This window comes from Propionimicrobium lymphophilum DSM 4903, from assembly GCF_000423485.1.
Taxonomy (GTDB): domain Bacteria; phylum Actinomycetota; class Actinomycetes; order Propionibacteriales; family Propionibacteriaceae; genus Propionimicrobium; species Propionimicrobium lymphophilum.
The window spans coordinates 516,969-569,167 of the sequence record NZ_AUIB01000001.1; the positions used below are offsets into that span (position 1 = coordinate 516,969).

The window sequence follows — 52,199 nt, forward strand, 5'->3', positions numbered from 1 at the left end:
GCCTTATCGACCTGCCAGCCTGCCGACTCCAATACCTCGCCTAGTTCCTTCCGGGCGATGGCGCTTTGCGGAATCAACGCGCGAGCGGTCTCGTTTTCGGCGATCATCATCTCTGCGAGTGCGGTGCCATCTCTGTTACCGATTACATCGGCATTCAATCCGCTTGCGCTTCGCTGTCCTACCGCGGCTACCTTCAGACCTCGGACGCGTGCGGAATCTAGGACATCGTACAGCTTCTGGCCGACGATTTGGGCCCAATTAGGCATTGTCCGTGGGCTAGTGATGGCGAGCCAGTCGCCTTCACCGGCGGTCTTCAATGTTTCGAATAGCCGACGTGCTGGGGCATCGTCTTCGCTGGGGTGAATTACGAGATACGGATCGACGAGGACGCTGAGGCCAGCGTTTTTGAGCGCTGCAGCGTCATTTTGATTGTGGTCCGGGCGAATCAGAAGAACGGGTTTGATCAGGCCACTAGTAGTCATAATTTTTCCTTTGCTCAGGAATTTGGCTGGGCTTGCGCAAGAAGCTCTGCGGCAGTTTTGAGCCCAAGCTCGCGCGCCTTCTCGCACCACAGCGACTTCTGCGTCTCATCGATTTCTTCTGGTTCACCGGGCAGCTCGATGCTGTGCTCGGCCCTGGCAAAGTCGACCCCGCGCCAATTCGCCAGGTCAGCGCGAAGCGTCAACGTGTTTCCATCGAGTTGAGCATGCGCTCCGACGGCAGTGGTGCACGCCGCGTCTACGCCAGTAAGAATCGCGCGCTCTGCGCTCACAACTACTCGGCTCTCCAAGTGGTCTAATTTGCCTATACCGTGCACGAGATCCTCGTTGTCGCCACGACACTCGACCGCGAGAGCGCCCTGGGCCGGAGCGGGTAGTAGAACATCGAGAGAGATCCGAGTCATGTTCTCATCCAGCAGGCCAAGCCTCTGCAGCCCCGCTTCTGCTAAAACGACAGCGTCCAACTCGCCGTTTCTAGCCTTCTTCAGCCTGGTATCGACGTTTCCGCGAATCGGGAAAATCTGCAGGTCTGGGCGTGCTTGCAAGAGCGCGGCTTGCCGCCTGGGGGAAGACGTGCCGACCTTTGCGTTCTTCGGTAGATCAGCCAGCTCGAGGCCGTCTCGGGTGACCAACACGTCACGCTCTGATGCTCGCTTCGGAACGGCTGCGGTGATGAGCGGTTGGGGGATCGCCGAAGGTAGATCCTTGAAGGAGTGGACAGCCATGTCAACGCTGCCGTCGATTACCGCCTCTTGCAGCCTGGCGACGAAAGCACCGGGACGCTTGAAGGCGTTCAGGGCGACCTTTTGGTTGTCGCCCTCGGAACGGATAATCGTTAGCTCGACGTCGAACCCGAGCTCGCCTAGTGCGTCCGCGATGGTCTGGGACTGTGAAGTGGCTAACTGGCTTCCTCTTGTGCCGAGCTTGATCAATTATTTACCTCAACTTCGATACCAAAAATGGTCTGCAACGCATTTGTGAAGGAATCCAAATCGCCCTTCTTAGCGAGCTTATTGGCCCTAACGGAAGGCGCGTGCAGCAATGCGTTGCTTACGCGATGAAGCGAACGCGCGACTGCCTCTGCGGTTTCGGGAGAGTAGTGGTGCTCGGCCTTCTCAATTTCTTTATCGATAATTTCGGAAACGTATCTGCGGATCGCTGTTACTGCGGGATCGGCCCTGCGGCCACCCTCAACATGGGCATATGTTTCCACGCCTTGCTGAACTATCCTTTCGGCCTCTTGAGTGGCCTTGGCCTGCTCCGGTGGAACGTTTTCCGCGATCGTTGACAGGGTAATTACGGCCACGTGAGCTAACTCAGCAACAGCCGGATCCACGTCTCCTGGAAGAGCTAGATCGACAATCGGCAGCACTTCGTAGCGGTCTACGCCGGCCTTCTCTAGTAACTCGACACTGATGCGATTCCCGACTCGTCCGGAGCAACAAACGATTATCTCGGCGTTAGCCAAAGCGACCAGGAATTCTTCTTCGCTGGCTCCGATTGCCTCGACCCTCGGATGCGTTTTTGCGAAGGATTCCGCGCGACCGCTTGCCGATGCGACTTTGATGTCGCCCGCGCCACGCTGGGTAAGTTCGGAGACAACGACTCCCGCGTAGTCTCCGGTGCCGAGCACTAAAACGTCGCGGCCACGAATTCCGCCATGCTGCTCGTCTACAAGGTCGAGCCCGACGCTGGCCAGAGACTTTCCTGCAGAGCCAAGCTCGGTGTTGTTCTTGACCGCTTTGGATGTTGTCAGTGCGGCCTGGAAAAGTCTGTTCAATTTCGCGTTGGCCACTTTGGAGTACTCGGTAAGTGCACGCCTTACCTGGCCGGCAACCTCGCGTTCTCCGACGACTACCGCGTCCAGACCGCTTGCGACCTCGAAGAGGTGTTGCACTGCTAGCTCGCCAACTCGCATCTCCAACTCGTAGGCAACCTGGCGCATGCTTTCGTCTACTATTTCGGCCACACATTCCTTAACCGTCTCGACGCCGGAATGGAATTTTTTTGCGTCCACGTAGAGCTCGAAGCGGTTGCATGTGGCTAATAAAATTGCGCCGTCTATTACATCGCTGGCGTTTAGCGACGCCAGCAATTGATCCTTACGCTCACTTAACTTGGCGAGATTGGCATTGCTCGTGTTGCGATGCGTCACACCTACTTGAATGATTGGCACTCAATTACCTTAGACAATTAACTGCTGAGACAGGATGTCTCAAATTACTTAAATTGGTTAGGGCTAACTAAGCCTCTAATCGTTCTGATCGCCAGGGTTCATCTGCTGCCAGATCTCCTTGCAGGCAGGGCAAACCGGGAACCCCTCAGGATTTTTAGTTGGCACCCACACCTTGCCGCACAGCGCGATGACCGGAGTGCCGTTTACGATGGCCTCCATGAGTTTGTTTTTCGGCACGTAGTGGCTGAACCGTTCGGCGTCGCCATCCTCTAGAGATTGCGTCTGTCGATCTAGAACTGTTTGTGATCCGGGTGCCATCGAAGTCATGTATCTAGTGTTACATGAGGTTCAACTGGCATACTGTCGCTCGTGAAACCGCCCTTGAACCGTCTCGAGCAGACTTTGTTTGCAGTCGCCGTCTCGATAGCTTGTCTGGCTAGCGCTTTTGAGGCCTACGGCACGCTCACGGCCATGCCCGTGGCGGCCGAGCAGTTCGGCAGTATCGAGTCCTACGCCTGGACCATGACATCGATGATTTCGGCGCAACTTGTTGCCATCGTCGTAGCCGGTCGCATCTCGGACAAGATTGGATCAATTCGTCCGTTGGCGGTTGGAGTGGTTCTTTTTGTCATCGGTTTGTTCACTGCAGGATTAGCCCCGACGATGGCGACACTGATTCTCGCCCGAGTCTTGCAAGGTCTCGGTTCGGGGGCAATGAACCTGACGGTTATGGTTGCAATCGCATCAGCGTACAAAGGCAAGGCTCGCGCCGACATGATGGGGCTGCTTTCGTTCTGTTGGCTTTTGCCGGCGTTCGTAGGCCCGCCGATAGCGGCCTGGATTACCGAAACTTTCAGCTGGCACTGGGTGTTCTTAGGCGTAATCGGATTCGTGCTTCCTGCGATCGCTTTAGGTCTCAAGCCCGCCGTGAAACTCGATTCGCCGCCCAAGACGAAGACGCTGACGAGCCCAATACCGATCGGTTTTGCACTGCTAGCGACGTTGGGAGTCTGCTCGCTGCAGCTGGCCGGCACCAAAGAGATCGGTGAGACTATCGGTTCGCTTTCTGCCCTGATTGGTGTGGGCGGCTTCGTGGTGTTGATGATCGCCCTTCCCAAGCTAATGCCTGCTGGGTTCCGGCGGCTGAAGCCCGGCTTGCCCTCGATAGTTGCAACCCGAATTCTGACATGCGGTGCTCTTTTCGCTTCTGAAAACTTCCTAGTACTGCTGCTGACAATTCGATATGAGATGAGCCTTACGCAGGCAGGAATTTTGTTGTCTATCGGCAGCTTAGGCTGGACAGTCGGTGCCTTCGCGCAGGGCAGAGATTGGATTTCTCTTCGAAAAGATCAGCTGATCAAGCTCGGAACCGTGCTGATGGTTATAAGCACTGCAGGTATCGCATTTTCAGCGTGGGCAGGTTTCGGCTTGTGGGTGATCTCCGGTTGCTATGTGGTCTCTGGTTTGGGGGCAGGGCTGATGTCGTCTGTCTCGAGTGTTCTCAACATGCAACTTAGCGAGGAAGGAGAGCTGGGCAGAAACACCTCATCAATCCAGCTCGCAGACACAATAGGTAACGCAGTTTTCACTGGAATGGCAGGTACCATCTTTGCGGCTCTGCACTTAATCAGCCCCCCGGCAGTGGTCTTTGCCGCAATCTATGCGTCACTTTGCGTAGTTTCTGTGCTCGCCGCTTGCGTCAGCTCAAGAATTGGAAAGATCGAAACCATAGGTGGATAACTGAATCTGGGCGTTGTCTGGCATGGCATTCTTGAGGTATGAGCGAAAACCAAAATCCTCCGATGGGCTGGTACCCGGACCCCGCGGGCAGTACCCAAGAACGTTACTGGGATGGCAATAGCTGGACGAACAATCTTCGGCCTACTTACGTTTCTCAGCAGAATCAGCCTCAAACGGGCTACGGCTACACCTCATATCCACAGGTTGCCGCGAGTGGCGGGCCGACCACTGCTGATGGAGTACCTTTGGCAGGCTGGTGGTCCAGGGTGGGCGCATCCATCATCGATGGCTTCATCCTTGGCTTTGCGCTAAACATTTTGCTGATCCCGTTTTCTATGGGCATGGGGCCAGGGTTTACAAGGTGGCTAGAGGACGTCGATACGTCCCTCAACACGCCGAGCCCGCTTGACCCCCAGTACGGAATAGCAGGCCCCTTCGTCGCCATGACTCTGGTCAGCGTTCTGCTCTCCTTTGCCTATGGCTTCTTGATGCTTCGGTTCAAGGGCGCAACCCTCGGCCAGATGGCGTTGGGAATTGGCGTAGTCCCCACGGATAACGGGCGTGCTACCGGGGGCTTGACCTGGGGCAAAGCCGCCTTGCGGCAATGCACTTACTTGATAATCGGGCAAATCCCGATCGTTGGGTTGGTGAGCTATCTGATGCCGCTTTGGACGCAGAAGCGTCAGACCTTCCACGATATGATCGCCCAGACCCAGATGGTTCGCACCCGATAGGCAGCCGAACTTCTCTGAGTCGAACACCTTTTAGAAGCCGTAGGCGAAACCAAGTTTCTCCGATATGCTTTTGCCATGCTCCTCGCAGAGCAGCAAGCTACTAGAGATTGGCTCGGCTAATGGCAGTTGAAGGTTCGCTGAAGCGCCTCGCGGACGCGATGAGAGTCGCGACCGAGTTCTGGGATTGGAAAGGCAACCACGTCAGCGTGGATGCGGACGTCATCGTGGACGTGCTCGCGGCGATGGACATCGACGCGAGCACCGAGGAATCCGCTCAGAAGGCTTTGGAAGAGGTTCAGCTCAGGCCCTGGCGTCAGACGCTGCCTCCGGTAATAGTCGCCCGCCAGGGCAAGGCGAAGAAGTTCGAGGCTCACCTGTCGCACGGTCACGATGCGCAACTCAGGATTTTTCTAGAGCAAGGTGGCGAGCGTGGCGTTCAGCAGGTGGATAACTTTGCTGAGCCAAGGGACATAGACGGCGTGCTGACCGGGGAGGCGTCCTACGAGATCCCTGGCGATCTGCCTCTCGGCTATCACAAAATTGTGCTTGTCTCCGACGACCGCGAGGCCCAAGCCACTTTGATCGTCACTCCCGATTACTTGCACCTTCCAGAGCAGATGGGGGAGGGACGCGTCTGGGGATTTGCTGCACAGCTGTATTCGGTGCGTTCTCACGATTCCTGGGGCATCGGCGACTTGGCCGACTTGGCCGACCTCGCCACTTGGTCTGCTACCCAGTTGGGCACTGACTATGTGCTAGTTAACCCGCTGCACGCGGCGCAGGCGATCCCTCCGATGGACGCCTCGCCCTACTTGCCCAGCAGCCGGCTTTTCCTCAACCCGATGTACATCCGTCCCGAAATGGTTACGGAGTACACGCTTCTTGACGAGTCCGAGCGAGATCAGATCGACATGCTTCGCGGCGAGTTGGCGGAGGCCTTGATCGGCGTCGACCTCATCGAGCGCGATCTGTCTTGGCAGACGAAACGCCGGGCGCTAAGCGTCATTTATCGCGCGGGACGCCGACCAGCCAGGCAAATGGCATTCGATAAGTTCCGCGAGCAGCAGGGAAAGAGACTGCGAGATTTCGCCACCTGGTGCGTGCTTTGCCGCGCATACGGAAACGACTGGCGGGCCTGGCCCCTTGAATTTCAGAGCCCTGATTCTCCGCAGGTGGATAAGTTCAGTCAGGAAAACGCGGACAAGATCGAATTCCAGGAGTGGATGCAGTGGATTGCCGCCGATCAACTGAGCAACGCCCAGCAGGGCGCGGTCGATTCGGGGATGAGCCTTGGTGTCGTCACCGATCTTGCCGTAGGAGTCTCGGCAGCCAGCGCTGATACCTGGATGATGAGTGATATCTACGCTCTAGACATCTCCGTGGGCGCGCCGCCTGATAACTACAACCAGCTTGGTCAGGATTGGGGGCAGCCTCCTTGGCGCCCGGACAAGCTGGCGGAGACTGCGTACGAGCCGTTCCGCAAAATGGTCCGTACCGCTCTGGGGCACTCGGGCGGAGTCCGGATCGATCACATCATCGGCATGTTCCGGCTTTGGTGGATTCCGCGCGGGGATAACGCTTCTCGCGGCACCTATGTCGGATACGACCACGAGGCAATGATCGGCATCATTGCGCTTGAGGCGCAGCGTGCCGGCGGAATCGTCGTCGGCGAGGACCTCGGTACTGTCGAGCCTTGGGTGCGCGGATATCTGGAGAGTCGTGGCATTCTTGGCACCAGCGTTTTGTGGTTTGAAAATGGCCCCGATGGAATGCCTAAGGCGCCGGAAGAGTGGCGAGAAACCTGTATGGGTTCGGTAACCACTCACGATCTCGCGCCGACTGCGGGCTATTTGAGCAAGGCTCACGTCAAGCTTCGGCACGAACTAGACCTGCTCACTGAGTCATATGAGCACGAAAGCGAGCTTGCCGATTTGGAGATCGGGCGCTGGCACGAAAATCTCGTCAATCGTGGATTGTTGTCTTGGGACAGCAACGATCCGGACGAGAATTTCATGTTGGCCATGCACCGGTTCTTGACTAAGACGCCGTCTAGAGTGCTTAATGTGGCGCTGGTCGACGCGGTTGGCGACAAACGTATTCAGAACCAACCGGGCACTTGGTGGCAATATCCGAATTGGCGGATTCCGCTTTCCGGCCCCGATGGCAAGGCCCTTTTGCTTGAGGACGTTTACAGCATGAAACGCCCGATGCGTATTGGTGCGGTGATGAACGGATGGAGTAAGGTCCCAGAGCCTTGGGGCTAAAAAGCTAAAAAATAGCGCGGGTCAACCCGCGCTATTTTTTTATTTACAGGTTATCGGGCTGCTTACCCGCCAGGTAGGGGTTATCCCTGACCTGGCGGTCCTCATCGATGATGACGGTCGGGATGGCCTGTTCCGCGCGGCTAATCTTCCATGCCTTTTCAGGAAGCTCGGCCCTGGCCTTTTCGTGGCGCTTGCGTGCCAGCGAAAGAGGCTCTTTGCCGACGATCTCCCCGCCGCGAACCAGATCGACGGTCAGGTTTCTGTCGTTGCAGTCTGCCCTTGGTGCCACCGTGACCCCGATGACCTCGGCCTCTGCACGACCGTTTTCGTCAATCTGACGGACTGCGTACTTTCGCCCACCGATGGTGTTCTTGTTCTTGGACTTCTTGTGCACTGGCTTTTGAGGGCCGTCAGGATCAGCCGAGCTGGCCCTAGCGACCAGCTTGTAGACCATTCCGCAAGTTGGGTGCCCGGAGCCGGTTACCACCGATGTGCCGACCCCGAAGCCGTCTACGGGAGCGCCTCGCAGCGCCGCGATTTGGTACTCGTCCAAATCGTTCGTGACGATGATTCTGGTATCGGTCGCGCCGAGCGAATCTAGCAGCTTGCGCACTCGCTTAACTTCCGTGTGCAGGTCGCCCGAATCGATCCGGATGCCGCCCAATTTGCCGTTGGTAAGTTTTACTGCGGTCTTGATCGCCTCGTCCACGTCATAGGTGTCCACTAGCAGTGTGGTGTGAGCGCCCATGGTCTCCAACTGTGCCTTGAAGGCCTCTTCTTCGTCGTCGAAAAGGAGCGTGAAGGAATGTGCTGCTGTTCCGCTCACCGGAATGTCCCAACTACGGCCAGCCTCTAGGTCGGAGCTCGATCCGAAACCGGCGACCCAGGCCGCGCGTCCTGCCGCAACGGCTGCCCATTCGTGGGTGCGGCGGCCGCCCATTTCGATGATAGGACGGCCCTCGGCCGCCAGTGTCATGCGGGATGCTGCCGAGGCGACTGCTGAGTCGAAGTTGTAGATAGAAAGCAGCAAAGTCTCCAAAATCACGCACTCGGCGAAGCCACCTTCAACGGTGACCACGGGGGAACCACTGAAGAAGAGCTCTCCCTCTGGGTAGCCTGTGATGTCGCCGCTGAACTTGAAGTTGGCCAGCCAGTCGGCAGTTTCGTCATCGACGATCGACTTCTCGCGCAGGAACTTTATTTCTTCCGGGCCAAACCTGAACTTCTCTAGCGCCTCGAGAGCGCGACCAACTCCTGCCACAACGCCGTAGCTACGTCCGGATGGGAGCCTGCGGGGGAATAACTCGAAGGTGCAACGCAGATCCGCCATACCGGCCTTCATAGCTGCGTTGATCATGGTCAGCTCGTACATGTCTGTCAGCAGTGCTGTTGATGCCATGAATGCGATTTTACTTGCGAACTGGCGGCTTTTAGCCAAGGCGAGTCCAGATTTTGACCAGGGCTATAAGAATAGAGGTATGACTAACGAGCAGTTATCAATCGGCGCGACGTCGGTGCGCCCGAATGCCGAGTCGACTCTGCTCGCCGATAAACCTTGGGTGACCGTGGTCTGGGACGACCCGATAAACCTCATGAGTTACGTGGCTCACGTTTTCAGCACCTACTTCGGCTACGACCATGCGAAGGCCGAGACATTGATGATGCAGGTTCACATGGAGGGCAAGGCGGCAGTCAGCAGCGGCGTCCGCGAAGCCATGGAACGCGACGTGCAAGCGATGCACCAATACGGCCTTTGGGCAACATTGGATCGGGGTGCTTGATGCACGCATTCGAACGGGTGGGCGAGGCGACGGTTTGCCGCTTCGAGCCGGCAGAAATAGAGATTCTGCGAAGCCTGCTGTGCCAGCTCTTGGGGTTAATCACCGACGATTCCTGCTTCCTGCAGCCAGGTCAGCAATTAGGTGATTGTTGCTGCGATGCTGGCTCTAATAACTCCTGCTGCGAAGGCGAAGACGCAATCCTCGCAGAGTTAGATCGGCAATTCACCTCGAGCATGCAGCTCAACGATCCGACGTATTTTGCCCATGCGGATCCGGTGATAAAGCGGCTTTTTCCACCCGCCTACCTCGACGATGAGGAGGCCAATTTTGATTTCCAGCGCTTCAGCGCGCCTAGCATTTTTGAAGACAAGGTGGCGGGGCTACGCGCGATGCTCTCCGACCTGGCCGATAACTGCTCCGATGATGGGGTCTGCTCGGTGCCGGGCGAGCACCTCGGATATTGGTTGAAGACCCTGACCAGCCTGCGCCTAGCTTTGGCAGTGCGGCTGGGCATCAGCACCAGCACGGACGCAGAGGCTCTTGCGGAAATCGGTCAAGATGATCCGCGATCTTTCGCCTATTCTATTTATGAATGGTTGGGGTTCGTCCAGGAATCCCTGCTAGCGGTTTGTGAATAGGAACTATGTCCAGCGAGCTTTCAACAGGTCTTCTCCCGGCGGTCGGAAAGATAGATTCCCGGCTGCCAATCGGTATTTTCGATTCTGGGTTCGGCGGGTTGACCGTCTCAAGAGCAGTCACCGATCTGTTGCCGCATGAGGACATCATCTATCTCGGGGACACGGCTCGAGCGCCGTACGGGCCCCGAACAATCGCGGAGGTGCGGAAGTTTGCCCTCGAGGGCCTCGATTGGTTGATGGATCAAGGCGTTAAGGCGCTGGTCGTGGCATGCAACTCCGCGTCTTCTGCCGCGCTCAGGGACATCCGCGAGCGTTATAGCGTCCCAGTTGTCGACGTAATCATTCCCGCTGCCAGAAGGGCGGCAAAAATCACCAGGAATGGGCGCGTTGGAGTCATATCGACTACCGCGACCGACAAATCCGGGGCCTATTTCGATGCACTAGCAGCGTCCAACGTCAGGCTATACTCCAAGCCTTGCCCGCGTTTCGTGGAATTCGTCGAAGAAGGCATTACCAGCGGCGATGAGGTATTGGAGGTCACTCGCGAGTACCTGCAGCCGCTGAAGGAAAAGAATGTCGATACGCTTATCCTGGGCTGCACTCACTATCCACTGCTTTCTGGAGCGATCAGCTATGTGATGGGCGAAGAGGTCGCGCTGGTCTCAAGCTCTGACGAGTGCGCTCGCTCGGCTTTCGCAATATTGACCAAGCTTGAGGGATTGCGCGATGCAGAACCCGATAGGAGCGCAGAGCATCGTTTCTTCACTACGGGGGACCCAAGCAAATTCGCCGGTTTGGGATCGCGACTAGTCGGCGACTTTGTGAGTCGAGTTGAGAAGGCCGAACTTTAGGCCTCGAAAATTCCTTTTCGCGAAGGCTACTCTAGAAGGGTGGATAAGCGAGAAGATGGTCGCGCGTTTGATGAACTGCGCAAAGTGAAATTTACCCGTAACTGGCTGGACCATGCAGAGGGTTCTGTGCTGGTGGAATTTGGTGCAACTCGAGTGCTAGTCGCTGCATCTGTTGAGGCCGGGGTGCCGCGCTGGAGGAAGGGTAGCAGCTTGGGCTGGGTAACCAGCGAGTACGAAATGCTGCCAAGGGCAACAAACACCCGTAACTCCCGCGAGTCTCGCAAAGGCAAGATCGGTGGTCGCACCCACGAGATCAGTCGCCTAATCGGCCGCTCGTTGCGCGCCGTGATCGACTACAAAGCTCTAGGCGAGAACACCATAACTATTGATGCCGACGTGTTGCAGGCAGATGGTGGCACCAGGACGGCATCCATTACAGGCGCTTACATCGCTTTGCACGATGCGGTTGAGTGGATGCGCGAGCGCAAGATGCTTGCTGGTGATCCACTAACGGGATCTGTCTCCGCGATCTCCGTCGGGATCGTAGACGGCACCCCGATGTTGGACCTCGCATATGTTGAGGATTCCGTGGCGGACGTCGACATGAACATCGTTTGCACTGACGATGGTAGGTTCGTGGAGATCCAGGGAACCGCGGAAGCCGACCCCTTCGACCGCGAACAGCTAAATGAACTGCTCGCACTGGGCGAGAAGGGCTGCAGCGAGCTTTCCGTCATGCAGCGTGAGGTGCTTTCGTGACAAGCAAGGTTTTGCTGGCTACTCACAACGACAAGAAGCTCGTCGAGCTGCGTAGAATCGTCGAGGAAGCCGGCCTGGACATCGAAATCGTTAGCCTGCACGACGTCCCGGAGTACCCTGAACCCGCAGAGACCGAGTGGACTTTCGAGGGCAATGCGCTCATAAAGGCTGCGGAGGGGGCCCGCAGAACCGGACTACCGAGCATCGCCGACGATTCCGGGCTGTGCGTGGATGCCTTGGGTGGAATGCCCGGTGTGCGCTCTAGCAGGTGGGCTGGGCCCGGGCACAACGACCAGGCGAATCTGGATTTGGTGCTGGCCCAGATCGACGACGTCGAGGCTGAGAAGAGGACTGCCCAGTTCGTCTCTGTAGTAGCAATTGTCATGCCCGATGGCCGCAAGAAAACCGTGCGAGGAGAAATGCCAGGTAGGCTAACTTTTGAAGAACTCGGGGAGAACGGATTCGGCTACGATCCCATCTTCATCGCGGACGAGCAGGAAGGCAACCTGACCACCGCTCAGATGTCCAGCAAGGACAAGGACGCAATAAGCCACAGGGGCAAGGCTCTTCGCCAGATTCTTCCGGTCTTGGCGCAGATGCTCGGGCTGGACCAAAAACCGAAGGCCTGAGCCCAGAAAAGGAGAACCGATGAAGCAGTATCTTGATCTGTTGCGCCACGTCATGGATAACGGCGTGGTAAAAACCGACCGCACAGGCACAGGAACGAAGAGCGTTTTCGGCTATCAAATGCGTTTCGATCTTTCCGATGGCTTTCCGCTGTTGACCACCAAGAAGGTCTTCACTAGGGGAGTCTTCGGTGAACTCATCTGGTTCCTGCACGGCGACACGAACATTAAATGGTTGCACGATCACAACATCCACATCTGGGATGAGTGGGCAGACGAGAATGGCGATCTGGGCCACGTCTATGGATACCAGTGGAGATCCTGGCCCACACCTAGCGGCGAACACATTGATCAGATCGCCAAGGTGATCGATTCGATCAAGAACAATCCAGACTCGAGGCGCCACATAGTTTCAGCGTGGAACGTCGCCGAAGTGGAGGACATGGCGCTTCCGCCGTGCCACACGCTCTTCCAGTTCTACGTGGCTCCCGGCCAAGACGGTCAGAAGGGCAAGCTGAGCTGCCAGCTTTATCAGCGCTCCGCGGATCTTTTCCTCGGCGTGCCGTTCAACATCGCCAGCTACGCGCTACTCACTCACATGGTCGCTCAGGTCTGCAATCTCGAGGTGGGAGACTTCGTCCACACTTTCGGCGACGCCCATATCTATCTGAACCACTTCGATCAGGTCCGCGAGCAGCTTTCCAGGCAGCCGAGAAGCCTACCGAGCCTTTGGCTGAATCCTGACGTGAAGGCGATCGATGCCTTCGAGCTCGAGGACATCAAGGTTGAAAACTACGATCCGCACCCGCCCATCAAGGCGCCGATCGCGGTATAAAAGGAAAAATTATGCTCGCTGCTTTCGCACACACCGTAAACAATGACGATCCGATCTCCGCGCTGACCGTTGGACAGCGCCCCGAACCAGAAGCGAAACTGGGCTGGTCGAAGGTTAAGGTCAAGGCGGCCTCCGTCAACCATCACGACCTGTTCTCTCTTCGCGGGATAGGCCTCAGCGAAAAACAATGTCCGATGATTCTGGGCACCGACGCCGCGGGGGTGGACGAAGACGGTAGTGAGGTCATCGTTCACGGTCTGATCGCTTCAGAAGGGTGGAGAGGCGACGAGACGCTAGATCCACGTCGCACGCTGCTTTCCGAGAAGTACGATGGCGGGCTCGCAGAATACATATCTGTGCCGAAGCAGAACCTCGTCGCAAAGCCAGAGGGCATGTCTTGGGAAGTTGCAGCTAGCGTCGGCACAGCGTACCTGACCGCCTACGCGATGCTTTTCGGTAAGGCCAATCTGGTGCCTGGCCAGTTGGTTGTCGTCCAGGGTGCAGGCGGTGGAGTCGCTACCGCTACCATCCAATTGGCAAGCGCCGCAGGGCTTCGCGTTTGGGCGATCAGCCGCAGCGAAAAAAAGCGTGCCAGGGCGATAGATCTGGGCGCCGAAGAAGCTTTCGAGCCAGGCGCGAGGCTCCCCGAGAAAGCCGACGTCGTCATAGACAACGTGGGAGCAGCTACTTGGTCTCACTCGGTGAATATATTGCGTCCGGGAGGACAGATCATCGTCTGTGGGGCCACTACTGGAGATGCTCCCGAGCGGGCTGAGCTGACGAAAATTTTCTTCCGTCAGCTTCAGGTGATCGGTTCCACTTTCGGCACCAAGGAACAGTTGGAAGACATGCTGAAGTTCATGGCTGCGAAGGGCATCGAGCCTGTTATCGACAGCACCTTCCCGCTCGAGCAAGCTGACAAGGCTTTGGAGAAGCTAGCAAGCGGAGACTTCTACGGAAAGATCGTGGTCAAGCCGTGAAACTGATAGCAATAGCTATCGTCGCTGCAAACGGAGTGATTGGCGACGGAGTCGATCAACCATTCAAGTTCTCCGAGGATTTCGCCAGATTCAAGCGCGTCACCATGGGGCACCCGCTGATCATGGGACGCAAAACATTTGATTCGATGGGTTTGCTGCCTGGGCGCTTCAGCATAGTAATTACTAGAACTCCTGAGAAACTAGACTTTCCCCTAGACAAAAAAGGAACGCCAAGGGCAATTGCGGTTTCCAGCCTGGAAGAGGCCATTGGAGAGGCTAGCAAACGCGCAGATGTCGCTTACGTCCTAGGCGGGGGACAGATTTATCGGGCTGCTATGGATTACCTAGACGAAATCGACCTGACAGAGGTGCCTAAAGACGCAGAGGGCACCGTAACTTTCCCCGAGCTCGGCGTACAATGGCAGGAAGTCTCCAGAGAACCCAGAAGCGAATTCGATTTCGTAACATATAGACGTGCGCTCTGAGGCATCGATCCTTCACCTCGACATGGACGCGTTTTTCGCGGCTGTGGAGCAGCGGGATAAGCCCTCGCTTAGAGGCGAAGCGGTTATCGTCGGCGGTGTCGGTACGAGGGGTGTGGTAGCGACTGCTAGCTACGAAGCGCGCAAGCTAGGTGTACATTCGGCGATGTCTGCATCGGAGGCAAGAAGGCTTGCCCCGGATGCGGTTTTTCTCGCTGGACGCAGACAGGCTTATAAACAGTCCAGTCGAATCGTGATGGATCTACTCAGAGAGCTTTCTCCGATCATCGAGCCCCTCAGCATCGACGAGGCTTTCGTAGATCTAGCCGCGGGAGGAATAGATTGCCGAAATCCTCAGGATCTAGAACTGCTTGCCAGGAGGCTGCGCGCCCAGCTATTTATCCGCACTGAGGGATTAACCGCTTCGGTCGGGATCGGCACCAGCAAGCTGATGGCAAAATTGGGCAGCGAGGCTGCCAAGCCGAACGGCTACAAGGTCTGGCCGGTGGGAACCGAAATTGATGTTCTCTCGGAGATGAAAGTGCAGGCGATTCCCGGCGTCGGTCCCGCCACAACCATCAAACTGAATCGGTTGGGTATTGAGACCGTTGAGGATCTGCAGAAGGCATCCGAAAAAGAGCTCGTACGCGCTTTGGGAGAAGCCGCTGGACACAGCTTGAAGCAGCTAGCTTTCGGTAGGGATGATCGCCCGGTCGTTTCGGTTAGGGCCGCGAAGTCGATCTCGACGGAAGACACCTTCGAGGTCGACGTAACCGATAGAGCAGAACTAGACGGATTCGTTGATCGCGATGCTGCGGATGTTTCCAAGAGGCTGCTCAAAGCGGGACTTTTCGCAAAAACAATTACGCTGAAAGCTCGCCTCGCGGACTTCACCACTTACACGCGTTCAAGAACCATCGCCGGAGCCACCGATAACTGCGAGCGGATCGCGCTGATCGCTAAGGGGCTTTTGGATGGCATAGAGATAGAGCAGGGGATTCGGCTCCTGGGCATCGGCGTTTCCAATTTTACCGAGGCTGCTCAAGAGGAGCTTTTCTGGATCGAGGAAAGCGAGCCGGCAGAACACACTTTCGTTTCCGAGGGCAGGCTCAGAAGATTCAGCACGGATGGTTGGCGAATCGGCACAGAAATAGAGCACGAAGAATTCGGTCGGGGATGGATTCTGGCCACCAGCCGAAAGTCGATCGGGGTTCGGTTCGAGACCCGAAGGACCGGCCCCGGAAGAGTCCGGACAATCTTGAAGGATGACCCGTTGATGACTCGTCCCGCGATTTTGCCCATGCGCTGGCAAAGGGACGAAGATTAGGAATATTTGGCGATGAACTTTGCGATGTCTTTATTAAGCTCGTCCCAAACCGGCCCTGGCTCTCCGAGAGAGCCGCGGAATGTGCCCTCATACATGTGAAACTCTACTTTCGCCCCGACGTCAACCATGTCCATTGCGAACCGGACGCCCTCGTCGCTCAGCGGGTCTACGGGGTTGACGACGAAAAACGACGGTGGCAATTCGATGTTGTCAAGGTCTTCGATGGGTGGGAAGACCTTTTCCGGATCGGCGTCGTCCAAGTAAGCCTGCCACGCATGGAACGCAGCCTGCCTTGTCCACACCGGACCGTCTTTGTCTGTCAGCATTGATTCTGCATTCAGCGACGGATCGACGAATGGTTCCAGGCAGATGAACCCCGAGATGGGTTCGCCGCCATCCCTCAGATGCTTTATGAGGCCGCCCCAGAAGATTCTGGCTCCCGCAGTGTCGCCGAAGCCGAAGATAGGGCTGCCTTTTTGAGCTTCCAACGCCCACTTGATCGTGGCTGAACAGTCGTCCCTGCCATAGGGATAAGGATTTTCTGGTGCCCTGCGATATTCGAGGGAGATGATATGGCAGTTTTGTTCTAACGCTAATCGTGCAATTCTGTCGTCGTCTTGCTGAACAAGGCCAGAAACGTATCCTCTGCCGTGCGGGGCGATGATTAGCGGGGCGTCTGCTGGTATCCCGATTGGAGTCAAAATTTTGAGGACAAGATTGTGGTCAGCAGCTTTGATGCTGAGGTTTTGCACCGCTATCTTAGGGCAAAATCCTTCGGAGTTCATGCGCATTTCACCCGCCTCTCGGAGGCTGGTTACGTCCCAGGTTGTTCGTTCTGGAATATCCGCCGAATCAACTAGATAGTGTTGCAGATAACCACTCATTTCACCTCCTCAACTTTTCAGTTATGAAAATAATTATCTCGGCCAAGTTGAGCGAATTTTGCATTAGTTGCGCTTGCCAAATCTTTAGGGTCTAGGACTAGAGAAAAACCTCTTTTGCCTCCGGAGCAATATACTTTTTCTAGGCTTTCTACCGAAGCGTCGATGAGGGTCGGTAATTTAGCTCTTTGCCCTAGTGGGGAGATGCCTCCGGTTACATATCCGCTAGATCTTTCGGCGTCTTTCGGATTAGCCATTTCGGCCTTTTTGACGCCGAAATTTTTAGCGACAGATTTTAGGTCCAACATGCCGGCAACGGGAACTACTGCGACTGCTAATTTCTGCTTGCCGTTTGGGTTTAGATCTACGATCAGGGTTTTTAATACTGATCTTGGGTCTAACCCCAACTTCTTGCATGTCTCTTCGCCGTAGTGAGTTTGGTCGCTGTCGTGCTCGTAGCTGAGGATGTCGAACTTTATGCCTGCTTTTTCAAGCGCGATTGTTGCCGGCGTTCCTTTGGAATTTTTCTTCGACATACCTCAAATATATCCCGGGGGCGAAATACACTTTGCTGATTACCTGACCAACTGGCTATCTCTAAACACGTGTAAAATATTGCGCTCGTCGTCGAGAATTAGAAAGTTCGGAGAAGAACTAATCGAAAAATCAAATGTGACCCCAATATCGTTTTGAATTCCACACGCATTGGCTGGAACTGAAACGCACGCCCTGATTAATCTCGAAAAATCAATTTCGGATAATCCTCGGAATTGATCCGCAATGGTACTTGCGCCGCCTGCAAGGGTTTCGGTTCTGGTGAGGTAGCATCCGCCATCCCTCAGTTCGACGGGTAATCCACCAAGTAGATGTTCTCCCTGCTCGCTTCCGGTTACTGCGGCCGAGTCTGTGACCAGATAAGCGTTATCGACGTATTCCAACACGTCACCAACTAAATCTAAGTCGACGTGGACGCCGTCTCCGATAATTTCCAGCCAGCTGTAGCCAAGCTTTGCCGCTCGAATGAATTCGCGTACCGGCCCCGGGGCTCTGTGCGTCAACGGGGGCATCGCGTTGAAAAGATGCGTCACGGTCTGGAGGATCTTTGAATCGGCTAAATCGGAAATTTGCGTCAACGCGGCCCTGGTGGCAGCTCCCGTGTCGTTCGTGTGCCCCCAGGATGGGCGTGCGCCGTACTTTATGAGCAACCTTGCGGCATCAGCGGCTCCGGGAAGTTCCGGAGCTAGAGTCATGGTTTTGATCCAGCCCTTCGCCTCCTGAAGCCAAATTCGCAGTTCTGTGAGGTCTGGATTCCGCAGTGCGTGAGGATTTTGAGCACCGCATTTTTCCGGATTCACATATGGGCCCTCTAGGTGGATTCCGGCCAGCTCTCCGCTTTCGCAGAAGGGCAGTAAGGCCTGAATTTGAGGCATCGGGTCTGGCAAAGAAACGAGCGAGGCAATGAGCGCGGTTGTCCCGTTAAGGCGGTGTACCCGAATAGCAGCCGCAATTTGGTCTGGCTCGTAGTTGTCTGAAAAAGAAAAACCTGCGCCGCCATGGCAATGAGTGTCTACAAAACCTGGCACGATGTATCGGCCGCTGTAGTCGGATTGGGCAGCAGAAATTTTGGCCTGGGAAATGCAAACTATGCGGCCGTTTTCTAAGTGGAGTCCTCGGCCGACGATATTTCCTTCACCGTCGTAAACCTCGCCGGAACAAATCATGAGTGATCCTTGAATGAAGGAACCTTCAGGGGTACCGGAGAAGGGACTCGAACCCTCACGCTTTTAAGCACAGGAACCTAAATCCTGCGTGTCTACCAATTCCACCACTCCGGTGCGTTTGACTAGCTTAGGGCAAATTTAGCTTCAAACCCAAAGCTGCGCCAATTCTTGATACGTGGCCTTTGGCGCGCACGTTTCTTTGTACCTCAACGATCGTTCCAACGCCTTTATCGTCAACTTCTACGACGAACGTGCTGCGAATAACGCCAGTCACCTCTTTGCCGTAGATCTTCCGGACACCCCATGCGCCGTAGGCTTTGATCGTTTCCTTTTCGGGATCGGCGAGAAGCGTGACGTCCAGGTTGTCTCTAGTGATGAAGCGGGTCAGCTTGTCTTTGGTGTCCGGGGAAATCCCGATGACGTCCACACCTGCCCCGTCGAATTGGCTCTTTGCATTGCTGAAATCGACCGCCTCGACCGTGCATCCCGGCGTCATGGCAGCGGGGTAGAAATAGACGATAACCTTGCGGCTTTTGTAGTCGGATAGCTTGATGATGTTCCCGTCGTGGGCTTCAAGCGAAAACTGTGGGGCGGTGTCGCCAACTTTGAGGTCAGTCATGCCAGATAGTTTAGCTAGTTACGGGTAGGCTTAAAAAGCAATTAAGCTAGACGTCGTCCCGATAGATACTTGGAGGAAGATCGTGGCTGATGACAACACCGAACAGATCCGCGCGAGGATCGCTGCGACCAGAGCAAACCTGATGGGTGGAATTGAGGATCTTGCTTCTCAGGTAAATCCGCAGGCTGTCAAAGAAAACGTCAAAGAGTCGGTAAAGCAGTCCGCAGAAGATTCCAAGATTGCGGCTAAGAAAACCGTTAGTGATGCTGCGAGCGGAGTCAAGGATTTCTTTGTGGACGATCTGGGCGTTAAGTGGAACAACGTCGGTACTGTCCTGCTATCTGCCGGTGGTTTGGCTGCTGGTCTGGGCGCTTTGTCGGCAGTTTCACGCCTGTGGAAGTAGCTGAGCAACCGTTGCAAAACCCTCGATTTTGCATCTGAAAAAAGGCACGCTATAGTTACTTCCCGCGCGCACCGCTAGCTCAACTGGCAGAGCAATTGACTCTTAATCAATGGGTTCTGGGTTCGAGTCCCAGGCGGTGTACGATGTGAGACCCCGGTAGCAAAAACTGCCGGGGTTTTTTGATTTAATGATTGAAAAAAGGGGAAACCGGTGAGAGTAGGGATTTTCAAGACCGCAGATGAGGCTTCAAAAGAAGGCGCGAACATAATTGTCGATTTCTTTAGCCGCAAGCCCGCGTCAACTCTTGGTCTTGCGACGGGCTCGACTCCGTTGAAGCTCTACGCCCACTTGCGCGATGCGCACGCTAGGGGAGAGTTCTCGCTGCACAATTCCCTGGCCTTTGCTCTCGACGAATACGTCGGCATGGATCTCGATCACCCGCAGCTGTATCGCAACGTTTTGAAGCAGGAACTTGTTGGCGACGACAAGACTGGCCTTACCAACGAAAACCTGCACACCCCTAACGTTTCTCACCCAGACCCCGACGTGGCGGCCATCAACTTCGAGGCTGCAATTAAGGCTTCGGGAGGAGTCGATCTCCAGATTCTGGGCATCGGCGCCGACGGCCACATCGGTTTTAACGAACCTGGCGGTTCGTTAAACTCCCAGACGCACCACGAGGTTCTCGCGAGCCAGACCCTGGCCGATAATTCCCGGTTCTTCGAGTCCGATTCCGACCAGGTTCCGAAAACCTGCATCACGCAGGGCTTGAAAACGATCATGTCGGCCAAGAACCTGCTGCTATTGGCTTTTGGCGAGTCCAAGCGCGAGGCCGTTTCGCAGCTCGTAGAGGGCCCCGTCAGCGCCAAATGGCCTTCGACCGTCCTCCAGCTCCACCCGAGCGCCATCGTGCTCGTAGATGAGGCTGCAGCGGCCGATCTGGAGCTCGCGGAGCTTTACACCACTCGTTGGCAGATGCTCAAGCACATCGACTAGTCGGTGCAACTTCCAGCTTCTAATTTTGTTCGTTCTCTTTCTAGAGCGACGATGAGATTGTCCAGTCGGTAACGTTCACTCGGAGATCAAATGGGTGTGCTCGAAATCTATGGTTGGGTCGTCGCAATCATAGGTGCGGGGTTTAGTGCGCCTCAGCTGCTGAAGGTCGTGCGCGCTAAGAGCGTGGCGGGCCTCTCGCTGGTTGCCTGGCAGCTCGCTGTCGGTTGCTCTATAGCCTGGGTAACCCACGCGGTCCTTGCCGCATCGGCCAACATTGCGATCAATTCTTTGCTGATCGGTCTTTGCAATGCGGCAATCCTCTTCTTCATCAAGAGCAAGCGCAGCCTAGGCATTATGCGTGTGATGCTGGTTCCTCTAGCTTTGTCATCTATCCTCATCGCGGTAGACGTCTTGCTCGGGCCGCTTGCTTTCGGACTGGCGGTGATGATTCCGCAGTCGATCAGTCTGTCGGCGATGATTTACTCGATCGTCGCCGAGCACAGCCTTCGCGGCGTTTCGCCTGGGTATTTAATATTCGGCAGTCTGATCCAGGCAGCATGGCTCGGCTGGGCTGTCATGGCTCGCGATTCCGCAGTTACTTTTAGTTCGGGCAGCCAACTCGCCCTCCTAGCCACGGCTTTGTCCTGCTATGTGGCGAGAATGTTCGGCTGGCAGCCCGATAGGTTCAAGATCGTCGTGGTTAGCGTCGCCAACACAGCCAGGATGGTTGCGGTCAAGATCGACGAGGCGACCGAGGCCATTACGGCAATAAACCCGGGCGAACGCACAATGAGCATGTTGGCAGTACATTCGCCAGAAGAGGGCGAAGAAGAGCCAGTCTCTAAGCCTGTGAAGCAGCGTCAACCGAAGTTCGTCGTCCACGCCCCAGAGGATTATTCCTCAGAGACGACGCAGATTCCCGCGATTCACTAGCGGGTCTGTTTGGCCCTGTCTTTAGTGGTCTTCACCACGTGAATTCTGCGCTCCCGAAGCATCTTGTGTTCCGCGGTTACAGGATGATCCAGAGCCGGGAGTTCGTGGCCTAGAGCTTTCTCTAGCAGGTAGTCCGCAAATCGCGGGTTGCGTGGAAGGATCGGCCCATGCGGGTAGACGCCGATTACTTGCCCTTGCTGTGCGCCATCGAATCCGTCGCCGTTACCAATGCCAATCTCGACTTTGGCGACGGGTTTGGCGTCTGAGCCGAGACTCGTGTAGCCAGCGTGGTTCTCGAAGCCAGTAATCAGGTGGGAAGCGCCATCGGGCGCCTGCCAGCTCGTCAGAATCTCTCCGACTGCCCGCTGCGGGCCCCTGCGGGTCTCCACGTCCAGCAAGCCCAGCCCTTTTTTGACTTCGTCGCGGCCTCCGACGGTATAAGTCTTTCCGCAAATCTGATAACCGGCGCAGACCGCAAAAAGGATGCCGCCAGCGTCTAGCGCGCGGAATATGCCACCATCTGCTTTAAGCTCTGCGACCGCAGCAGATTGTGCCCGATCCTCGCCGCCGCCAAGCAGATAAATCAATCCGTCCGTGGGCACTTCCTGACCAGGTTCAACCACGACCAGCTCGGCGTCTATGCCTCTCCACTGCAGGCGCTTGGTCAGAACCTGCGCGTTACCTTGGTCGCCGTAAATGCCCAGCAGGGATTGGTAAACAACTACGATTTTGTGGCTCATGAAACATCAACTCCGCCCAGGTGGCATAGCTGTAGGAAAGCAGAATAGGTGGCTAACACGTCTACCGTGGTCTCGAACGGACCCTCTAGCGCATCTTTGGCTCCCGGAATGATTTCGTGGTCTATCTCGGCGTAGCTGAGACGCACAGCCAGGTCTGCGCAGCGTGGGCCGGAGACTATCACGCGCTTTCCGCGTAGCGGCTCGAAATCTACGTCCCATAGCCAGCTGACGTCAGCGCCGTCCGCGATCGCCGAATCGATGACCAAAATGACTGGATCGGATTTCATGATGAGCATGTTTTCCGCCCATGCCGCAGGGTTCTTCGCTAGGGCCAGCCTTGCCTTAGTGGTGTGGGTCTCGTAATCGAAGGCGCCGACTGAGAACCTACCGGCAGGAGAGACCACCTTGGTCATCTCATGGCTGGCATCTGCTAAATCGACGCCGAATATGCTGCAGGATGCCAGCGCGCAGGCCGCGTTACCACGATTGAAACGGCCCGGAACCGAAAGATTTAGCTCAACGCTTCGACCATCTTTGAAAATCACGTTTTCGCCGTCGACAATAACGTCTGCCTCAGGCTGGCTGAGCCCGCATTCTGGGCAAGCCCAGCGGTTAGGTTTACCCTCGGCGACTTTCATGTACTCGAGAATCGAACCGCATTCGGGGCACAGCGTCGAGTCGGTCTCCCAGCTCAACCCCATATCAACCCAAACTTGTTTTGGTGCCGCCTTGGCAGACCAAACGACTAGAGGGTCGTGGACGTTGGCGATAACTATGGGGGAGTCTTCTCCGAGTTCGATCAGCTTGTCGCGCCAGCGCTTACCGATCGAGTTGATCTCGTGGTGGCGGTCTAGCTGGTCGCGGCTGATGTTCAGCATCACGAGGGTTTCGACGTTCTTGGATTCCAGAACGTACGGCACCACCTGTTCGTCTACCTCCAAGACGGCGATCGGGGCTTTCGAGTTTTGCGAAAGCGCGGAGACGATTCCGTGTTTAAGGTTCGCGCCATCCGAGTTGGTCGCGACGTTTGGAAACTTCGCGCGCATTGCTGCAGCAAGAAGGTGCGTCGTTGTCGTTTTGCCGTTGGTCCCAGTGACGACGGCAATACGCTTGTCTTTGAGTAGGTCGTCGAAAAGGTTCGGGGCGATTTTGCTTAATACAGCGCCTCGGATACTCGCTCCTGTGCCTCTGCCGGTTGCCTTCGAAGCCCAGGCGGCCAGATCTCCGGCAGCGAAGGCAATTTTTCGACGTGCCTTGTTAAAGCAGTTTTGCAATGCACTCACCCGATAATTATCGCACGCCAGACCAGTAATTGATCAAACGTCAGAGGGGGGAAGCAGGAGAGATATGCGTGGGGTGAGTGACGGGAATCGAACCCGCGACAACCTGGACCACAACCAGGTGCTCTACCAACTGAGCTACACCCACCATGTCCACACATCAGCGGCCATGGCGCCGATCGTTCAATACGTCTGGCGCATCAGGCAACTCGTATAGAGTAGCCCGGTTTTCCGTTTTTGAAAAATCGCCGCGAAGTATTTCTCAAAAACCGGTGATTTCGCCCTGGTGCTTAGCGGCGATTTCCCTAGCCGCCTCGGTGTTGGGGCCTTTGCCTTCGACGAAAACCGCGTCTCGGTAGTAGCGCAATTCTTCAATGGATTCCTGGATATCCGCTAGGGCGCGGTGGTTACCATTCTTGGCAGGTGAGGCGTAGTAGGCCTTCGGGAACCAGCGCTTAGCCAGCTCTTTGATCGTGCTTACGTCAATGTTGCGGTAGTGCAAGTAGTCCTCAAGTTCGGGCATGTCGCGGGCCAGGAAGTTCCTGTCGTTGCCCACGGAATTACCCCCGAGTTGAGCCTTGCCGGCAGCCGGCACGAATTTTTTGATGTACTCGAGCGCCTGCTGTTCCGCCTCCTGCATGGTTAGGGTGGCGGTTTTCAGGTCTTCAAGGAGCCCGGATTTTACGTGCATATCGTGAACAAAGTCGTTCATCGAGTCGAGCTTTTCCTGATCGGTCTTGATGACCAGATCGATGCCTTTGTCGTCTAGAACGTTAAGTTGGCCATCTGTAACCAAGATCGCCACCTCAATTAAGGCGTCGTCTTTCAGGCTGAGGCCGGTCATTTCGCAATCGATCCAAACAATATTTTCACTCACGATCCCTACACTACTCCCGAAAAAAGCGCACGCTGTGGTGGCCAGCGCTGGCAAAAAACTCTTCGGGCTATTACCATCGACTTGTTGCCTGGCCCGGTAGCTCAGAGGATAGAGCAGCAGCCTTCTAATCTGTCGCGCGTGGGTTCGACTCCCACCCGGGCCGCCATTAATCTTTCTTTTCTCTCGCCCGCTAGTGTTGGAATTGTGACTGACGCAGAGATTTGGCGCCCATCTAAGAAGCCAAAGAAGACGGTTAGAACCATTGGAGCTGGTGCAGCTGAATCCGTCATGTCCGCGTCGCGTGCAGGAGTGCTTGATCTGAGCCCCGCAGCGCAAGCTAGGCGAGTGCGAAACGGTTTGCCGCTTGCCGAAAAACCCGGTCTAAAACGTTGGCAGCGCATAGTCCGAAACCATTATTTGTGGTTTGTTATCGCGCTGAGCATTTTTTACTTCGTTTCGCTCTTCGTCACATACAGAAGCATGGGCTCGAACCTGATCTCTGAGATCTCTAGGGTGACGTCGGAGGCAGGCTCTCCCGTCGTGATCACCTGGTCGGGCATTAACGAGGCGCTGCTACTCGTTACCGGTAAAGCGGTGCCGACCGCAATTTGTTTCCTGGTTGCATTCATCCTGCTAGACCGAATCCGCCCGACCCCCTGGGCAATGAAATGGGTGGCGTTCGGTTGGGGAGCCAGCGTCTCCGTATCCATCTCCTCGATAGTCAACACATGGGCCGGCGCGCTGATGAATGCCCAGGGCCCAGTGGACCCCTCTCAGGGCGCTCGTGCCGCCATCTATTCGGCGCCGTTTGTCGAAGAGGCCGCGAAGCTGACGATCGTTTTTTGGCTAGCCATATTTCTGCGCAGGAGGCTAGTCGCGGTTCACCAACTGGTGACGATGGCCGGGCTATCCGCGCTCGGTTTCGCCTTCGTGGAAAATATCGTTTACTACCTGCGTTCGTACATGTTCGCTGCCAACATCTCCGGCGAGGATCCGCTGAAAGAACTAAACACTCTTGTGTTGATGCGCGGCGTTGCGACTGCATTCGGTCACCCGCTTTTCACATCGATTGCCGCCTTGGGGTTTATGGTTGGACTGGTTAACAGATCCAAACTCGTGCGCTTTTTGGCGCCTGTCGCGGGCTACCTTGTTGCGGTGCTTGGGCACATGATGTTCAACGGTCTGATGTCGGTCGGGTTTTCCGCCAAGGTCGCGTCGATTTGCGGTTGGGTGGGCGTGCTCGCGTTAGTCATCTATCTTTGCACAAGGTACGTTCACCAGACCCGAAACATCAGGAGCCGTCTCGAGGACTTCGTCAAGATGGGGTGGCTTAGCCAAAACGATCCTAGAGTCTACTCGAGCTTCTTCGGCAGAATGAAAATCTCCATCGTCGCCGTGCTGAGCGGGCCCAAAGTCTGCGCTGCGACTTGGCGGCTCATGCGCTCCATAACTGAACTTGCCTATTTGCGCGATGCGGAGACCAGGGGCCTGGTTGATGCCTGGTCGTTGGAGAGGCAGCGCGACCTTATTCTCACCGTCGAAAAATACCGTCCAAAGGCGATCACCGATTACCGCGCTCTGCCTTGGATCCCCGAAAACATTCGGGGTTTTTTCCGTCGCCTGATTTCGCAAATCAAGGCTCGAATTGCCACGCTTTCGCCAAACAGGCAGGGCTCAAAAAAGATTCAGGAGTGGCGAACTCCCGATCCGAGTCAAAGAGTAGGTGTCTAACTTTTAGACGCCTCGGTTTGCCCTGGCATAATTGAATACAAGACTTCTATTTACAGACAAAGGAATCGTACGTAGTGGCTGAGTTTATTTACACCATGCACAACGTCCGAAAGACGGTCGGTGAAAAACTGATCCTCGATGACGTTACGCTGTCTTTCTTTCCCGACGCCAAGATCGGTGTCGTTGGCCCTAACGGAGCTGGCAAGTCGACTCTTCTGAAGGTTATGGCGGGCATCGAGCCGATTAACAACGGCGACGCGAACCTTGCAAAGGGTGCAACTGTCGGAATCCTGCTTCAGGAACCTCCGCTGACCCCCGGCAAGACTGTCCTTGAAAATGTTCAGGAGGGTGTCGCTGAGACCAAGGGCATGCTTGACCGATTCAATGAGGTCAGCGCCGAGATGGCCGATCCCGATGCCGATTTTGACGCTCTTATGGCCGAGATGGGCGAGTTGCAGACACAGCTCGACGCTCGCAACGCTTGGGACCTCGATTCGCAGCTCGCGCAGGCCATGGATGCTCTCCGCTGTCCTCCCGCCGATACCATCGTCGACGTGCTTTCCGGTGGCGAACGCCGCCGCGTTGCGCTGTGCAAGCTGCTGCTGGAGCAGCCGGATCTGCTGCTGCTTGACGAGCCCACTAACCACCTCGACGCCGAGTCGGTGGCCTGGCTCGAGGGTCACCTGAAGACATATCCGGGCGCGGTCTTGTGCGTAACCCACGACCGATACTTCCTGGATAACGTGGTTAACTGGATCTGCGAGGTCGACCGTGGCCGCCTGTACCCGTACGAAGGTAACTACTCGACCTATCTGGATACTAAGAAGAAGCGCCTCAAGATTGAGGGCCAGAAGGACGCCAAGCGGGCCAAGATTTTGGAACGCGAACTTGAGTGGGTGCGGTCTTCGCCGAAGGCTCGACAGGCGAAGAACCGTGCGCGTCTGGCTCGCTACGAAGAGCTGGCAGCGGAGGCCGAACGCTTCCGTAAGATCGACACCAGCGAGATCAACATACCCGCCGGTCCGAGGCTAGGAAATGTCGTTCTGGAGGCTAACGATCTGGTCAAGGGATTCGGCGATCGCTTGCTCTTCAATGGCCTTAGCTTCGACCTGCCCCGCGCGGGCATCGTTGGCGTCATCGGTCCCAATGGCGTCGGTAAGTCGACCTTATTTAAGATGATCGTCGGCGACGAGCAGCCCGATTCAGGCTCGCTGCGTGTCGGCGAAACCGTCGACATCAGTTACGTCGACCAGGGACGCGCAGGCATCGACCCGTCGAAGACGGTTTGGGAAGTCGTATCCGATGGCCTCGACTACCTGAAGGTCGGCAACTTCGAAATGGCTTCTCGCGCATATGTCGCCTCCTTCGGTTTCAAGGGCCCCGATCAGCAGAAGCCTGCCGGCGTGCTATCGGGCGGTGAGCGCAACAGGCTGAACCTGGCGCTTACGCTGAAGCAGGGCGGAAACCTGTTGCTGCTTGACGAGCCGACTAACGACCTCGACGTCGAGACGCTTTCTAGCCTCGAGGATGCTCTTCTGCAGTTCCCGGGCTGTGGCGTGGTCATCTCCCACGACCGCTGGTTCCTCGACCGCGTGGCCACCCACATTCTCGCCTGGGAAGGCGACGGTGAGGACGGCAACGATCCGAAGTGGTTCTGGTTCGAGGGCAACTTCGACGACTACGAGAAGAACAAGGTAGAGCGTCTGGGCGAGGAGGCCGCTCGTCCGCACGCCTCCCGTCACCGTAGGCTGACTCGCGACTAAATATTTTTCGGGCGCACGAGTTTCTCGGCTTCGACCTGAATTGGTCGTAGAGCTCAGATTTTCGTGCGCCCGTTTGTTTACTAATTTTCGTTCTTTTTGCTTAATTTATGTCTTGTATGCGAAGAACTCAAAAAGTGTGAGCCCGGTGGAAAATCTCTTTAGCTTTGCCTGCCCACAAGACATTTGGGCCTGATTTTTATTGTGTTAAAAATGATAGAAGCAGTTTATTGATTCGGGGTAAGGTTAAATTCGGATTTTTAAGTTAGGAATTAGATGACTGCAGTGGTCAACGCTCCGATGCGACTGGTCGATAGGTTTGGCCGTGTCGCTCGAGATCTGCGGGTCTCTGTGACCGATCGCTGCAATTTGCGCTGCGCCTACTGCATGCCTGCCGAGGGCGTTTCGTTTAGGCCCAAAAATGAAATTCTGACTTCTTCTGAATTAATTAGGTTAATTAAAATAGCCGTCGAAATTTTAGGTATAGAAAAGATTTGTTTTACCGGCGGCGAACCTTTATTGAGAAAAGATCTAGAAGAAATTATCGCAGAAGCGGCTAATCTGCGAAAAAAAGATGGTGAAAAGCTAGAGATCTCGATGACCACTAACGGGTTAGGTTTGGCCCACCGAGCGAAGAAGCTCGCAGAGGCTGGTCTGCAACGGGTAAATATCTCGTTGGACGCCGCGAATTCTCACGATTACAAGATACTGACTAGGCGAGATCGTTTTGCCGACGCTATAGCGGGTGCGCAAGCTGCTCACGACGCTGGCCTTAGCCCAATCAAACTGAATGCAGTTTTGCTCCCTGGTTTCAATGATCATCAGGCGCCGGATCTCGTCAAGCTCGCGTTGAAGAACGGTTACACGCTTCGATTCATCGAATTCATGCCGCTAGGCACCGCGTGGGAACGTCAAAAGATGATCACGTGTGAGGATATATTGAGTAAACTTCGCGAAGAATTCACTTTGAAAATGCGTCCAGAATCAGAGCGTGGATCTTCGCCAGCGAAATATTGGGACGTTACCGCAGGCGACGAGCATCCGGCGGGGAAGATCGGCATCATCGCTTCGGTCAGCAGGCCGTTCTGCGGAGACTGCGATCGCACGAGGCTCACCGCGGACGGCCAAATTCGATCTTGTCTTTTTGCGCGAAGCGAGACCGATCTGCGTGGATTGCTCCGTAGCGGTGCTAGCGACGCAGATATAGCCGGTGCTTGGGCAGAAAATATGTGGAGCAAACAGCCTGGGCACGGAATTGACGATCCATCATTCTTGAAGCCAAAGCGAAACATGAGCGCCATCGGGGGATAGGAGACAATCGAATGGAACTTAGCGTCAGCTATTTCGCCGCCGCGGCCGATTTCGCTGGGACGAGAAGCGAGGTTATCTCGATCCCCGATAGCTGCTCCGTGGCTACCCTCAGGAATTTATTGGAAGAAGGTAAGCCTGAGCAGTTCGGCAAGCTGATTCGAGTCTGCGCTCTGATGCTAAACGGCCAACAGCTGCACGATGGCGACGAGGTGTCAGGTGGATCGCTAGACGTCCTCCCACCCTTCGCCGGTGGCTAGGGCACGTCTTCGCCGGTGGCTAGGGCACGTCTTCGCCGGTACTACGCGCTGCCTTTCCACTCTGTCGAGCCGTCGCTGAAACTCTGCTTCTTCCAGACTGGTAGCTCCTGCTTCACACGCTCAACCAGCCTCTCCAGAAGAGAAAATGCCTCTTTGCGGTGCGCGGCAGAAACTGCGGCTGCGAAGGCCACGTCGCCGATTTTGAGTTTCCCTGTGCGATGAAAAACCGCGATTTTTATCGCTCCGCTTCCTGCTGCCAGCTCGTTGGCGATCTTGGAAACCACCTGAGTGGCGTTGGGGTGGGCTTCGTACTCGATACCATCGACGGATTTTCCATCGTCGTGGTTTCGGACCCTGCCATCAAAAATCGCCGTGGCGCCTGCACGCTCGTCTCGTACGCTTCGCGCCAGGGCCTCGACGTCGATCTTATTTTCGTCCACTGCGGCGCTGACCACCTCGGCGTCTGCGTGCTCAAGGTTAGCGGTGTTCTGAATTAATCTGGTGGCTAGTGCATGCGGATTATGGTCGCCGTCTAATAATTGATCTCCGATGTGCGCCAGAATCGGGCTCACCGCTTTAATGGCGTCGCGAACCCCGCCTGGTGAACCGGGTGCGTTTACCACGAATGCTCTTTTGCCAGCGTGCTCAACCACCCCAGCCAAGCCCCTCGAAAGTGCAGCGGTAGCGACCTTTGGATTGTTGCGAATAGCCGCCTCGACACCCTCAGCGCGCTTAGAGATGAGCGAAGCCGTTGCTTCTGGGGTGACGTCTCGGCTGGTTAAGCCCGTTCCGCCGCTGGTGAATACAAACTCGGCTCCCTCATCGATTGCTCGCAGAAGCGCAGATTGAATCGCGTTTATGTCGTCCTCGACGATCGTCACGGGGGCTACTTCTCCTGCCTGCGCAAGCAGCTTTGCAGCAAGCGGGCCGGATGCGTCCTCGCTGAGCCCCCGAGCGCAGCGGTCTGAGATGGTGATCACAGCTATCGAAACCATGAACGCCATACTACGTTGCGGCTATCCTTAAACACGACCCAAAGGAGTGCTTATGAAGGATATAGAAAAACACTACGGCGACGTCCTCGCGTTGGGACAGGCGCTGCCTGCGGAGAAAGTGCCGGTTTTCGATGCGCTCGGTAGAATCCTCGCCGAAGACGTGAGCACTCGGTTTGCTGTTCCGCCTTTCACAAACTCCGCGATGGACGGTTTCGCCGTTCGGGCTAGCGACGTGGCTAACAGCTTGAGCCTGGAAGTGACGGGGGACATCCCCGCTGGGTCTACTGAAGTACCCGATCTGCCAGCGGGAACTGCCATGCGAATCATGACAGGTGCACCCATACCAAAGGGAGCCGACAGCGTCATACAAGTCGAGCACACCGAAAAATCAGACGAAAACATGCGTCACGAGGCGCCCTCTTTTGTGACCTTCACTCAGACGGTTCGGCCTGGATCTAACGTCAGAAAGCGTGGTGAAGACGTGCCGGCGGGGCAACCGCTGATTCCGGCTGGTACACGTCTTGGTCCAGGCCATCTTTCTGCGCTCGTCTCCGTCGGGTATGGAGAGGTTTCGGTCGTCAGGCGCCCGGTCATTGGCATCGTCACCACAGGAGAAGAACTTCGTAACGCAGGAGATGATCTGGCGCCTGGTCAGATACCCGATTCAAACATCGTTTTACTGAACGCGCTAGTCACCCAGGCAGGTGGTATCGCTAAGCCGCTTGCCTACCACGGCGACGACCCGGAAGGCTTCGAAAAGCAGCTGCGTGTACTAATCGATCACGTCGATATGATCGTGACTGCCGGCGGGGTGTCGATGGGGGCTTTCGACGTGGTTAAAGAAAGCCTCGGAGAAATCGAATTTTGCAAAGTAAAAATGCAGCCAGGCAAGCCTCAGGGATTTGGAAAGCTGAAAGGCAAGCCAGTCATTTGTCTGCCGGGCAACCCGGTTAGCGTGCTCGTCTCCTGGTATCTTTTTGGCAAGCCACTGGTGGACAAGATCGAAGGGGTGACGCCCCGCCCGTTCACTGAACTATTCGAACCCCGAACTGTTGGGGCAGGATGGGCGCGCAAGCCTGGCAGGGTGCAGCTGATGCCGATCATCGCTAAAGACGGTAAGGTGCTGCCCGCTAGCCACGGTGGGTCGAAGTCGCATTTCGTTGCGTCCACGTTCGGGGCAACCGGTATAGCGATGGTTCCAGCAGAAGTTGCTCAGATCAACGCAGGCGAAGAAATACCTGTTCTGTGGTTCGGAGGAAATTAATGAGATTTACCCATTTGAACGATGCCGGTGACGCCAGGATGGTCGATGTCACCGCAAAGCAGCCCACCGTTAGGGAGGCCACGGCTGTCGCTTCTGTGACTTGTTCCCGGGAGGTCATGACTGCCTTGCGCGACGGCACCGTTCCCAAGGGTGACGTGCTTGCCGTAGCTCGCGTGGCAGGTATCGCCGCTACGAAAAAGGTTCCAGAGCTGCTGCCGCTAGCGCACGTCATAGGGATTCACGGTGCGCAGGTGGATCTAGAACTGCTCGACGATCGAGTTTGGATTTCCGCCACCGTCCGAACTGCCGATCGAACTGGCGTTGAGATGGAGGCACTAACCGCGGTCGCGGTGGCGGCTCTAGCTGTGGTGGACATGGTTAAGGGCGTGGATCGCTCCGCAGCTATAACGGATTGCAAGATAACTCACAAATCCGGCGGCCGCTCTGGCGATTGGAGCCGTCCGGAATAAAAAATCGAGGCTGGCAATTCCAGCCCCGATTTTTAGGAAAGTTCGCCACAGATTGGCTTTTCTAGCCACTGTCTAACCTGCTCGCTATTCATTCCTTGCGAGAGTAGGAAGATCAGCTTGGCGTAGGTCGCCTCGAGCGTCATATCGGCTGAACCAACACATCCCGCGCGGGCAAGCACTCGACCTGCCTCGTAGGTGCTCAAGGCCACGTCGGCTAGTTGGCACTGTGAAGAAATGACCACAGGCACACCTGAGGCAACCGTTTCGGCTAATACGTCGACGAAACCCGGCTCGACGGAGGGACAGTTGCCCATGCCGTACGCCCTAATGATGACCGCCTCCGGAGCGGGCGCCAACAGCGCGCGTAACCGCTGGGCGGTGATGCCAGGAACCAGGTCGATCATCGCGACGTCGTGCTGACGGTACGGAGCTGGTTTACCCCAAGGTAGCGGCTGCGTATCGCGGCTTTGTGAGTGTGCCGCCCAACGCCAGGGTACGCCGGCGATAGCCAACGGATGCGCAAGGGGAGTCTCGAACCCATTGAAACCCCACGAGGAGGTTTTACTGCTTCGGTTACCCGCCAGCAGGTAGTCGCCGAAGTAAAGACAGACACCTTTGGTCTTAGGCGAGAACGCTGCGGTGATCGCGCCGATCACGTTCTTGCCCGCATCAGAGTCCGCGGCTATCAGCGGCAACTGGGATCCGGTGAGAACAACTGGGGTGTCGTCCCCGGCGCGTGCGAAAGAAAGCGCCGCAGCCGTGTAGCTCATGGTGTCCGTGCCATGCAGGATCACGTAACTATCAGCAGGATTTTCTTCGATCGTGTCGAGGATAGTTTGCCAGTCATGCGGAGTGGCACTCGAGGAGTCGATCAGGTGGTCCAGCGATTTAAGCCGGATTTTGGCCGTGATTTCTGAGCCTTCCATCAACCCGTTCAACCATTTCGACATTTCCTCGTCGCTAATGCCTGGAACTAGGCCTTTATCAGACGGCACCATTCCGATGGTGCCGCCGGTGTAGATCACCTGAATATCCATTTTTTACTCCGCTTTCTCTTCTTCTACGTCCTCTTCGAAGATGGAGTCCATCAGATCCAGGGTCGCGCGATGCCGATGGCTGCGAGGCTTATAACTATCTCGAATGCCCCGGTGGGGTAGATGTAGTTGACCAGAACGCCGATAAGACCGAGGACGGGCGGTGCACAGTCAGATTATCTAGAGCACGAAACATGGTAAGCGCGAATAATCCGCAAAGCGCGTAGGAGACTGCTAGCGCCGGACCACCTTGAGCTAGTCGTCCGCCAGCACCAAGGAAAAGCCCGTAGCGATGGAGCCGGCGCTGGCGATCATCTGGATGTGTCGGTTCCTTTGAGCATTGTTGTAGCCAACATCGGGCTTGTCCTGGTTGAGTACCTTCTATGAGCTAGACATACCTAACCTGCCTGTAAATCCATGTGGACTAATGAAGACGCGTTCAATAGAAGACCGCTGTTATCAATTTGCTAGCAAAACTATAATCTGTGAATTATCTGAGAGCGAGAAGAGGGGGATGAAATTTACCCTCTTGGAATCCTTTGAGAAAATTCGTTTTTGGGTGAGTTATTCAGGTTCCTGACTTGGTCAAAGATTATCTGGCGCCAGAGATTAAAAATTCCCCTTTCAAACGATTCATCGCTCGAAAGGGGAATTGAAGGAGGGCTAGCGGCCTTCCATGATCACCTTGATTTCGTCGGGGTTGATGCCAACCATGGCCTCGCCCAGATCCTTTGAAACCTCGGCGATCAGTTCGGAGTTGGTTGGGTTTTCTGCCGCTTTGACGATCGCTTCGGCGCGTTTCTTCGGGTTGCCGGAAGCGAAGATACCCGAACCAACGAAAACGCCCTCAGCTCCGAGCTGACGCATCAACGCAGCGTCTGCAGGAGTAGCTACACCGCCTGCGGAGAAGTTAGGCACCGGGAGCTTTCCGTTGTCTCTAACGTAGCGAAGCAACTCCACGGGAACGGCCAACTCTTTGGCCTCGTTAAACAGAGCGTCTTCGCGTAGGGAGCCGATGCGGGCGATCTCCTCGTTGATGGTGCGCATGTGGCGAACAGCCTGAACCACGTCGCCAGTTCCTGCTTCGCCTTTGGTGCGAATCATCGCAGCACCTTCAGCGATTCGGCGTAGGGCCTCGCCAAGGTTGCGGGCTCCACACACGAATGGGGTGGAGAAATTGGTCTTGTCGATGTGGTAGACGTCATCAGCGGGGGAGAGCACCTCAGACTCGTCGATGAAATCGATGCCGATTGCCTCGAGGATTTGAGCTTCTACGAAGTGGCCGATGCGGGCTTTAGCCATAACCGGAATGTCGACTGCCTTCTGAATCGTGGAGATCATGCCGGGGTCAGACATCCTCGAAACGCCGCCGGCCGCGCGAATGTCTGCGGGGATCCGCTCCAACGCCATGACTGCTTTAGCGCCTGCTCCCTGAGCAATTTCCGCCTGCTCGGGGGTGGTGACGTCCATGATGACGCCTCCACGGAATTGATATGAGGGGTTATTGGAAGGATCGAACCAGCGTGTCACTTTTACTCCTTGAAAATTTGGGTTTGCACAAACCGTATCGCGAGTTAGCCTTATTGGTATGTCCAGATTTGGTAGTTCTTTTAAGGTCAGATTCTGATGTTGACCTATCGACTATCACCAGAATCGGGCGCTCCTCTTTATGAGCAGCTCTATAACGCGATTCGAAGCGACATAGAAGAGGGAGGGCTTATCCCTGGCCAGAAATTACCCTCGAAGCGGTCGTTTGCAAAGAACTTGGGAGTCAGTGTGATCACTGTTGAGGGCGCATTGGAGCAGCTGATCGTTGAGGGCTATCTATTTTCGAAGCCTCGCTCCGGGTTTTTCGTTGCCAAAAACATGCGAGCGCCCAAGAAGAAGCTTCCGGTTACGAAGGCCAAGGTGATGATGGAAAAGGAAAACTGGCGAATAGATCTGGCTAAGGGCGCTAACAGGCCAGATCTGTTCCCGTTTTCCCGCTGGGCGAAGACCGTTCGCGAAGTAGTCTCTCATGAACCTGAACGCATCTTGCTGGGCAAGCTCCCGCCACAGGGCTTACCCAGGCTTAGGGAGGCAATAGCTGACTACCTTCGAGGGGGGCGGGGGATGAGCGTCTGCGGTGAGCAGATCATTATTGGTGCGGGCGCACAGTATCTTTATACAACTCTCGTGCAGTTGCTCGGTCGTGATCTTGTATACGCCATCGAGAACCCTGGATATCCGAGGCTGAACAAGATTTATCGCGCCGACGGGGTGACTCCGAAGTTTCTGGAGCTGGATGCAGCGGGCGCTGCAGTGCCCAGCGCTGACGTTGACGTGATTCATGTCAGCCCGTCCCACCAATTTCCGACCGGAGTCGTGATGCCGATTGGTCGTCGCCAGCAACTGCTGAATTGGGCAGGCACTGATAAATACATCATCGAGGATGACTACGACTGGGAATTCAGGTTCTCTGGTATGCCCATTCCGTCGCTGCAATCAATCGACGCGTTTGATCGCGTGATTTACCTGAATACGTTCACTCAATCGTTGGGTTCTGCAGTGCGAATCGCTTATGCCGTTCTCCCGGAAAGCCTAAGCATAAAATTTGCCGAAAAGCTCTCGTTTTTCTCCAATTCCGTTTCCGCACTAGACCAACTTGTTTTAGCCAAGTTCCTCGAGGACGGAAACTTCGAAAGGCACGTATCTCGGCTAAGGGTGGCGTATCGCTCGGTGCGAGACCTGCTGATAGATCAACTTGAGGAATTGGGGATTCCTGTGCTGAACACGAACTCCGGTCTGAGCTTCTTGGCCAAGTTTGAAAACCCCAAGATCGCCAAGATCCTGGCAAAGCAAGGGATCAGATTGCCCTCCTTGGCCTCGTATTCGCTGAGTGACGCACGGGGCCGAGGAAAGCACTGGTATTACCTGTCCTTCGCCTCGCTAACCAACCAATCGGCTCAGGAAGTGTTGGACGCGATTAAAGCCGCAATTAAGAGTTAGCCTCGACAATCTCGTCTATAGCCATGACCAGCGTGTTTGAGGAATGTCGAAATACTTTCGGCTCTAGCAGTAGAGAAAGAGAAGCGAATCCGTCGATCAGCAGGTCGAAGAAGTAGCCGGGCTGGACTGTTATCTGATGCTTCTCGATCAACTCCAAGACTAAGTTCTCCTCATTTATGAACGAAGGGAAGCGTAAGAGGACGCTCCAGCCGCCCTCGGGAGACAATATGCTAATCGTACCCGTGCGGCTGAGCTCGACTATTTCCTTTAAGGTCTGGAGGTTTCGCCGGGTGCGCTGACCTATCCTTTTCTGCTGTGAGGGGATTTCTGCAAGAAGATTTGGCAATTGCGCAGTAATCAATTGGCTCATCGGCAGGTAAGAATCGGCTATTAAGTCCAAGCGTTCCAGCGCCTCGTCGGCTTGCTCTTTTGGCCCGCTGGTTTGCAGCCAGGCTAGCTTGGCGCCAGGCGCGCCCAAGTTTTTCGAGAGCCCATCTAGGGCGAAAGTAAGTACGGAATCCTCGCCGGCAAGCCTTTGCCCGCAACCGTTCAGCTCGTATTCGAAGAACACTTCGTCGGCGATCAGCGCGAGGTGGTATTTTCGGCAAATGCTGATTATCTTGGTTCGTTCGTCTTTGGCCAGGTAAGAGCCCGTCGGGTTGTTTGGGTTAATGACAATAAGGGCCTTGAGTCTTTCTTGGTTTTCTGCAGCGAGCGTTTCTAACTGGGCCGTGTCGATCCACCATGACCCGTCCCAATGCATCGTGTAGTCAAGTACTTCCGCGCACTCCAGAGCGGCCAGGTTGCTAATGAGTGGGTATCCGGGCCTTGGCGCGAGAACCGCGTCTCCCGGGTCGCAAAGAAGCTTAATCAGCCAGCTGTAGGCCGCCGAAGTTGAACCCAGTAGATGAAGGCGGTTCGGGTCAACCTCACCGCGGTAGCGGTTCGATAAGAACTGCGCTAAAAGTTTTCTTGAGGCTAAGTCGCCCCTCGCCTCGGCGTGATAAAGACCTGGCGCGCTTTTTGAGCAGAAGCCATGCCGTGTGGGGTTTGAGTCACTTAGATTGACCAGAGTGCCTTGGTGGCTTTCGAGCGCAATGCTGATCGAATTTGGCTGAAGGTGAGGAGCGCGGGTAGAAAATCTCACAGTCCCAGAGTAACTGGTGGGTTCGCGCCGCTGTGTCGCAAGAAAAACTAAACAACTAGCTATATTGAGGGCCCGAGTATTCCGTGCCCTCAATTTGTTTTCTTGGGGTTTGCTTTGACATGACCGAGATGTATGATTCTCATTAATCAATAATGAGAATCGTTATCATTTAGGAAGGCTGCTAGTGCTCAGCTTCAAGAAAACGGCATGCGCCGTGATAGCCGCTTGTGTGGCGATAGGTGCTGCTCCGTTAGCGCACGCACAATCAGATTTGCTCGTTGCAACTCAGGGTCACGTCGACGCGCCCAAGGTGTTTTGGGAAGGTTCGGCTAACAATTTCACCCTGAAGACCAACTTCGGGCCAAACCCTGTTCCCATAGAACAATCGATTCTGTGGGTTGGGAAGGGCTATTCCTCGAAGGCACAACAGCAATATTTTTACGAGATAACGAAGGGCGACGGTAGCAAGCTGGATTTCGCTGGTAACAAAGGAGATCTGCTTTATCTGGCTCCCCAAAACCCAAGCGCAAACGCGCAAGACCCGATCTGGGCAGGTTTCGGGGCAGACACGGCAGTCCCGATTGAGAACTTCCGCGATCAAGCATTTACCCTCGACATGGTTGGATTCGACGGTCCTGGACGAATGGAAATGTTCCGCTATGGTCCAGGCTGGGATAAAGCAGAACGGATGCTTTCCAGTCACGATGTGGGGATGCGCTCTGCGTTCATGAATGCTGGTTCGCACACTCACAACAACACGACATTCACCCGTCCTGGACGATACGAAATAATGTACAAAGCTACCGCCCGCGGCAATCACGGGTTGATCTCTTCGACACCGCAAAAACTAGTTTGGCAGGTTGGTGGGACGAAGCCGTCTCCAGAAGACCTAGGCGATGTAGCTGCCGCTTACAACGCTTCATCGGCCGACGAGTCGAGCGATTTCTTCCCGAAGTTCACGCTTTCCAAGAACGACAAATTGGAAAAAGATGGCGATGACAAGCTGACCAAGATGACTTTCACCACCTCTGATGCTTCCGATCAGGGTACGGCTGTCTTCTACATTGATGGCTACTACCTAGCTGAGGTGCCCGTAGTGGACGGGTCAGCGGAGTGGACCGAGATGATCGGTTCTCAGACCTCCAACTTCCAGGTCGTCTACGTTCCGAAGTCGGGCGACAGCCCGCGCTGGGTTTCTGCGCCGGTCAGCTACACAACCGGGCAGGCAACTACGTCCACTAATCAGCTAGGTGAATTTCCGCAGAAGAACAGCCAGGATCCTGCACCCGAATTTAACAATCCCGGCTTCTCAGACGGTTCTAAGGAAGTCAGCGTAAGCGCAAAGACTGAGAGCAACAAGTTTTCTAACATCACCGTGCAGCCGGCGGACGATCGCATGACGGTAAACGTCAAAGGTGGATACTTCAACAAGGCTGAGGACAAATACGTGGACTGCGATGTTGAATTTGTCTCCTCTCCAGGTCATAGAACCTATTTAGCGCCGTCTGATGGTTGCCAAAAACCGGAAACGACGCTTCGGCTTAAGCTGATTCCACACCCCAGTGATTACCGATCCGGCGTAGATTTTGAGCAAGGGCAAGGCGGACAGGGCAGCCAGACTCTTAGCTTTGGCCCAAAAGATCAGTCCCAATTTGGTTCAAGCTCGAAGCCATCTGAGAACAATCCCGAAAGTAACGGCAATAGCGCTTCTGCTGAAGCAAATCAGCAATCTAATGGTTTAGATGCCAAGCAGGTCACGATTAATAACGGTCACTTAGATATTGGGCCGGTTCCTGGTGAATCTGGCTTGCAGATTGCTATCGGTGACGACTCTCGTCAATACGCGAACAAGACCGTGCTTCGCGCACCTGAGAGCGTCAACATCGAGCTCAACAGGCACGCAGTTCAGATTAAGGGGCCTGGCCAGAAGGGCGTATTTGCTTCTAAGTCTTACAACTTCTTAGGCGATAACGGCACAAGCTTGTGGGTTATTTCCGGGCAGCAGATAAACGGAGTTCCGTGGGTCGGTTTCTCGACCGAGCGTGTTGATCACTCCGAATACCCCAATGGTGTGAACCTTCGCATCTCCTCAATTTCTGCTCCTGAAGGCGGCAAATGGTGGGCCTTCACTAGTGACGTCTCTGACGATGTCCAGATGATTGCCTCGTCGGATAAGGCGGGCGAAATAATTGCCAAGAGCCCGACACATATGCACAACAACTGGGTATTCTCCAAGCCAGGCGAATACCTGATCGGTGTCGAGGCATTTGGCACGAACGCTTCCGGAGAGTTCAAAACCAAGCAGGCGAAAATAAAATTCACTGTTAATGGAAAGGACGATCAGCAGAGCGGCGACACTAACAGGGTAGTGGTTGGCGGAAGTAGCGATCGGTCAGCTTCTGGCTCGACTGACGGGTTGAACAAAGTCGGACAGGCCGGTAGCGCAGCGCCCACAGGTGGCGGTAGTGCAGGCAGTTCGGCTGCGGGAGCGGCTAAAGAGGTATGTCTGCCTGTCGAGGGCGCTAGCAGCGCCGGATCCGTTGCCACTGAAGGTCACTTCGACCTCGGGGCGCGAATCGAAGACGGAAAGCTAGTCGCTTCGCTAAAGGATGATCGCAATCAGCCTGCGTCCTGGGTGGATCCTGCCTCCGTGGCATTCCAGCTCGGCGACCAGGCCAAGCTGAAGGCGCCAGATGCTTTGAGTTTCATCTCCAAAGCCGGTCAGGATGTCTGGATGATCCAGTCCAGTCAACAGGAAGGCGTGCCCTGGCTTGGCTTCAACACCATGCACGAGTCCATCGTCGAGCTGACAGAAGGCACGATCACCTGGAAGCTCGACTCCGTGGAGGGCCCGGGCAAGATGGCTGCGTTCACATCGGGCACTTTCGGTGGCGGTATCGGAGACAGGATTTTCGACAATGTAGGCGGGCCAACTAGCTACACGGTGGCTAAGAACACCCACATGCACCCGAACTTCGCCTTTACCGAAGCCGGCGACTACAAGGTTTCGCTTACCGCAACTGCAAAGGGCAAGAATGGCGAGGAACTCAGCGCCAAGACCGTTCTGAACTTCAGCGCAGGTTCAGAAGCAAAAGTTCCCACAGTCCAGGGCTCAACAGCCAAAGACGGTAAACCGCTAGTCTCCGAGGACGGCAAAAAACTGGGACGCACGCCCTCGGGCGAGGTCTGCGAGCTCGGAGCCGGAAACTTACCTTCGACGGGAGCGGCCGCCGGACAGGGTGCGGCTCTACTCGCAGCCCTCGTAATTGGTGCTTCGATTCTTGGCCGCCGCTACGTGAAGCCATGACATTGAAGAAACTGCTGGTGGCGGTTCTCGCAATCCTCTTAACCGGTTGCGGGGCAGCCACCCCAACCAAGTCTCAGACGCCGTCAGTGGTTACCACCACTCCAATCCTCGCCGATCTGGTCAGGCAGGTGGGTGGCGACCGAGTTAGCGTGAAATCGATCGTGCCAGCCGGCGCTGATCCGCACACCTTTGAGCCGTCTCTGCGCACCAACAGAGATATCGCATATGCCGATGCGGCATTCTCAAACTACCTGATGCTGGAGCCACACTCCGTGATTAAGACGCTTGACTCGACACTGCCAGACGTGCCCAACATCTCCATTGCCGAGGAGTCCACGAAGTACGGGGCAGAGGTCATACCCCTGGTCGAATCCAGCCACCTGGACGCTTTGTGGCTCGGTCTGCGGTTGCGGGGCGATTCCAGCGATCGCTCTAGCGAGGCCCAGCTTCAGCTGGCTGGAGTCGAAGGTCCCGGGCAAATGTTTGGATACGTTACCGGCACCTTTGGAAAACCGGAAAGGTTCTTCGAATCTGGCGATGCTAACGGTGGACGTCCAGTTTTATTACCCGTTGGTGCGCACACCCACATGTCTTGGGCATTCACCAAGCCTGGAAAATATGTCGCAACGTTCGCTGTAAAAAAGGATGGCTCTGAAGTCGTTCGGCAGAACGTCACATTTGCAGTAGGCGTCCAGCCCGAAGCCGGACAAGTTATCGACATCGGTCACGTCGACGTCACTGCAGATCTGGAAAAATCTAGCATCTACCTGCTGGTCGACGAAGAGGGTGGCGGTGAAACCACTCAGCGCGAAATTGCCGCTGACGAGGCTGTGCTATCCGTGCCCTCCAAGACTCTCCAGGAAATTCCCGCAGGGGCAAGCTATAGGTTTTTGGGCTCACCCGGTGACCTTGTCTATCAGCTACCGCAGGCGGTGCTCGGCGCCCACGTCCACGGCGAGATCGATCCGCACATGTGGCTGAGCGTGCCCAACGTAAAGGCGTACATTCGCACGATCGCTGACACGCTTTGCCGGATCTCACCCAGCGATCAGGAATACTTCCGGGCCAACGAGCGCGAATATTTGGCAAGGCTCGATCGGTTAGACGAGTACGTGACAGAAAAAGTATCCGAGGTGCCCAAGGAAAACAGAAACCTGGTTACTACGCACGACGGCTACGCGTACCTAGCCAAGAGGTATGGGTTGAAGATCGCCGGATACGTGTCAGCAAACTCGTCGATCGAACCTAGCATGGCTGAGCGTCAACGCCTCACCCAGACTCTTTTCGACCTCAAAACCCCAGCGGTGTTTGTTGAGCCGTATGTCATGAAATCCACCTCGGTGTTGCATCAAGTCGCTGAAGAGCAGGACATCAAAGTTTGCACCATTTATTCCGACACCCTCGACGATCGGGTGTCCACTTACGAAGATCTGATGCGTTTCAACGCAGACCAGATAAGCAGCTGTCTTTCCAAGGAAAAGTGATGAAGAAAATATTTTTTGCAGCGTTATTAGCAATCTCTATGTCCATCGTGCCAGCTGCGGCCGATGAGGCAGATCCGCTTGATCAAACAGTTGTGAGCTCGGAGCAGGTGAGTGCTGAACATGCTGAGGTGAACGTAGGACATATTGATCTCGGCCCTAAGGTGGTAGACGGCGAGTGGAAGCTACTTGCCCGCGACGATAACTCAACCCCAGCCGTTTGGAGGGACCCGAATAATCTGGTCATGCGAGTCTCCGACGCGGCAAAGATGGAAGTTCCCGAAGGTCAAGAGTACGAATTCCTGCAGTTAGATAAGAATCGCGAGGCCTATGTGGTTCCACAGACCCAAATCGCGTCTGTCATTTGGCTCGGTTGGAACACCCAAGATCCCGCTGTCGTCGAGCAGCTCGATCGTGGCGGCAAACTTCAGCTGCGTTCGGTGAGTGGCCCCGGCAACGTTTCGGTATTCCTGCAAAACGGTTTCGACGGCATCACCCAGCTATGGAATTCCAGCGAACTGCCGCAAGAGTTTTGGGTAGACGCAAACACTCACACGCACGCAAACTGGGTGTTCACAAAGCCGGGAAACTACAGACTCAATGTGGCATTTAACGCGAAACTTAAAGACGGCTCCGAAATCGAGGTTCCGGCATCGCTTACCTTCGCAGTTGGTGACGAAGCTAGCGGAGAGGTCGATTCCTCCCAGACCGTGGCTCCCAAAAACCAAGAATCACTCACGCAAGAGCAGTCTGAGGGTAATCCCGTAACTTTGTGGCTGATCATCTCGGCGTGCGCGGTAGTAGTCGTGGCGGCAACTGCATTCGTGGCAGCTAAGGCACGGAGGGCAAAGAATGCAGCCTGAGATCTTAAGAGTCAAGAACGTTGATGTAGACCTGGCCAAGCGCAGGGTGCTCACCGATGCAAACTTGGTAGCTAACCAAGGGGAGATGGTCAGCGTGATCGGGGCGAACGGCGCGGGGAAAACAACACTGATCAGAGCGATACTTGGGTTGGTTCCGCACAGCGGGGAGATACTAATATCCGGCCAATTGCCTGCGAAAGCGTACAAAATGGTCGGTTACGTTCCGCAACGCCACGAATTTGCATGGGACTTTCCGATCTCTGTTTCCAATGCCGTGCTGAGCGCCAGATCTCGCCAGATCGGGTGGTTCCGGATGGCCAAAAAACACGACTATCGGGCAGTAAAGATTGCTTTAGAGAAGGTGAAGATGAGCGATCTTGCCGACAGGCCGGTCGGAGAACTTTCCGGTGGGCAGCGCCAACGAGTTTTGCTGGCCAGAGCTTTGGCGACCTATCCCAAGCTCCTCATCCTTGACGAGCCTTTCACCGGCATTGACATGCCAACCCAAGAGATGCTCACCGAAATGTTCGAAGAACTGCGAGCCGAGGGAATGACCATACTCATGGCAACGCACGATTTGGCTCAGGCCATGGAAACCTCCGACAAGGTCGCTTTGGTCAATAAAACGGTTGTCGCATACGGAACCCCGGACGAAGTTCGAAACGCAACGGTCTGGTCTAGAACATTCGGCGTAAGCCCAACCTCGACGATTCTTCGCAACGCGGGCGTGCTCGTAAGCGAGGCGATCACATGCTGAGCCTTCAGGTATTGACCCCGATCGAGTTTGTTCAGGATCTGACAAACCCGCTTCTTTCTTTCCTGCCGAAGGCGCTGATCGTTACGGTCGCTTGCTCGCTGATCGCCGGTTTCATCGGCACGTACGTCGTGCTTCGCGGCATGGCGTTCATCGGTGACGCCGTCGCTCACTCGGTTTTTCCCGGCCTTGCGATCGCCTTCGTCCTGCAGGGTTCGCTGATTCTCGGCGGGGTAGCGGCGGGCCTCGCGACTGCCGTGCTCGTCACGATTTTCAGCCAAAACAGACGCTTGAAAGAAGACTCGGTAATCGGCATCCTATTCGTCAGCGCTTTTGCGCTCGGCATCGTCATATTGTCCCGTGCGCCCGGATATTCCGGCTCGCTGCAATCGTTCTTGTTCGGCTCGATAACGGGAATATCTGATTCTGACGTGACGGGCGTCCTTGTCGCAGCGCTGGTGATTTTCGTGGTTGCGTTGGCCTTCAACAAGGAACTCATCGCTGTAAGCCTTGATCGCGAATCGGCAAAAGCCTCGCGGTTGCCGGTCTTTTGGCTGGATTTGCTGCTCTATTCGCTGGTCACGATGGTAGTGGTCATCGCGGTTCAGAGCGTGGGCAATATTTTGGTGCTTGCATTGCTCGTGACGCCAGCATCTACTGCCCGGCTTTTGACTGATCGCATCGGCGTTATGATGTCACTCGCTCCGCTCATCGGAGCCCTTAGCGCAGTAGTAGGCAGCTACCTCTCATGGGCGGTAGACCTGCCCGCGGGCGGCTCGATAGTTCTGACCTCGACTGCGATATTTCTGATCACTTGGGTGCTTGCACCGAAGCATGGGTTACTAGCCAAAACTGCCTAAAACTAACCGTTGTGAGCTCGCCTGTTCCCAAAGCGCAGGCGAGCCCCTTTTAACGCGGTAGCTGAACGTAGTACAGCAGCGCGTCCTTCTTCTGTGCGGCATCAAAGAGCGATTCAGCACCGTCTTGGATGCTATCGGCGACGTCCTCTCCGGCCGAGATAATCTCGATCGCGGCCTCTGTTTCGATGGGCGTTTTGGCTTCGGCAACACACCAACCGCCCCAGCCACGAACACCGTTCTCGTCAGCAGGCAGTGACTTCGCGAAAGCGTCAACCAGTTTCGCAGCCTCTCCCGGGACGGGAAGGTGCACGTAGACGCGCAGCTTCGCGATCTCAGTGGCCCTCTTGTGCGGCCAGAGCCAGTCGTAGTCGAGTGTGTATTCGCAAGGTTGGGTGAGGGATTCGACGCTAACAGTTTTGGTTAGGTGGCGATGGTCTATCCCTCCATCGACGTACGGTTCGCCGTAAACCTCGTAACCGTAGAGCCCGTAAAAGCCGACCTTGTCGACCTGTCCGCCGATCTCGAACCGAATTTGGTCTGTGCCCTCTTCAACCACGTTATTCGCTGCGTGGCGTTCAGCGAACCTGATCATCGCCGCGCCTACGCCAAGACCGCGATGATCTTTTCTGACCGTGATTCTTTGCAGATAAACGGTCGGGATTTTTGCGTCATCCTCGGGGAAATTAACCCGGATAGTGCCAACAACCTCGTCACCGTCGATGCAGACGAAATGCGTGACGGGTTTTGCCTCAAGCGTGTCGAACTCGTCGATTTCTCGCATTGCAGGCACACCCTGCTCCTTGACAAAAACTTCAGTGCGCAGCCTCAAATATTGGTCAAAGTTATCGGTTGCCTGTTCAATCCGCATTGGTTCTCCTAACAAGTAAAGAAATAATTCTAGTTGCTGTCAGAGAAAAAACGGTTCTGCTAGAAAGTCGATTATTTTCTGGCTAGGCGGCTAAATTTTTCGACTCGTTTCGAGTCACCATAAATCTGTACCTGGTCTCCGGTAACCAATTCCACCTCTCCTAGCACGGGGTTCCATTTGTCGTCGTGCTTGATCGCAATGACCTTGACCCCGTAGCGATCCCATAACTCAACCTCGTTGAGCCTTCCTGCCACACGTTCAGGAACCATCGTGTGCACAATCGCAGTGTCAGACGACAGTTCGACGTAATCGAGATTAGAACCACGTACCATGTGTGCGACTCTTCTGCCCATCGCTACCTCAGGGTAGACGATGTGTGGCACGCCAATTTGGTCGAGGATCCTGCCGTGGGCTGTCCCGGAAGACTTGGCCCACAAGTTTTCCATTTCCATGTCGATCAGCAGCGAACAGGTGAGAATGGATGCTTCGACGTGCGCACCGCCAATTGCAACGATCACCGCGTCGAATTCGGCGATGCCGAGTTCTTCCATGGAAGCTATGTCGGTCGAATCTGCCTGAATAACCCGGCTGAGCTGACTGTTGTTTCTATTAACGACTGTCTCGTTGATATCTATTCCGACAACCACCGAGTCGTCCGACATGAGTTCTCTGGCGACAGCGCTACCGAATCTGCCCAGACCTAGTACGGCGTAGGTGGGCTTAGAGAATCTAACCAATGATCGGCCTTTCTATAGGAAGCGAGATCGCCGAAGATGCTGGTGCGAAGGCCAGCGCAGTGGCGACCGTGATCGGGCCCAATCTGCCAACGATCATGAGGGAAATAAGAATTATTTGCGAAGGGGAATTCAGCAGCGGCGTCATTCCGGTGGATAGCCCCACCGTTCCGAAAGCTGAAAGCACCTCGAATAGTGTTTCTGAAAGGTTGAAATCTGTTAACAGAAGAATGGCCAGTGTGGCTGTCGCAACTAATCCGAAGCTTAGCATGACCACGGTGATTGCCTGGCGAATCACGTTTGGGGATATTGCTTTGCCGAACACACTTGCATCGTTTCGCCCACGAATTACAGAAAAAACTGTTGCTAACAGCACAAAAAGCGTGGTTATTTTGATTCCTCCCGCAGTGCCTGCCGGACCGCCGCCGATGAACATAAACATGTCCATCGCAAATAGGGTCGAATCCGACATTGCTGATATATCTATCGAGTTGAATCCTGTGGTTCTGGTCTGAACAGCCTGGAAAATGCCAGCTAGGATTGCGCTCGAGTTATCGAGTCTGCCCAAAGTTCTAGGGTTTGACCATTCGAAGGCCGTCACAAGCAGTGAAGAACCAAGTAAAAGAGCCGTCGTTCCTGCGAGAACCATGCGCGTATTCAGGTTCCAGCGGTGGGGCTTAAACAGGTTGTGTCTGAGCTGAAAGATCACCGGGAAACCAAGGCCTCCGATAATTATGGCGCACATTAAGGGAACGCAGATCCACCAATCACCCGCGAAACGGGTCAGATTATCTGGATACAGCGCGAATCCCGCATTATTGAAGGCAGAAATCGCGTGAAAAACTCCGTGGCAGATGGCTCTAGAAAAGCTGTACCCAAGAGTCAGAAACCTTCCTGTTAGTACGGCTGCTACAACACCTTCGACGGCGAAGCTGACCAGGACCACGCGACGCAAGAGAACGCCCATCCCGCCCATCGAAGATCGTCGTTCTGCGGCGGTTACGAGGTTTGCGTTCAGGTTTGCCCTCCTGACGACAGCCTGTCCCAAAATGGTGGCGAAGCTCATCACGCCGAACCCGCCGACCTGGATCAGCGAGGCTATGACTACCTTGCCGAAAACGGTCCAGTAACTTGAGGTATCAACGATCGTTAATCCTGTGACGCATAGTGCCGAGGTGGCAGTGAACAGTGCCGGCAAAAGTGGCAGCCCACCGGGGTGGACGGTGGACATCGGCATCATTAATAACGCCGTACCCAAAACGAGTGCGGTGATAAACCCGTAAAGAATCACAGATGCGTGATTGCGCGGGTGTCGTCTCAACTCTGACACGCAGGAGACACTACGCCAGGATTTTTTGAAGGCGCAATAGCTGGCACCTAACAATTAACTGGTTGCTATCGCTATTAGGCTCAGCTGCGGTGATGAATGATCGCAAAGTTCCTAGTCGAAGGGGTGTTGATGGTTTCGGGTGAAAATATTTTTGTTGCCAAAAAGGTCGGCTTGTGGAGAAAGCACAACCCGACCTCTTGTTTTATTTAGCGTTTTTACTTGCCCAGCTGGACGGTCCACTCGGGCGGAACATCCTTGCCCGACTCTTCGTCGGCCTCGGACTCTTCAGCAGTCTTGTGGATGATTCCCTGCGCGTGATGCGAGGGGGAGTAGATTGCGTAGAGCTTCATCGGCTCATCGCCGGTGTTAATAATGTCGTGCCATTTGCCGGCGGGAACCATGATGGCCCAGCCGTCCGAGACTTCCTGCTCGAAGGTGAGGTTATCTTCGGCATCGCCCATGACCGCTTTACCCTTACCTGCATCGAGACGCAGGAACTGGTCGTTGTCAGGGTGCACCTCAAGACCGATTGATTCGCCGACCGGAATCGACATGAGCGTAACCTGCAGGAACTTTCCAGTCCAAGCGGTGGTGCGGTAGTTATCGTTCTTTTTGGTCTCGGTTTCAAGATCGAAGCTGTAGGGTTCTGGTCCGTTGTCTTTTACCGCCATGCGAGACTTCCTTTCCTTGGTAGCTGGATGACACTGTTTATCTTATTCAGGCTAGAATTTTTCCAAAGAAGAATGAGCTACTTCAAGGCACAGGATCGCCTTACCAATTAAGGCCATTTCGTAATTCGTGAATTTGGCTCAACTGCGGGTGCGCGAGAGATCTGGGCATCGATAATCCTGGGCAATTAGTCGAAAATATCGGCCACCACCGTGCTCGGCGTTTGCATTTTTCTGTTCTGCCGCGGCTTCAGTAAATACAGTTTGGGTAATTGCGGAAGACTAGGGAATATGGAAACGAAACAAACAAACGTTGAATCATTCCAGCTAGACCACACCAAAGTTAAGGCGCCGTTCGTCAGGGTCGCACACCAGGAGACGCTGCCTGGCGGTGACCAGCTAATCAAGTACGATGTGCGCTTCACTCAGCCAAACGCGGATCACTTGGAGATGCCGACTGTGCACTCTTTGGAGCACTCCGTGGCCGAGCACATGCGCAACCACACCGACAAGCTGATCGACTTCTCACCTATGGGCTGCCAGACCGGTTTCTACGCCATGACCTTGGGTATCGAGTATGACGATTTCCTCAAGATTCTTGAGGAGACCCTCAAGGACATCACAAAGATGACCGAGGTGCCGGCTGCTAACGAGGTGCAATGCGGTTGGGGCGCTAGCCACTCGCTAGAGGGCGCGCAGCAGGCCGCTCAGCGGATGCTGGACCACCGCGACGAGTGGTCTGAAATCTACTCTCACTAAGCGGCCGTCAGCACGCCGAGGCGTTAGACGTCGAACTCTTCAGGATCGCGCAGACCGATAAGGGTCATGGCTGTTAGGAAGGAGAGCCGCGATACATCACCGGCGTGCTCCTCATTATCTTTGTGGCCGGTCGGTCCGCAAAGATCACTAATTCCCCTGAGCGCTAGGAATGGAATATTGGCGCCGTAAGCCACTTGGGCCAGGGCGGTTGATTCCATATCAACGGTTATGGCTTCAGGGAAGTTCTTGCGCAGTTCGAGAGCGTTTTCCACACTGGCGAACTTGTCAGCTGATAGGAATAGGCCGCTTCGAAGATTGGTCTTTTTTAGCTTCTTGGATAGCTGCTCGAACCGAGTCAGCAGGTCGGGGTCGGCCAAATATCTCTCGGGCATTCCTGGTACCTGGCCGAGCTTGTAGCCGAATACCCTGGCATCTGCGCTGGAGAAGACGCAGGAAGCGCCAGCGCTTACATCGCCGATATGGGAATTGGCGTCCAGACCGCCAGCAGAGCCGCAGGAGAAGATGTAGCTCGGTGTCACGTAAAGCAGGGCAGCACTTAGGGCGCTTGCGGCGTTAACCAACCCGATGCCGGTGCGCAGCAGACCGATGACTTCGTTGCCGATCTGGTAAAGCTGCAGATACCCGCTGGCGCCGGTGTTCACGGGCTGGCCGGTTTCGCCAGCTAAGTCGGCCAGGGGAGCGGCTTCGTCGGCCATGGCCGCGGTAAACAGTGCGAGGATCCTCTTAGGCAGAGGTAGAGGAGAAATGGTCAGGTCAATATCTTTTGGCACGGCAGACACCTTTCCGTTGGAAAAAATCTCTCCTCAATCCTAGCCGGCAAGGATCCCTTAAAGATTTTGGCGGTGGTTTTAGCCATTTAGAATTTGGAAATGAATAGTAAACGAAGGGAAAAATCCAGAGCCCTTGGGCTCTGGAAAAGTGGATATTTGGACGTCGGATTTGATAACCAATGCGTGTGCGTAAGCATTAGGTTAAGTAACATTCAGGTGCGCACCGACCCTGCCGGCAACATCAAGCTTGACAAGCAAAAATCCATCGAAAAATTGACGGATTCGTCGCCACCATCATGACGTTGGATGGGGCAATAGGATACGGCGACACCCCAGACTCGAGCTCAGTTTATGATTCGCGGGGTCTGTTGGTGCTGTGAGCCTTTGAGTGAAACAAGCTGCCGATCTTGTTGGCTATTACTGCTAACAGTGAATAGAACCCTCCGTAGATCAGCGCAGATTCGTTGAAGAAGATGAGCATGGGCGCAATGAAAAACAGAATTGGCATCACTATCCATAAAACAGTGAAGCCCTCCGCGATTCCGTCCCAGGCGGCTAGCGCGATAGTGATCAGAGGAAACGCTATGAAAAGCAGCAAAATAAACGCCATCATGCCTAAATCAGAGGCATTGGCTAATCCGATGGCGGCTCTAGCAAGCGCAGGCAGTAAAAGATAGCAGGCGAAAAGCGCGCCCAGTTTTGCCCACGTGTCGCGTCTTTTCCACCTTTGCATATACTCATTTTTCCATGACCAGAAAGGAAAAACTATGGGTCTTAGAAACTAGCTACGCCCCAAAGAGCGCGACACTAAAAACCACCAGAAAAGCTTGTCCTATTCGTTTCGGTTAGGGCCGACGTCTTCTCGCGTCCGCTGAGCGAACGGAGCGCGATGCAGATGACGGTCTGCCATCGCTGCGTACAGATTCTGCTCCCGGAACTAGGTTTAGATGGGAGGTTTGGTCATTTCCCGATCCCGAGGACGATAGCCCCTACCACCACTATTCAATCGATATTGCGGATTATTCGCCAGATATTTTCTAGGAGTTGTTACTCTCCTCCCCAAGCTGCATAACTTTGTCCCTCATCATTGAACCAGCGCTCTACCATTGGCTTAGGTGCCTAGAACTATGGCTGCTGCGGCAGAGCGAGAAGTAAAAGCAATATCCCGGGTGACCACGCCACGCTTATTATCTATACGAATTAACCGTCGCCTGACTTCTGGCTTTACTGGTTTCCCAGCTAGTAACCACGCCCTTCGTTTACACGCACCTAAAGCTAAGAATGACCGAGAAAAAACAGATCACCCCCCCAACAGGAGGTTCCTACAGAAAGAAAACACCGTGGGTGAGCCAATAGATCTGGTTGATTGTTAATATAATCCTGCAGGAGATTGTGGGATCACAAATCTCCGACGAGTGCTGTGGTAAAGTAGAAGGTGCAGAAGGTGGGAACGAGGTCTCTCATCATGTCTTAGGGGGGTCTAGCGGACGCAAGCGCTGCTAGGCTCTCTTCTCATTTCTTTTCGAGTCTACGGGCCATTACCGAGCTAACCTGGGAGATACCCGTTAGCCAATCTGCCACCACAGGGTTGATAGAAGCGACAAGATCGAAAGCTTCTTGAATCTGGGTTTTCACGTCCACGTTTAGCAATGGTTCGACATGAGATACCCGATTTCGTAGCCGATGCAGATGAGCTACTCGCCAAAACGTTACTTCTCCGTTTGCGTCTTTTACGTGCGGAAACGCGTCGCGCAATGCCTCATTCCATAATCGTGCCCGGTTAATATTAGCGCGAAGCCTGGGATTAGCCCCTGGTAAATGGTTCGGAAGCAAGTCTCGCCACATACCAAACATGATCTGAGCTAGCACATCATTGTGGGTAACTTCTTGGTCATAGCGGTGATGATCTATTGACCTCCTCGCGGCCTGGGCTTTAGCTCTTCGGAGCGCATCTTTACGCTTCGCAGCACTGAGAGATCGCAAAGGCGCGGCAGGTTCATGTAGTAGCCAACTGTCTGTTCCTGGAATTTGCGCCTGGTTCCAGGTTTGCAGCTGTTGATCAATAGCGTTACGTAAAATAACTTCAGTGTTTCCGAGGACGGTTTGCACAGCTGCAGTCAATTCACCATGCCATCGATACAGGTTTAGAGCCGTCTTGCGATTACCATTACAGCGCTCCAGGTAAGGATACATGCGGGCAGCAGAAAGCGCCTCGATAACCACTTGGCGCCAATCATCCATGTCTCCGATTATTCCACGAGCCAACACGTGTTGGAATGAGGTGAACACACTATGGCTGATTCGTCTTTTGGCTTGAAGATTGTCCCAGAGGGCGAGCGGAAGTTTTAGCGAAACGGCCTAGTAGATACTTAGACGTCGAAAATGATAAAAGCCGCATGAGCTTATGAATCCCTGTTGACCAGTGGTTTTATCGCGTTTAGGGCTGTTTGCTGCCGTGCTGGAGTCTCGGCGATCTGGCGCTTGTGGCTGTTGCGTTCGTTGGGTTGGCGCGCATTTCCGGCTGAGGGGGGGGCTGCCGGTGGGCTTGCGTTAGCGGGTATCTGGCGAGGGGGTTATTTCTGTAGTCCTTCTGGGAGCAGCTTGTTCAGCTCGTCTCGGGTGAACTCTTTGAGTCCATCTTCTTTCAGGCGCTTCTGGGCTTCCTTGAAACTCTTGTTATCGGT

50 protein-coding genes, 4 tRNA genes and 2 pseudogenes (1 of these 56 only partly in view) are annotated in these 52,199 nt (G+C 55.0%); 30 read left to right on the forward strand and 26 right to left on the reverse strand.

Annotation, left to right across the window (positions count from 1 at the left end; genetic code table 11):
- From G556_RS11830 to G556_RS0102345, 4 genes and pseudogenes are all read right to left on the reverse strand, one after another.
- A pseudogene (locus G556_RS11830) lies at nt 1–482 on the reverse strand (uroporphyrinogen-III synthase) (its annotated part extends 196 nt beyond the left edge of the window); the annotation flags it as partial.
- Between the two features lie 14 nt (nt 483–496).
- On the reverse strand, nt 497–1,432 hold the full coding sequence (hemC, locus tag G556_RS0102335; RefSeq protein WP_028821621.1) for a hydroxymethylbilane synthase: 936 nt from the start codon (nt 1,430–1,432) through the stop codon (nt 497–499).
- Nucleotides 1,429–2,676, reverse strand: coding sequence for a glutamyl-tRNA reductase (locus G556_RS09945; RefSeq protein ID WP_081675481.1), 1,248 nt, complete (start codon nt 2,674–2,676; stop codon nt 1,429–1,431). Before G556_RS09945 ends, hemC begins: the two co-directional genes overlap by 4 nt.
- Before the next feature lie 75 nt (nt 2,677–2,751).
- The gene (locus tag G556_RS0102345) at nt 2,752–2,994 is read right to left on the reverse strand and encodes a DUF3039 domain-containing protein (protein WP_028821622.1); all 243 of its coding nucleotides are present in this window, start codon (nt 2,992–2,994) and stop codon (nt 2,752–2,754) included.
- Nucleotides 2,995–3,045: 51 nt separating this feature from the next.
- On the opposite strand from G556_RS0102345, the gene G556_RS0102350 reads away from it, so the two are divergent.
- The 3 genes from G556_RS0102350 to malQ all read left to right on the forward strand — a co-directional run bounded on the left by G556_RS0102350 (nt 3,046) and on the right by malQ (nt 7,414).
- Nucleotides 3,046–4,416 (forward strand): MFS transporter, encoded by a 1,371-nt coding sequence (locus G556_RS0102350; protein WP_024111503.1) that lies wholly within the window; start codon nt 3,046–3,048, stop codon nt 4,414–4,416.
- Between the two features lie 38 nt (nt 4,417–4,454).
- On the forward strand, nt 4,455–5,150 hold the full coding sequence (locus G556_RS10945; RefSeq protein ID WP_081675489.1) for an RDD family protein: 696 nt from the start codon (nt 4,455–4,457) through the stop codon (nt 5,148–5,150).
- Between the two features lie 119 nt (nt 5,151–5,269).
- Nucleotides 5,270–7,414 (forward strand): 4-alpha-glucanotransferase, encoded by a 2,145-nt coding sequence (gene malQ / locus G556_RS0102360; RefSeq protein ID WP_016456463.1) that lies wholly within the window; start codon nt 5,270–5,272, stop codon nt 7,412–7,414.
- Nucleotides 7,415–7,457: 43 nt separating this feature from the next.
- On the opposite strand, the gene G556_RS0102365 is transcribed toward malQ, so the two are convergent.
- Nucleotides 7,458–8,813 carry a nicotinate phosphoribosyltransferase gene (locus G556_RS0102365; RefSeq protein WP_028821623.1) on the reverse strand — a complete coding sequence of 452 codons (1,356 nt, stop codon included), beginning with the start codon at nt 8,811–8,813 and terminating at the stop codon, nt 7,458–7,460.
- A 79-nt stretch (nt 8,814–8,892) separates the two neighbouring features.
- Between G556_RS0102365 and clpS the strand changes: the two genes are divergently transcribed.
- Genes clpS through G556_RS09960 form a run of 9 tightly spaced genes read left to right on the forward strand, consistent with a single transcriptional unit; the run spans nt 8,893 to nt 15,693 of the window.
- Nucleotides 8,893–9,195, forward strand: coding sequence for an ATP-dependent Clp protease adapter ClpS (gene clpS, locus G556_RS0102370; RefSeq protein WP_024110604.1), 303 nt, complete (start codon nt 8,893–8,895; stop codon nt 9,193–9,195).
- Entirely contained in the window at nt 9,195–9,833 is a 639-nt protein-coding gene (locus G556_RS10950; RefSeq protein WP_028821625.1) for a DUF2017 family protein, read from the forward strand. The genes clpS and G556_RS10950 overlap by 1 nt, the downstream gene beginning before the upstream one ends.
- A 5-nt stretch (nt 9,834–9,838) precedes the next feature.
- Nucleotides 9,839–10,684 (forward strand): glutamate racemase, encoded by an 846-nt coding sequence (murI, locus tag G556_RS0102380; protein WP_016456459.1) that lies wholly within the window; start codon nt 9,839–9,841, stop codon nt 10,682–10,684.
- Nucleotides 10,685–10,723: 39 nt separating this feature from the next.
- Complete coding sequence (gene rph, locus G556_RS0102385; RefSeq protein WP_028821627.1) at nt 10,724–11,443, forward strand: ribonuclease PH; 720 nt, start codon at nt 10,724–10,726, stop codon at nt 11,441–11,443.
- Complete coding sequence (gene rdgB, locus G556_RS0102390; RefSeq protein ID WP_016456457.1) at nt 11,440–12,072, forward strand: RdgB/HAM1 family non-canonical purine NTP pyrophosphatase; 633 nt, start codon at nt 11,440–11,442, stop codon at nt 12,070–12,072. Before rph ends, rdgB begins: the two co-directional genes overlap by 4 nt.
- A gap of 19 nt (nt 12,073–12,091) precedes the next feature.
- Nucleotides 12,092–12,904, forward strand: a complete 813-nt coding sequence (locus tag G556_RS0102395) for a thymidylate synthase (protein ID WP_024110971.1) — start codon at nt 12,092–12,094, stop codon at nt 12,902–12,904.
- Between the two features lie 11 nt (nt 12,905–12,915).
- Nucleotides 12,916–13,884 carry a zinc-binding dehydrogenase gene (locus G556_RS0102400; RefSeq protein WP_028821628.1) on the forward strand — a complete coding sequence of 323 codons (969 nt, stop codon included), beginning with the start codon at nt 12,916–12,918 and terminating at the stop codon, nt 13,882–13,884.
- Nucleotides 13,881–14,369 (forward strand): dihydrofolate reductase, encoded by a 489-nt coding sequence (locus G556_RS0102405; RefSeq protein WP_016456454.1) that lies wholly within the window; start codon nt 13,881–13,883, stop codon nt 14,367–14,369. Before G556_RS0102400 ends, G556_RS0102405 begins: the two co-directional genes overlap by 4 nt.
- On the forward strand, nt 14,359–15,693 hold the full coding sequence (locus G556_RS09960; RefSeq protein ID WP_036915444.1) for a DNA polymerase IV: 1,335 nt from the start codon (nt 14,359–14,361) through the stop codon (nt 15,691–15,693). Before G556_RS0102405 ends, G556_RS09960 begins: the two co-directional genes overlap by 11 nt.
- Here G556_RS09960 and G556_RS0102415 read toward each other — a convergent pair.
- From G556_RS0102415 to bcp, 5 genes are all read right to left on the reverse strand, one after another.
- Nucleotides 15,690–16,577: an alpha/beta hydrolase fold domain-containing protein gene (locus tag G556_RS0102415; protein WP_028821629.1), complete on the reverse strand. Its 888-nt coding sequence runs from the start codon at nt 16,575–16,577 to the stop codon at nt 15,690–15,692. The two genes, G556_RS09960 and G556_RS0102415, sit on opposite strands and share 4 nt — an antisense overlap.
- 17 nt (nt 16,578–16,594) lie before the next feature.
- Nucleotides 16,595–17,110 (reverse strand): Cys-tRNA(Pro) deacylase, encoded by a 516-nt coding sequence (ybaK, locus tag G556_RS0102420; RefSeq protein ID WP_028821630.1) that lies wholly within the window; start codon nt 17,108–17,110, stop codon nt 16,595–16,597.
- A gap of 39 nt (nt 17,111–17,149) precedes the next feature.
- Nucleotides 17,150–18,295 carry an N-acetylglucosamine-6-phosphate deacetylase gene (locus G556_RS09965; RefSeq protein WP_036915446.1) on the reverse strand — a complete coding sequence of 382 codons (1,146 nt, stop codon included), beginning with the start codon at nt 18,293–18,295 and terminating at the stop codon, nt 17,150–17,152.
- Nucleotides 18,296–18,327: 32 nt separating this feature from the next.
- A tRNA-Leu gene (locus G556_RS0102430) sits at nt 18,328–18,409 on the reverse strand.
- Between the two features lie 13 nt (nt 18,410–18,422).
- Nucleotides 18,423–18,914: a thioredoxin-dependent thiol peroxidase gene (bcp, locus tag G556_RS0102435; protein WP_028821631.1), complete on the reverse strand. Its 492-nt coding sequence runs from the start codon at nt 18,912–18,914 to the stop codon at nt 18,423–18,425.
- Nucleotides 18,915–18,996: 82 nt separating this feature from the next.
- Between bcp and G556_RS0102440 the strand changes: the two genes are divergently transcribed.
- The 4 genes from G556_RS0102440 (at nt 18,997) to G556_RS09970 (ending at nt 21,246) form a co-directional block, all read left to right on the forward strand.
- Entirely contained in the window at nt 18,997–19,317 is a 321-nt protein-coding gene (locus tag G556_RS0102440) for a DUF3618 domain-containing protein (RefSeq protein WP_028821632.1), read from the forward strand.
- 68 nt (nt 19,318–19,385) lie between these two features.
- Nucleotides 19,386–19,458, forward strand: a tRNA-Lys gene (locus G556_RS0102445).
- 69 nt (nt 19,459–19,527) lie between these two features.
- Complete coding sequence (locus G556_RS0102450) at nt 19,528–20,313, forward strand: glucosamine-6-phosphate deaminase (protein WP_028821633.1); 786 nt, start codon at nt 19,528–19,530, stop codon at nt 20,311–20,313.
- Nucleotides 20,314–20,403: 90 nt separating this feature from the next.
- Nucleotides 20,404–21,246, forward strand: a complete 843-nt coding sequence (locus G556_RS09970; RefSeq protein ID WP_036915449.1) for a PQ-loop domain-containing transporter — start codon at nt 20,404–20,406, stop codon at nt 21,244–21,246.
- On the opposite strand, the gene G556_RS0102460 is transcribed toward G556_RS09970, so the two are convergent.
- From G556_RS0102460 to orn, 4 genes are all read right to left on the reverse strand, one after another.
- Nucleotides 21,243–21,986, reverse strand: a complete 744-nt coding sequence (locus G556_RS0102460; RefSeq protein WP_028821634.1) for a type 1 glutamine amidotransferase — start codon at nt 21,984–21,986, stop codon at nt 21,243–21,245. The two genes, G556_RS09970 and G556_RS0102460, sit on opposite strands and share 4 nt — an antisense overlap.
- Nucleotides 21,983–23,269: a Mur ligase family protein gene (locus G556_RS0102465; RefSeq protein ID WP_051176554.1), complete on the reverse strand. Its 1,287-nt coding sequence runs from the start codon at nt 23,267–23,269 to the stop codon at nt 21,983–21,985. Before G556_RS0102465 ends, G556_RS0102460 begins: the two co-directional genes overlap by 4 nt.
- 69 nt (nt 23,270–23,338) lie before the next feature.
- Nucleotides 23,339–23,414: transfer RNA gene (locus G556_RS0102470), tRNA-His, on the reverse strand.
- A gap of 114 nt (nt 23,415–23,528) precedes the next feature.
- A complete protein-coding gene (gene orn / locus G556_RS0102475; RefSeq protein ID WP_028821636.1) occupies nt 23,529–24,143 on the reverse strand; it encodes an oligoribonuclease in 615 nt (204 codons plus the stop codon).
- A gap of 90 nt (nt 24,144–24,233) precedes the next feature.
- Between orn and G556_RS0102480 the strand changes: the two genes are divergently transcribed.
- The 5 genes from G556_RS0102480 (at nt 24,234) to G556_RS0102500 (ending at nt 29,202) form a co-directional block, all read left to right on the forward strand.
- Nucleotides 24,234–24,309 (forward strand) — tRNA-Arg (locus tag G556_RS0102480).
- Nucleotides 24,310–24,347: 38 nt separating this feature from the next.
- Nucleotides 24,348–25,874: a PrsW family intramembrane metalloprotease gene (locus G556_RS09975; RefSeq protein WP_051176555.1), complete on the forward strand. Its 1,527-nt coding sequence runs from the start codon at nt 24,348–24,350 to the stop codon at nt 25,872–25,874.
- Between the two features lie 74 nt (nt 25,875–25,948).
- Nucleotides 25,949–27,637, forward strand: coding sequence for an energy-dependent translational throttle protein EttA (gene ettA, locus G556_RS0102490; protein ID WP_016456387.1), 1,689 nt, complete (start codon nt 25,949–25,951; stop codon nt 27,635–27,637).
- 273 nt (nt 27,638–27,910) lie between these two features.
- The gene (gene moaA, locus G556_RS0102495; RefSeq protein WP_028821637.1) at nt 27,911–28,945 is read left to right on the forward strand and encodes a GTP 3',8-cyclase MoaA; all 1,035 of its coding nucleotides are present in this window, start codon (nt 27,911–27,913) and stop codon (nt 28,943–28,945) included.
- Nucleotides 28,946–28,956: 11 nt separating this feature from the next.
- Nucleotides 28,957–29,202, forward strand: coding sequence for a MoaD/ThiS family protein (locus G556_RS0102500; protein ID WP_024110631.1), 246 nt, complete (start codon nt 28,957–28,959; stop codon nt 29,200–29,202).
- A gap of 41 nt (nt 29,203–29,243) precedes the next feature.
- Here the strand turns inward: G556_RS0102500 and G556_RS0102505 are convergent, their stop codons facing one another.
- On the reverse strand, nt 29,244–30,197 hold the full coding sequence (locus G556_RS0102505; RefSeq protein WP_036915697.1) for a molybdenum cofactor biosynthesis protein MoaE: 954 nt from the start codon (nt 30,195–30,197) through the stop codon (nt 29,244–29,246).
- Between the two features lie 52 nt (nt 30,198–30,249).
- Here G556_RS0102505 and G556_RS0102510 point away from each other — a divergent pair, with 52 nt between their 5' ends.
- Together G556_RS0102510 and moaC are read left to right on the forward strand one after the other, a co-directional pair.
- A complete protein-coding gene (locus G556_RS0102510; protein WP_028821639.1) occupies nt 30,250–31,461 on the forward strand; it encodes a molybdopterin molybdotransferase MoeA in 1,212 nt (403 codons plus the stop codon).
- Nucleotides 31,461–31,931, forward strand: coding sequence for a cyclic pyranopterin monophosphate synthase MoaC (gene moaC / locus G556_RS0102515; protein ID WP_028821640.1), 471 nt, complete (start codon nt 31,461–31,463; stop codon nt 31,929–31,931). The genes G556_RS0102510 and moaC overlap by 1 nt, the downstream gene beginning before the upstream one ends.
- Before the next feature lie 32 nt (nt 31,932–31,963).
- Here the strand turns inward: moaC and G556_RS0102520 are convergent, their stop codons facing one another.
- From G556_RS0102520 to pdxS, 3 genes and pseudogenes are all read right to left on the reverse strand, one after another.
- Nucleotides 31,964–32,968, reverse strand: coding sequence for an asparaginase (locus tag G556_RS0102520; RefSeq protein ID WP_016456381.1), 1,005 nt, complete (start codon nt 32,966–32,968; stop codon nt 31,964–31,966).
- 148 nt (nt 32,969–33,116) lie between these two features.
- Nucleotides 33,117–33,331 (reverse strand): annotated as a pseudogene (locus G556_RS11685) (L-asparagine permease); the annotation flags it as partial.
- A 297-nt stretch (nt 33,332–33,628) separates the two neighbouring features.
- Complete coding sequence (gene pdxS / locus G556_RS0102525; protein ID WP_028821641.1) at nt 33,629–34,495, reverse strand: pyridoxal 5'-phosphate synthase lyase subunit PdxS; 867 nt, start codon at nt 34,493–34,495, stop codon at nt 33,629–33,631.
- 96 nt (nt 34,496–34,591) lie between these two features.
- Between pdxS and pdxR the strand changes: the two genes are divergently transcribed.
- Complete coding sequence (gene pdxR / locus G556_RS0102530) at nt 34,592–35,953, forward strand: MocR-like pyridoxine biosynthesis transcription factor PdxR (RefSeq protein WP_081675484.1); 1,362 nt, start codon at nt 34,592–34,594, stop codon at nt 35,951–35,953.
- On the opposite strand, the gene G556_RS0102535 is transcribed toward pdxR, so the two are convergent.
- Entirely contained in the window at nt 35,943–37,100 is a 1,158-nt protein-coding gene (locus tag G556_RS0102535) for a pyridoxal phosphate-dependent aminotransferase (RefSeq protein ID WP_028821643.1), read from the reverse strand. The genes pdxR and G556_RS0102535 overlap by 11 nt on opposite strands.
- A 184-nt stretch (nt 37,101–37,284) precedes the next feature.
- Between G556_RS0102535 and G556_RS09980 the strand changes: the two genes are divergently transcribed.
- From G556_RS09980 to G556_RS0102560, 5 genes are read left to right on the forward strand one after another with little or no spacing between them, the layout of a single operon-like run.
- Nucleotides 37,285–40,407 (forward strand): TIGR03773 family transporter-associated surface protein, encoded by a 3,123-nt coding sequence (locus G556_RS09980; protein WP_155941719.1) that lies wholly within the window; start codon nt 37,285–37,287, stop codon nt 40,405–40,407.
- Complete coding sequence (locus G556_RS0102545) at nt 40,404–41,891, forward strand: anchored repeat ABC transporter, substrate-binding protein (RefSeq protein ID WP_024110780.1); 1,488 nt, start codon at nt 40,404–40,406, stop codon at nt 41,889–41,891. The genes G556_RS09980 and G556_RS0102545 overlap by 4 nt, the downstream gene beginning before the upstream one ends.
- The gene (locus tag G556_RS09985; RefSeq protein ID WP_081675485.1) at nt 41,891–42,751 is read left to right on the forward strand and encodes a choice-of-anchor M domain-containing protein; all 861 of its coding nucleotides are present in this window, start codon (nt 41,891–41,893) and stop codon (nt 42,749–42,751) included. The genes G556_RS0102545 and G556_RS09985 overlap by 1 nt, the downstream gene beginning before the upstream one ends.
- Nucleotides 42,741–43,508, forward strand: a complete 768-nt coding sequence (locus G556_RS0102555; RefSeq protein WP_028821645.1) for an anchored repeat-type ABC transporter ATP-binding subunit — start codon at nt 42,741–42,743, stop codon at nt 43,506–43,508. The genes G556_RS09985 and G556_RS0102555 overlap by 11 nt, the downstream gene beginning before the upstream one ends.
- Nucleotides 43,502–44,365, forward strand: a complete 864-nt coding sequence (locus G556_RS0102560) for an anchored repeat-type ABC transporter permease subunit (protein ID WP_036915459.1) — start codon at nt 43,502–43,504, stop codon at nt 44,363–44,365. Before G556_RS0102555 ends, G556_RS0102560 begins: the two co-directional genes overlap by 7 nt.
- 49 nt (nt 44,366–44,414) lie before the next feature.
- Here G556_RS0102560 and G556_RS0102565 read toward each other — a convergent pair whose 3' ends face one another.
- The 4 genes from G556_RS0102565 to G556_RS0102580 all read right to left on the reverse strand — a co-directional run bounded on the left by G556_RS0102565 (nt 44,415) and on the right by G556_RS0102580 (nt 47,968).
- Complete coding sequence (locus G556_RS0102565) at nt 44,415–45,233, reverse strand: GNAT family N-acetyltransferase (RefSeq protein WP_028821647.1); 819 nt, start codon at nt 45,231–45,233, stop codon at nt 44,415–44,417.
- A gap of 71 nt (nt 45,234–45,304) precedes the next feature.
- Nucleotides 45,305–45,970 carry a potassium channel family protein gene (locus G556_RS0102570; RefSeq protein ID WP_028821648.1) on the reverse strand — a complete coding sequence of 222 codons (666 nt, stop codon included), beginning with the start codon at nt 45,968–45,970 and terminating at the stop codon, nt 45,305–45,307.
- Entirely contained in the window at nt 45,963–47,297 is a 1,335-nt protein-coding gene (locus G556_RS0102575) for a TrkH family potassium uptake protein (RefSeq protein ID WP_028821649.1), read from the reverse strand. Before G556_RS0102575 ends, G556_RS0102570 begins: the two co-directional genes overlap by 8 nt.
- Nucleotides 47,298–47,512: 215 nt before the next feature.
- The gene (locus tag G556_RS0102580; protein WP_016456367.1) at nt 47,513–47,968 is read right to left on the reverse strand and encodes a cupin domain-containing protein; all 456 of its coding nucleotides are present in this window, start codon (nt 47,966–47,968) and stop codon (nt 47,513–47,515) included.
- A gap of 288 nt (nt 47,969–48,256) precedes the next feature.
- Here G556_RS0102580 and G556_RS0102585 point away from each other — a divergent pair, with 288 nt between their 5' ends.
- Nucleotides 48,257–48,724 carry an S-ribosylhomocysteine lyase gene (locus tag G556_RS0102585; protein ID WP_024110556.1) on the forward strand — a complete coding sequence of 156 codons (468 nt, stop codon included), beginning with the start codon at nt 48,257–48,259 and terminating at the stop codon, nt 48,722–48,724.
- Between the two features lie 23 nt (nt 48,725–48,747).
- Here the strand turns inward: G556_RS0102585 and mtnN are convergent, their stop codons facing one another.
- From mtnN to G556_RS0102600, 3 genes are all read right to left on the reverse strand, one after another.
- Nucleotides 48,748–49,515 (reverse strand): 5'-methylthioadenosine/S-adenosylhomocysteine nucleosidase, encoded by a 768-nt coding sequence (gene mtnN / locus G556_RS0102590; RefSeq protein WP_028821650.1) that lies wholly within the window; start codon nt 49,513–49,515, stop codon nt 48,748–48,750.
- Between the two features lie 349 nt (nt 49,516–49,864).
- Nucleotides 49,865–50,248 carry a hypothetical protein gene (locus tag G556_RS0102595; protein ID WP_028821651.1) on the reverse strand — a complete coding sequence of 128 codons (384 nt, stop codon included), beginning with the start codon at nt 50,246–50,248 and terminating at the stop codon, nt 49,865–49,867.
- Nucleotides 50,249–51,027: 779 nt separating this feature from the next.
- On the reverse strand, nt 51,028–51,756 hold the full coding sequence (locus tag G556_RS0102600) for a hypothetical protein (protein WP_036915705.1): 729 nt from the start codon (nt 51,754–51,756) through the stop codon (nt 51,028–51,030).
- Nucleotides 51,757–52,199: the final 443 nt, after the last annotated feature.

What these genes read in the sequence shown, in the direction of transcription:
- G556_RS0102345 (WP_028821622.1), bottom strand. Translation starts at nt 2,994, where the DNA reads ATGGCACCCGGATCACAAACAGTTCTAGATCGACAGACGCAATCTCTA.
- G556_RS10945 (WP_081675489.1), top strand. Translation starts at nt 4,455, where the DNA reads ATGAGCGAAAACCAAAATCCTCCGATGGGCTGGTACCCGGACCCCGCG.
- malQ (WP_016456463.1), top strand. Translation starts at nt 5,270, where the DNA reads ATGGCAGTTGAAGGTTCGCTGAAGCGCCTCGCGGACGCGATGAGAGTC.
- G556_RS0102365 (WP_028821623.1), bottom strand. Translation starts at nt 8,813, where the DNA reads ATGGCATCAACAGCACTGCTGACAGACATGTACGAGCTGACCATGATC.
- clpS (WP_024110604.1), top strand. Translation starts at nt 8,893, where the DNA reads ATGACTAACGAGCAGTTATCAATCGGCGCGACGTCGGTGCGCCCGAAT.
- G556_RS10950 (WP_028821625.1), top strand. Translation starts at nt 9,195, where the DNA reads ATGCACGCATTCGAACGGGTGGGCGAGGCGACGGTTTGCCGCTTCGAG.
- murI (WP_016456459.1), top strand. Translation starts at nt 9,839, where the DNA reads ATGTCCAGCGAGCTTTCAACAGGTCTTCTCCCGGCGGTCGGAAAGATA.
- G556_RS0102395 (WP_024110971.1), top strand. Translation starts at nt 12,092, where the DNA reads ATGAAGCAGTATCTTGATCTGTTGCGCCACGTCATGGATAACGGCGTG.
- G556_RS0102400 (WP_028821628.1), top strand. Translation starts at nt 12,916, where the DNA reads ATGCTCGCTGCTTTCGCACACACCGTAAACAATGACGATCCGATCTCC.
- G556_RS0102415 (WP_028821629.1), bottom strand. Translation starts at nt 16,577, where the DNA reads ATGAGTGGTTATCTGCAACACTATCTAGTTGATTCGGCGGATATTCCA.
- ybaK (WP_028821630.1), bottom strand. Translation starts at nt 17,110, where the DNA reads ATGTCGAAGAAAAATTCCAAAGGAACGCCGGCAACAATCGCGCTTGAA.
- G556_RS09965 (WP_036915446.1), bottom strand. Translation starts at nt 18,295, where the DNA reads ATGATTTGTTCCGGCGAGGTTTACGACGGTGAAGGAAATATCGTCGGC.
- bcp (WP_028821631.1), bottom strand. Translation starts at nt 18,914, where the DNA reads ATGACTGACCTCAAAGTTGGCGACACCGCCCCACAGTTTTCGCTTGAA.
- G556_RS09970 (WP_036915449.1), top strand. Translation starts at nt 20,404, where the DNA reads ATGGGTGTGCTCGAAATCTATGGTTGGGTCGTCGCAATCATAGGTGCG.
- G556_RS0102460 (WP_028821634.1), bottom strand. Translation starts at nt 21,986, where the DNA reads ATGAGCCACAAAATCGTAGTTGTTTACCAATCCCTGCTGGGCATTTAC.
- moaA (WP_028821637.1), top strand. Translation starts at nt 27,911, where the DNA reads ATGACTGCAGTGGTCAACGCTCCGATGCGACTGGTCGATAGGTTTGGC.
- G556_RS0102500 (WP_024110631.1), top strand. Translation starts at nt 28,957, where the DNA reads ATGGAACTTAGCGTCAGCTATTTCGCCGCCGCGGCCGATTTCGCTGGG.
- G556_RS0102505 (WP_036915697.1), bottom strand. Translation starts at nt 30,197, where the DNA reads ATGGTTTCGATAGCTGTGATCACCATCTCAGACCGCTGCGCTCGGGGG.
- G556_RS0102510 (WP_028821639.1), top strand. Translation starts at nt 30,250, where the DNA reads ATGAAGGATATAGAAAAACACTACGGCGACGTCCTCGCGTTGGGACAG.
- moaC (WP_028821640.1), top strand. Translation starts at nt 31,461, where the DNA reads ATGAGATTTACCCATTTGAACGATGCCGGTGACGCCAGGATGGTCGAT.
- G556_RS0102520 (WP_016456381.1), bottom strand. Translation starts at nt 32,968, where the DNA reads ATGGATATTCAGGTGATCTACACCGGCGGCACCATCGGAATGGTGCCG.
- pdxR (WP_081675484.1), top strand. Translation starts at nt 34,592, where the DNA reads ATGTTGACCTATCGACTATCACCAGAATCGGGCGCTCCTCTTTATGAG.
- G556_RS0102545 (WP_024110780.1), top strand. Translation starts at nt 40,404, where the DNA reads ATGACATTGAAGAAACTGCTGGTGGCGGTTCTCGCAATCCTCTTAACC.
- G556_RS09985 (WP_081675485.1), top strand. Translation starts at nt 41,891, where the DNA reads ATGAAGAAAATATTTTTTGCAGCGTTATTAGCAATCTCTATGTCCATC.
- G556_RS0102555 (WP_028821645.1), top strand. Translation starts at nt 42,741, where the DNA reads ATGCAGCCTGAGATCTTAAGAGTCAAGAACGTTGATGTAGACCTGGCC.
- G556_RS0102560 (WP_036915459.1), top strand. Translation starts at nt 43,502, where the DNA reads ATGCTGAGCCTTCAGGTATTGACCCCGATCGAGTTTGTTCAGGATCTG.
- G556_RS0102565 (WP_028821647.1), bottom strand. Translation starts at nt 45,233, where the DNA reads ATGCGGATTGAACAGGCAACCGATAACTTTGACCAATATTTGAGGCTG.
- G556_RS0102580 (WP_016456367.1), bottom strand. Translation starts at nt 47,968, where the DNA reads ATGGCGGTAAAAGACAACGGACCAGAACCCTACAGCTTCGATCTTGAA.
- G556_RS0102585 (WP_024110556.1), top strand. Translation starts at nt 48,257, where the DNA reads ATGGAAACGAAACAAACAAACGTTGAATCATTCCAGCTAGACCACACC.
- G556_RS0102595 (WP_028821651.1), bottom strand. Translation starts at nt 50,248, where the DNA reads ATGCAAAGGTGGAAAAGACGCGACACGTGGGCAAAACTGGGCGCGCTT.
- G556_RS0102600 (WP_036915705.1), bottom strand. Translation starts at nt 51,756, where the DNA reads ATGGATGATTGGCGCCAAGTGGTTATCGAGGCGCTTTCTGCTGCCCGC.